This is a genomic window from Haemophilus parainfluenzae (assembly GCF_900638025.1).
Taxonomy (GTDB): domain Bacteria; phylum Pseudomonadota; class Gammaproteobacteria; order Enterobacterales; family Pasteurellaceae; genus Haemophilus_D; species Haemophilus_D parainfluenzae_J.
Map to the genome: position 1 here is coordinate 979,688 of NZ_LR134481.1, position 57,671 is coordinate 1,037,358.

Below are 57,671 nucleotides of genomic sequence, written 5' to 3' on the forward strand. Positions count from 1 at the left end.
CCATGACTCGTCGTGTACCTGAATTACACCGTGCGTTCCCGAACAACTTAGTTTGGATGCACCCAGCGGATGCGAAAAAATATGGCTTACGTCATGGGGATAAAGTGAAATTAATTACACGACGTGGTGAAATGGTTTCTTACTTAGATACCCGTGGTCGTAACAAATGTCCTCAGGGCTTAATTTACACAACCTTCTTTGATGCCGGCCAACTTGCGAACAAATTAACATTGGACGCAACCGATCCGATTTCAGGTGAAACCGACTATAAAAAATGTGCGGTTAAAGTAGAAAAAGCGTAGGATTTTCCTTTTGTTTCTAGTCACTCCTCTCTTTCAAGAGAAGGGAATTTAAAATAAGAGCGGTCAAATTTTGCAACATTTTCACAAAATCGGGCCGCTTATAAAAGGAAACGCAGATGAGACTTGATCCTAACCGTCGTCAGTTTTTAAAAAATGTGACAAGAACGGCTGCCGGAGTGTGTGGGGTTGGTATTATTCTTGGCTTACAGCAACAACAAGCTAAAGCTAAAGAAGGAATCGCCTTACGTCCACCTGGTGCTTTACCGGAAAAGGATTTCTTGGCAGCTTGTACCCGTTGCGGACAATGTGTCCAAGCGTGTCCATATGATATGTTGCATTTAGCTTCGCTAATTTCACCAATGGAAGCGGGCACACCGTATTTTATCGCTCGGGATAAACCTTGCGAAATGTGTCCGGATATTCCATGTATGAATGCTTGTCCAAGTGGTGCATTAAGTGAACAGCTTAAAGATATCAATGATGCTAGAATGGGCTTAGCCGTCTTGCTGGATCATGAAACCTGCTTAAACTGGCAAGGTTTACGTTGTGATGTTTGTTATCGAGTTTGCCCATTAGTGGATAAAGCGATTACGCTTGAACGCATCCACAATGATCGTACGGGGATTCATGCAAAGCTTATTCCAACCGTTCACTCTGATGCTTGCACTGGATGTGGTAAATGTGAACAAGCTTGTGTGTTAGAAGAAGCGGCAATCAAAGTCTTACCGATGGATATCGCCAAAGGACTGCTCGGTCGCCACTATCGCTTAGGTTGGAAAGAAAAACAAAATGCGGGAAAATCCTTAATTGAGGAACAACATCCGGATGGCTTACGTCCAGCAATGGATGCTCGTACGCCAGAAGACTTACATGAGCCGGTTTATCAACCAATGCAGGTTCAGCCAAACCAAAAAGTGGCAACACCGAATCGTGCAACAATGGATTATGTTCCAAATCCAACCACAGTGCCGGAAGCTGAACAGTTCCCGAATTTGGATTTAAACATTAAGGGGGTTAAATAATGGCTGAAAAATATACCCCGAATAAGCCAAAAGATGCTGGCTTAGAAGCACGTCAAAAACTTGGTTGGTGGCATGCTTATCGCTTTTTAATTCTACGTCGAATTAGTCAATTAAGTATTATTTTAATGTTCTTAAGCGGCCCGATTTGGCAAGTTTGGATTCTAAAAGGCAATTACAGCTCAAGCATGCTTTTGGATACTGTGCCATTGACAGATCCATTGATTACCGCTGAAAGTTTAGTGACAGGTTACCTACCAGAAGTCACAACGATTATTGGTGCCTTGGTTATTGTCATATTCTACGCCATCATTGCGAGCAAAGCCTTTTGTAGTTGGGTTTGTCCAATGAATATTGTGACTGATGCAGCAGCTTGGTTACGCAGAAAATTAGGTATTCGACAATCATTAAAAATTTCACGTCAACTTCGCTATGTGATTTTAGCCGTGATATTAGTTGGTAGTGCAATAACGGGTACACTCTTATGGGAATGGATAAACCCTGTTGCAGCACTTGGACGCATATTCGTCTTTGGAACAGGTGCAACGCTTTGGTTGGTAGCAGTTATCTTCCTATTCGACTTACTCGTTGCTGAACATGGTTGGTGTGGTCACCTTTGCCCAATTGGCGCGATGTATGGTGTGATTGGTGCTAAAAGCCTAATTAAAATTAATGTAGTCGATCGCGATCGCTGTGACCGTTGTATGGACTGTTATAATGTTTGCCCAGAACCGCAAGTATTAAGACTTCCTTTGCACGGTGGATCAGAAGACAGTCAAATCATATTGGCAAAAGATTGTATTACTTGTGGACGTTGCATTGACGTTTGCGCAGAAAATGTATTTACATTTGGTTCTCGCTTTGAGAAACAAATAAAAATTAAAAATATTTAATTATTGAATGGAGTGGATTTCATGAAAAAATCATTTATTTTCATGCTGGCTTTATGTAGTGGATTGGCATTTGCCGATGCGCCGCAAGTTGCAAACAGCATTGATAAAACAGCAGAAAGTATTGCACCAGCATTTACGAATCCTTATAAAGATGTTGGTAATATTCCTGTAACCTTCCCTCACCAACCACCACTTGTTCCACACAGCATTCGTGGTTTACAAGTGACTAAGAATGCTAACCAATGTTTAGGCTGTCACTCTCCGGATGTTGCTCCAACAACGGGTGCACCTCGCGTACCTGAAAGCCACTTTTTAACACGTGATGGACAAAAAACAGAAGGCACTTCGCCACGTCGTTATTTCTGTTTACAATGCCACGTTCAACAAACTAACGTGAACCCAATTATCCAAAATAAATTTGAAACTATTCGTCAAATGCAAGGTAAATAAGGAGCTAAACCATGATTAAATCAAGCATTCAGAAAGTTTGCCGTTGGTTACGCTCTCCGGGCAAAATGGCAATCGGTGGTGTTATTTTATTAACGGTCATTGGTACTATCGTTGGAATTAACCTATTCAATGTAGGAATGGCAACAACGAACACTGAGCAATTCTGTTCAGACTGTCATACTAATGACGTTGTACCTGAGTACCAAGCGTCAATCCACTTTAGTAACCGTTCAGGTGTGAAAGCAATTTGTTCAGACTGTCACGTTCCACATGAATTTATTCCAAAAATGGTTCGTAAAATGCAGGCATCGACTGAAGTTTATGCTCACTTTACAGGTAAAGTCGATACTAAAGAAAAATTCGAAAAACATCGTTTAGAAATGGCTGAACGCGAATGGGCGCGTATGAAAGCGAATAACTCACAAGAGTGCCGTAACTGCCATAACTTCAATGACATGGACTTTACTCAACAAAAAACTGTGGCACAACAAATGCATGCACTTGCCCAGGAACAAAACAAAACCTGTATCGATTGTCACAAAGGTATTGCACATAACCTTCCACACATGGAAAAAGTACAACAAAGCTTTATTCCAGCGGATATGTTAAAAGCAAATGAAAAACCTGCTGATAACAAAGAAGCAAAATAATCTTATAGTAAAATAATAAATCGGCACTCATTTTGAGTGCCGATTTTGTTTTTATTTTTTAAGGAAATCTTTATCAGATAATACCCTTAATGGTTGCATATCGCTATTCCCCATAATAACCAAACTCGGGTCTGAGCGTAAACAGCTACCACCATAATGCCCACCTACAGTAAAAGTACAGACCTGAACATATTGGTCTTCCACTTTTGGTAAACACCAAAGCTGTTGATAAATACTCTCCTGCTTACCAAAACGACCATCTTTACTATCAAGCACTGATTTACGCTCACCAATCAATTTCACATTATCACCTCGGCGACCAGCAATGGGTTTTTGTGCGTAACCATTTTTAATCAGCTCAGGTGTCAATTCAAATCCCGCTTCGAGTAGATAACGATGGTTTGGGAATAATGACCACAACACTGGTAAAATCGCTTTATTACTTGGAATCGCTGTCCAAAGTGGTTCATAAACTAGAACTTCTGGACGAAGTAACACATCGATCAACCGCACTTTATCTTCCGGATAGCCTGTACGAATTGGTGGTGCCACTTCCATGCCTGTTGCATCTTCACGAAGTTGCTCTAACATAGTTTCCCAGGCCCACGTTTTCCATACTGTTTTTACTTGGTTATCTTCATCATCAATCAAACGACCTCGACTATCCCAATGTAACCCCTCGGTCCCATGAATAATTTTGGCTTTAAATCCTGCTTGAACCAGTGCATTGCGCATAAATAATGCGTGATAATCTTCCTCATCATCGTGATCTTGCATAATATGAACAAGTGGCGTGGCTTCACTATGTTTCCAACAATCCGCTAATGCATTACGTAAGCCATCGGCAGGATTATCGCCTATATTCAATCCACCCTGAATTGCCCATCGATTCATAAACTCGCCGGCCTCCGCATGGCAAGAGGCTGAATCTGCATTGTATTCATACACTTTCAATCCACGACTATCCATGCAGAAATCTAAACGTCCCGTAATGGTTTGATAACGGCGATTTTGCCAAGACAACCGTAAGCGAGGCCAAAGCAATTTAGGAATATTAAAATATTGTAATAACTTATCGTCTTTTAAGACTTTATCTGTGGCATGCAAATACATTAAATGCAATTCATTGGTTGCACGAATCAACTCATGCTGCGCTGTTTCAGATATCGTAAAATAGCGATATTGATCCGAATGGCTGACTTTATGCCCGTCCATTGCTTTCACATATGCCGCTTCAAATTCATTTTGTTCATTCAGCCATTTATGCTCAAACTGACCATTGTTTTCTATATGTTCAGCATGAATCTCAAGTTTCTCTTTTTCTGGTGTTGGCCGCGACAGACTGTATTCAGTATTTTCTGTTTGGATCATCCATCCTAAAATTTCTGTATCATCAAAGGTATCATGCAGAAAATAACCACTTTCGGAAACCGTCATCGGTAATTCACGAGTCCATTGCTGCCCACTTGGTAAGCGAGAGTGAATCACGTTTTGCTCGGCAATGCGAATTTTATCTTCTAATACCTCGGTAATGATCGCCACATGCCCCGTATGTTGAAATTCACCGCCCTCCTGCCAAATTAACAATGCACCTGCTTCAGGCTTACGTTTACAACCATTTGCAAAGGCTTGTAAAGGTAATAAGGCATCATTCACCACTTGACGTAAAAATCGTAAAGAAAAGATCTCGTAAGCCATTCCTACATCTGTAAACACCATGCCATGATTGAGATATAAATAACGACGCGCAAATTCCACGCACTGCCATTTGTAGCCCATGTACTCTCTTCCCAAATAACTGCGAAAGGCGGCATCATCGGGATACTCTTTCTCATCTGCTGTATGATAATCGGATGAATAAATCGCAATGCCACCCGGTGCATAGCCTAATAAGCTCCCGAAAGGATCGTGTGTACTGATATTTGCTGAACGTTCAGGCATAAAAACTCCCTGTTAAATAACAATTGGAGATAGTATAGATCTTTTGTCTGATTCCCCCAAAAGGCTTTTAAACAAAATATCAAAATTTGAATCTCATATAATTTTAAAAAAGAAAAAGGGCTGACAGATGTCAGCCCTCAAAACAAACCTAAAAATAACCGCATTTAAGGTTATTTCACATACCAATGTGCTAATAAAATCCCTGTATTTACTGCAATATTTAATCCTGCTTTTAATGGATTACTTAAAGAAAGACGCACATTTACATCTTGTTTCTCACGAATATCATCCGTACTACCTTCACTCAATACCAACGCGACTTTCTCTGCAAATTTGAGTTGTTCCAACGCAACACCTTGTTTATTGGTTGATACATGAATAATCTGATAACCAGCTTTGCGTAAAGCCGCTAAAGCGATTTCCGTACTTTCTGTTTCTAAAATACGAATATGCTCCATTCCGCCTTCCGCTACACGCATAGCAGCGGGCGCATAAAGCTGTTCAACTTGATTTGTCACCACATTTTTAATGCCGTAGAAGGCGCAAGTACGCACAACGCCACCTAGGTTTTGCGCATTATTGATTTGATCAAGCACCACTAAACAGTCTTCTTGACGCGGTACATCTAAATAACCTTGCAAAGAAAAAGCACGTTGCTTTTTCACTAACATACAAATGCCGCCATGATGCTCCGTACCGCTTACTAAGCTTAGCTCATCGCTATCCACCACGTGATACACTTTTTTATTTGCAGCTAAATAACTGAAAATCTCGCCAATTCGATGTGCCATTTGCACCGTTGCCCATACACGAACGATGCTCTCCGGACGCTCAGCAAACAATTCTAAGCACGCATTTTCACCATACACTTTCATTTCTTCAGCACGGTTCTTTTTAATTTTCTCCGGTGCTCGTGGTGATAATGCACCCGTTTTCTTTTCTTTCGGTTTATAACTCACACCCGTACTTTTTACTGTTACTTTTACCAAGCCACTTTCGCCATTGGCTTTATTTAATGAAAGTTCCGCAATTTTCGGTTCTCTCACTTCTTGCTGCTGAAAACCTCGAGAAGATTTACGAACATCCCATTTTTTATCAAAGTGCGGTCGATTTTCCCCACGTTTTTCATTATTACGACGATCATCAAAGCGACGTTCTTTGTCATTAAATGCTCGTTCTGGTCTACGCTCTTGAAAAGATTTAGTGGAATTGGTTTGGAATGATGGTTTGCGTGAATTGCTCATAATTTGCTTCTCGAAGAAAAAATTGGGTAATAATTCGCCAAAAAATGCGAAAATTTGTGAGCATTATAACGAAAAAAAACCTTTTTTCTATCAATCTATAAAGGAAATATTGTAAACTAGAAAACTAATTTTTAGTGTAGAGATAGATTATGTTAATCAATAAAGCTAAACGAGCAGAACAAAATTTAAAAAATTTACCTTTTCTTCCTTTACAGGCAGAACAGGTTGAGTTTCTGTTTAGTCCGCTTGAATTCAAAGCACAAATTATAGAATTAATTCGCCAAGCTAAAAAACGTATTTACGTGACCGCGCTTTATTGGCAAAAAGATGAAGCGGGACAAGAAATTCTCAATGAAATTTATCGCGTAAAACAAGACCATCCAGAATTGGATGTGAAAATTTTAGTGGATTGGCATCGCGGACAACGCAATTTACTCGGTGCAGAAAAATCTGCCACTAACGCTGATTGGTATTGTGAACAACGCCAAACATATCAACTTCCCGATGAACCTAATATGTTCTTCGGTGTGCCCATTAATACCCGCGAAGTCTTCGGTGTGTTACATATTAAAGGCTTTGTGTTTGACGATACCGTTCTTTATAGCGGTGCAAGTATCAATAACGTGTATTTACAACAACAAGATAAATACCGCTACGACCGTTATCAAAAAATCCATAATGCTGCACTAGCAGACTCTATGGTTAATTTCATCAATGATTATTTATTGGATTTTAGTGCCGTACATCCATTAGATGTGGCTAACCGCCCTCGTACAAAAGAAATCCGCAGTGCAATAAAAGCTTATCGTAAAAACTTATCTGCCCATGCTGAATATCAGTTGGAAAGTGCGGTTGGTTTTTCAGATGTTTTAACCATTTCACCACTTTTTGGTTTAGGTGCATCAGGCAATGAATTAAACCAAGTTATCGAAGATTTATTCTTACAAGTGCAGGAAAAATTGGTGATTTGCACCCCTTATTTCAACTTCCCGCGCACGCTAAGAAGTAAAATTGCCTATTTGTTAGAACAAGGAAAACGTGTCGAAATTATCGTGGGAGACAAAGTTGCGAACGATTTCTATATTCCACCTGAGGAACCTTTTAAAGTGGCAGGTGCATTACCCTATTTATATGAAAACAACCTTCGTCGTTTCTGCGAGAAATTTGATGCTTACATTAAAAATGGCCACTTAACAGTGCGTTTATGGAAAGACTGCGATAACACTTATCACCTCAAAGGTGTTTGGGTGGACAATCAGTATATTCTTTTAACGGGGAACAACCTGAATCCTCGTGCATGGCGTTTAGATGCGGAAAATGGATTATTAATCCACGATCCAAAACAAGAACTTCTGTCACAAGCGGAAAAAGAATTATCGCACATCCGCCAACATACCAAAGTATTGCAAGATTATTCTGAACTAGAAGAATTGACGCAATATCCTGAACCAGTGCAAAAACTGTTGAAGAAGTTTGCTCGGATTCAGGCAGACAAATTGGTCAAAATGATTTTATAAATACAAAAAGAAGCCGACAAATGTTGGCTTCTTGCTTGTATCTTGCGCAAAAATATCAACTAACATTGCGCAAGTGAAATAAGTTGTTATAATCGCCCAACTTTTTAATCTTATCGGAGAAATCAATGAACCCAATTTCTTATTGGCAACGCCTAAAAGTTGCATTTCAATATGTGATGCCACAAATCTATATGACACAAGCAGCAGGTTGGTTAGCTAAACAAAAATGGGGCGCAGTGACACATTTTGTGATTAAAGCGTTTGCAAAAAAATACAACATTGATATGAGCATTGCTGAAAAAGAAAAATTCAGTGATTACGCCAGTTTTAATGAATTTTTTATCCGTCCATTAAAAGAAAATGCACGACCAATTAACCAAAATCCAACCGCACTTTGTTGCCCTGCGGATGGCCGTGTAAGTGAATGTGGACACATTGAAGATGATCGTCTATTACAAGCAAAAGGTCATTTCTTCAGCTTAAATGATTTATTAGCGGAAGATAAAGATTTAACCGAGACCTTTAAAAATGGGGAATTCATCACCACTTATTTATCACCACGTGATTATCACCGTGTGCATATGCCATGTGATGGTACACTTCGCAAAATGATTTACGTACCGGGTGATTTATTCTCCGTCAATCCGTTTTTAGCGAAACATGTGCCGAACCTCTTTGCGCGTAATGAGCGTGTGATTTGTGTTTTTGATACTGAATTCGGTACCATGGTACAAATCTTAGTGGGAGCAACAATCACTGCGAGTATCGGTACTGTTTGGGCTGGCGTTATTAATCCGCCACGTCATAACGAAGTGAAAGTGTGGACTTATGAAGGTGATAGTGCGGTTAAATTAAGCAAGGGTCAAGAAATGGGTTGGTTCCAACTTGGTTCTACCGTAATTAATTTATTCCAAGCCGGTCAAGTGCAAATTGCCGATCATTTAAGTGTTGATGAACCTGTGCGCATGGGTGAAATCTTGGCATTGAAAAAATAGTTTTATAACAAAGGGAAAAACAATGACAGCTCAAATTTTTGAACAAGTAAAATTAGAAAGTATTTCTGAAAAAGGCAGCTATGGTATCGGTTTACAAATCGGTCAGCAATTAGCTGATAGCCAAATGGATATTTCTGTTGAAGCGGTAGCAAAAGGCATTTTCGATGCGTTGAACCGTAATCAACCTGCATTAGAAATTAATGATTTAATGCATTCTGTTCAAGCACTTCAACAACAAGCGGCTGAAGCACAACAAGCGCAATTTAAAGCGATTGAAGAAGAAGGTAAAAAATTCTTAGAAGAAAACGCGAAAAAAGCAGGCGTAAACGTCACTGACAGCGGTTTACAATACGAAATTTTAACCGAAGGTAACGGTAACAAACCATCTGCAACTGATAAAGTACGTGTTCACTACACAGGTACATTACCAGATGGTACCGTATTCGACAGTTCTGTTGCTCGTGGAACACCGGCTGAATTCCCAGTAAATGGCGTAATTCGTGGTTGGGTTGAAGCATTACAAATGATGCCTGTTGGTTCTAAATGGAAACTCACTATTCCACACGAACTAGCTTACGGTGAACGTGGTGCGGGCGCATCTATCCCACCATTCTCAACCTTAGTGTTTGAAGTCGAATTACTCGATATCCTTTAAAAAGAAAAAAAGTGCGGTTGAAATGATTTAACCGCACTTTTTTTATTTTTAGCTTGCTAAAAAAGTAAAAACTCATAAAATGAACGTTCATTCATTTTTGAATGTTTGTCTTAAATGACCTTTCTCATATATAACCCTAAGAATTTTATTTTTTATTATGCGACAAGCAGAAGAATTTAAGCCAAAGATAGATGTCAGTGAGCAGATCTTTGATGCAACAGATCGTCTAATGGCAAAAGAAGGATTGCATCATCTTTCTATGCATAAGTTAGCCAAGGAGGCTGGTATTGCCGCTGGTACAATTTACCTTTATTTTAAGAGTAAAGATGAGTTATTAGCTCGATTTGCTCGTCGAGTGTTCAATAAGTTTGTAGTGGCGATTGAAGAAGGCTTTGATGAAAACCAATATTTTTTCGAGCAATATAGAAAAATGTGGTGGAATATTTGGCATTTTCTTCAAGAAAATCCAACGATTCTGTTAAACATGAACCAATACCGATCTTTGCCGGAGTTTATTGAAACCTGCAAAGAAATGGAGTATTCGTGTTGGGATCAGTTTTGTCTCAAGGGACAAGCAGCAAATGTGTTGGCTGATTTAGATCCTCATATGTTATTTTTGTTGAGCCTTAAAACTGCAATAGTTTTAGCCTCAGATATCAAATTCCTCGGTACGGCAGTGACCGATGAGATGTTAGAATCTGTCATTGAACGCTCTTGGCGTGCAATTCAGAAGTCGTAATTTTATTGTCTTAATGGAGTTTTCCAAATGAGTGTAACTCAAACTAATAGACCAAAGCGCTCACACATTTTCTTTTTGAAATTAGCGTTAGGCATATTTGTGTTAATTTTTGCTGCAATGATTTTTCTTAATCATATGAAAGCAAAAGGCATAGCTGATTTCTTAGCAAATAAACCTGAAACAGCTTCTCCTGTTACAGCAATGACAGTCAAGCCTTCAGAATGGACGCCGATCATTGAAACAACAGGTCTTGTTCGTCCGAATCAAGGGGCAATGTTAAGTGCGCAAAGCGCTGGAACCGTCTCTAAAGTACTCGTACAAAATGGCCAAAGTGTGAAAAAAGGTGATTTGTTAGTTGAGTTAGATAGCTCAGTTGAGCGTGCCAGTTTGCAAGCTGCGCAAGCTCAAGTGGCATCTTTACGTCAAACTTATCAGCGTTATGCAAACCTTGCTGGTAGCGGGGCTGTTTCTCGTCAAGAGTTAGATAATGCAAAGTCGGCTTATGAAGCACAAGCAGCGAATGTTGAGTCATTAAAAGCGACCATTGAACGTCGTCACATTGTTGCACCATTTGATGGTAAAGCGGGTATCGTGAAAGTGAATGTTGGTCAATATGTTTCAAACGGTACTGAAATAGTGCGAGTGGAAGACCGCTCTTCGATGAAAGTAGATTTTGCAATAGCTCAAAATCAATTAGATAAATTGCATATTGGTCAAAAAGTAACGGCTACAGCAGATGCGCGTAAAGGTGAAACGTTTGCTGCAAAAATTACAGCAATTGAGCCAGCCATTAATTCGTCAACAGGGTTGGTAGATGTTCAAGCAACATTTGAATCAGAAGATGGTACAAAATTATTATCCGGTATGTTTACTCGCTTAAATGTCGCTTTACCAACAGAACATAATCAAATCGTTGTGCCACAAGTCGCAGTTAGCTATAACATGTATGGCGAATCGCTCTATATTTTGACCGCACTTTCTGATGAAGATATTGAGAAATTAGGCGGCGCAGAAAAATCTGCAAATATGTACCGTACAAAATCAATCACTGTATTTACAAAAGATCGTCAAGGCATTTATGCACAATTAAAAGGCGATGAAGTGAAAGTGGGCGATAAAATTGTGACTGGTGGTCAGCAAAACTTAAGTAACGGTGCATTAGTTTCTGTTGCAGATAAAGTGGGCGTGGGTACTGAACAACCTGCGAATAAAACGAATCTTTAATTAGGAAAAGCGAATGAAATTTACCGATATATTTATTCGTCGTCCTGTTTTGGCAGTTTCGATTAGTTTGTTAATCATTATTTTAGGATTACAAGCAATCTCGAAACTAGCTGTGCGCGAATATCCGAAAATGACTACGACGGTGATTACGGTGAGCACGGTTTACCCAGGGGCGGATGCAAACTTAATTCAAGCGTTTGTTACTTCAAAAATTGAAGAAGCGGTAGCACAAGCAGATAATGTGGACTATATGTCTTCAAGCTCTAGCCCAAGTTCTTCAATAGTCACCGTAAAAATGAAATTAAATACGGATCCAAATGCGGCCTTGGCAGATGTGTTAGCCAAAGTTAACTCGGTTCGTTCTGAGTTACCAAGTGGTATTGAAGATCCAACAATTTCTTCATCAACGGGCGGTTCGGGGATTATGTATATTAGTTTCCGTTCTAACAAACTTGATGCTAGCCAAGTAACTGACTATATTCAACGCGTGGTGAAACCACAGTTCTTTACCGTAGAAGGTGTGGCAAGTGTTGATATTTTTGGTGCATCAGAGTATGCACTTCGTGTTTGGTTAGATCCAGAAAAAATGGCGGCTCAGAACCTTTCAGCCACACAAGTTATGTCAGCATTATCGGCGAATAACGTTCAAACGGCGGCGGGTAATGATAACGGCTATTTTGTGACCTATAAAAACAAAGTAGAAACCACGACAAAATCAGTTGAAGAATTAGGTAACTTAATTGTAACGTCTAACGGTGATAAGTTAGTACGTTTACGCGATATTGCCGATATTGAGTTAAATAAATCAAGTGATAGCTCACGGGCGGTGGCCAATGGCGCAGATTCTGTTGTATTAGCGATTAACCCAACCTCATCAGCAAACCCATTAACAGTAGCAGCTAAAGTACGTCCGCTGTATGATAGTATTAAAAATAATCTGCCAGATGCAATTCAATCTGACATCTTATATGACCGTACAATTGCGATTAATAACTCAATTAATGAAGTAATTAAAACGATTGTTGAGGCAACAATAATTGTGTTGGTGGTGATTACCATGTTTATTGGTTCATTCCGTGCCATTTTAATCCCGGTTATCACTATTCCGATTTCATTAATCGGGGTAATTATGTTGCTTCAATCATTTGATTTCTCCATTAACTTGATGACATTGCTCGCATTGATTCTGGCCATCGGTTTGGTGGTGGATGATGCGATTGTTGTATTGGAAAATGTGGATCGACATATAAAATTAGGTGAAACACCATTCCGTGCCGCGATTATTGGTACACGTGAAATTGCTGTTCCCGTTATTTCCATGACCATTGCCTTGATCGCAGTATATTCTCCAATGGCGTTAATGGGCGGTATTACGGGTACGTTGTTTAAAGAGTTTGCTTTAACCCTTGCGGGGGCGGTATTTATTTCAGGTATCGTGGCATTAACACTTTCACCAATGATGACCAGTAAATTGCTGAAATCCAACGAGGCACCAAGTAAATTAGAGCAACGAGTAGAGCATACCCTTGGTAAAGTGAATGCAGCTTATGCGTATGTACTTGATTTGGTGATGGTAAACCGTAAATGTATGTTAATGTTTGCGGCAATTATCTTTGCAACCTTACCGATATTGTTTAAATCCCTTTCGAGTGAATTAACACCAACAGAAGATAAGGGCGCATTTTTGGCAATCGGTTCTGCACCTTCTAATGTGAACGTAGATTATGTGCAAAATGCGATGGCGCCTTATCAAGAGATTTTAACGAATACGCCAGAAGTGCAATTTGCAATGACGATTGCAGGTGCGCCAAGTTCTAACCAATCTTTAAACGTTGTGACTTTAAAAGATTGGAAAGAACGTTCAAAAAGTCAAACAGCTATCATGAATGAATTAAATGCAAAAGCGAAATCCATTCCTGAAGTATCCGTACAAGGTTTCGCATTCCCAGAAATTGATACAGGGGAGCAGGGGCCGCCGATTGGTTTTGTGATCAGTACATCACAAGACTACGGTGATTTAGCAAATGTTGCCGGTAAATTTTTAGAGGATATGCAAAAATCCAGCAAGTTCGTTTATACTAATCTCGATCTTAAATTTGATACTGCTCAAATGCGTATTAAGGTTGATCGTGAAAAAGCGGGGACTTACGGTATTACAATGCAACAAATCAGCCGTACGTTAGGGAGTTTCTTATCTGCCGCAACCATTGAACGTGTGGATATTGACGGCCGTGCTTATAAAATTATTTCCCAAGTAAAACGTGATAACCGTTTATCGCCAGAAAGTTTTAATAAGTATTATATTACTGCAGCAAATGGTACTTCTGTCCCATTAAGTAGCTTAGTGACGGTAACTTTAGAACCTCAACCAAGCTCATTACCGCGTTTTAGTCAGTTAAACTCAGCAGTAATCAGCGCCGTACCGATGCCGGGTACTTCAATTGGTGATGCAATCCAATGGTTGCAAGACAATGCGAAAGATAGCTTGCCACAAGGCTATAACTATGACTTCAAAGGTGAAGCGCGTCAATTAGTACAAGAAGGTAATGCTCTTGCTGTAACGTTCTTACTTGCGGTAGTGATTATTTTCTTAGTCTTGGCGATTCAGTTTGAATCAATTCGCGATCCAATCGTGATTATGATTTCTGTTCCGTTAGCGGTGAGTGGTGCATTGTTAGCCTTAAATGCTTTCGGGTTTATTGGTATTGCCGGAACAACGCTAAATATCTATTCACAGGTTGGTTTGATCACCTTAGTTGGCCTTATCACGAAACACGGTATTTTGATGTGTGAAGTAGCGAAAGAAGAGCAGTTAAATCATGGTAAAACGCGTATTGAAGCGATTACCGAAGCGGCTAAAGTACGTTTACGTCCAATTCTGATGACAACTGCTGCGATGATTGCTGGTCTTGTTCCGTTGCTTTATGCGACAGGTGCGGGTGCGGTATCTCGTTTCAGTATTGGTATTGTTATCGTGGCAGGTTTGGCGATCGGTACATTGTTTACCTTGTTCGTGTTGCCAGTGATCTATTCTTACGTTGCAAGCGAACACAAACCGTTACCAGTGTTTGATGAAAATGTGAAACCAATTGAAGGTCACATTAACGAACAACATTAATTGAAAATACGATAAAAACAAACCGCACGTTGATTTTTCAAGTGCGGTTTTCTTTTAGATATTAAAAAAGCGAACATGATGTTCGCTTTTATTGATGAAAGCGAGGTCGATTTTTAACCGCTTTTATTTAACCATTTTTATTTTTTGCCGCTTTATAAAGCTCCATCGCTTCTGGTAATAAACGTTGCAAGTTTTCTTGGCGAGACTCATCACTCGGGTGAGTGGAGGCTAATACATCGAGAGCACCTCTTGACCCTCCCGACATTTTTGCCATTTTTTGCCACAAACCAGGTGCTACCTGCGGATTATAGCCTGCACGCGACATAAGCATTAAGCCTTCTTCATCAGCTTCTGTTTCAGCACTACGAGAATAAGGTTTATCTAAGGCAAAATCTTTGGTTAAAGAGACGAGATCTGTCATATCTGCTCCCATAAAAACGGATAATGCAGTTCCACCAATGGCTCCAGCAATAGAACTCATCGTACCAAAGTTGGCTTTCGCTTTACCGTGTTCTTTTAAGGCGTGAGACATTTCATGTCCCATGACGACAGCGATTTCATTATCGTTTAGTTGTAACGTATCCACTAAACCTGTATAGAAAGCCATTTTTCCACCAGGCATAGCCCAAGCATTGAGTTCTTTGGATTTAATGACATTAATTTGCCAATTAAACTGTAGACCGGTTTCGTTTGCTTGATTAGCATAAGGTACCATTTGATTAAAGACATGATGAATACGTTTTGCCGTATTTGATGTCGTATCAATTGCCCCTTGTGCACGAATTTTTCCCATTTCTTGTGTATAACTACTTGCTGCTTCTTGATTGATTGAGGCAGAATCCGCACAAGATGTGATAACCGCACTTGCTAATACAGCAAACGCAAAACTTTTGAGTTGTTTTTTCATAAATTATCCTTTTTGTTGAGATGACTGATTATATGAATTTATTGCGTTTTGTCGATACAAAAAGATTGCCTTTTACTTGTGTACTATTATAATAGTGCGAAGCATGTATTTTTTAGGCGGGAGCATGACAACAAAAAAATTACCCTCTTTATTCGGTGGGGCCATGATTATTACAGGTACAGCAATTGGTGCGGGAATGTTGGCTAACCCCACTTCTACAGCCGGAGTATGGTTTATTGGATCGCTTCTTACCTTAATTTACACGTGGTTTTGTATGACTACGTCTGGTTTGATGATTTTAGAAGCTAACTTACATTATCCTACCGGCTCAAGCTTTGACACCATAGTGAAAGATTTGTTAGGAAAAGGTTGGAATATTATCAATGGCCTTTCTGTGGCTTTCGTGTTGTATATTTTAACTTATGCTTATATCACGTCTGGTGGTGGTATTACACAAAACTTGCTTAATCAAGCTTTTGGCTCAGCAGAAAGTGCGGTCGATATTGGACGTACTTCTGGATCCTTAATTTTCTGTTTTATTCTTGCGGCTTTCGTGTGGCTTTCCACTAAAGCTGTGGACCGTTTCACAACTGTATTGATTGTTGGGATGGTAGTCGCTTTCTTCCTTTCTACAGCAGGTTTATTGAGCTCTGTAAAAACAGAAGTATTATTCAATAGTATTGCAGAAGGTGAGCAAACTTATTTACCTTATTTATTGACTGCACTGCCTGTTTGCTTAGTGTCTTTTGGTTTCCATGGAAATGTACCGAGTCTCGTCAAATATTACGATCGTGATGGTAGTCGTGTAATGAAATCAATCTTTATTGGTACGGGCTTAGCCTTAGCGATTTACATCTTATGGCAGCTTGCAGTGCAAGGTAATTTACCGCGTACAGAATTTGCACCTGTGATTGAAAAAGGTGGCGATGTATCAGCATTATTAGAAGCATTACACAAATATATTGAAGTGGAATACATTGCGGTTGTATTGAATTTCTTTGCTTATATGGCTATTGCAACCTCATTCTTAGGGGTAACGTTAGGTTTATTTGATTATATTGCCGATTTATTTAAATTTGATGACAGCGTATTAGGCAGAACAAAAACCACATTGGTAACATTCTTACCTCCACTATTGTTAAGTTTACAATTCCCTTATGGTTTCGTGATTGCCATTGGTTATGCTGGATTAGCTGCAACAATTTGGGCTGCAATCGTGCCAGCACTGCTTGCTAAAGCCAGTCGCCAAAAATTCCCAAATGCGACTTATAAAGTGTATGGCGGTAATTTTATGATTGGTTTTGTGATCTTATTCGGTGTGTTAAATATTGTGGCACAAGTAGGCGCAAACTTAGGATGGTTTGCAAGTTTCGCAGGATAAGTTTTCGCGTTAATATTGTAGGGGCGTATCGAATACGCCCTTTTTAATTTTACATAGGAAACGAGATGAGTAACCAAACGAGCGTTTATGATAAAGAAAACTTCTTTGCGCTTTATCAAAAACTTCGATCTAACCCAATCAGTCTCAATGAAATAGTGGAAAAGCCGACTATGCTTTCCCTGTTACCTGATTTACAAGGAAAAAAATTGCTCGATCTAGGTTGTGGAACTGGCGGACATTTGCAACTCTATTTAGAACGCAATGCGGAGAGAGTAGTAGGAACGGATCTTTCAGCTAAAATGCTAGAGCAAGCTGAACAAGATCTGCAAAAGCGCGGTCAATTTTCTGGACGTTTTTCGTTATATCAGTTACCGATGGAAAAATTAACGGAATTGCCAGAAAGTGATTTTGATGTCATTACCAGCTCTTTTGCTTTTCATTATATTGAAGATTTTCCCGCTTTATTAGTGATGATAGCCAACAAGCTTAAGCCTAACGGCACATTAGTTTTTTCCCAAGAACATCCGATTACGACTTGCCATAAAGAAGGGGAACGCTGGGAAAAAAATGAGCAAAAACAGCAAGTCGCTTATCGTTTAAATCATTATCGTGATGAAGGACTGAGAGAGCGAAATTGGTTTCAACAACCTTTTAAAACGTATCACCGCACGACAGCAACGATTATTAATGATTTAATTGCCGCAGGTTTTCAAATTGAACAAATGGCTGAACCAATGTTAGCCGAGCAGCCACAATGGCATGATGAATTTAAAGATTTGCTGCATCGTCCCCCTTTATTGTTTATTAAAGCAAGAAAAGTGATGAATTTAACAAAATAAACTGGTTTTTGACCGCACTTTATGGTATAAATCGCACCGCTGTTTTTGGGTTTCAAAAGCAGCGTTTTTAATTATTAACAACACACACATATCATTAAGGCTTAATCGGGGTGCCAAACGGTCGATTAGCTGATATGTGGAGGCTCAACCCCAACAAAAGGAAAATATTATGGCACAAGTTTCAATGCGCGACATGATCAACGCGGGCGTACACTTCGGACACCAAACTCGTTACTGGAACCCACAAATGAAACCTTTCATTTTTGGTGCTCGTAACGGTGTTCACATCATCAACTTAGAAAAAACTTTACCTTTATTCAACGAAGCTTTAGCGGAATTAACTCGCATTGCTAGCAACAACGGTAAAGTATTATTCGTTGGTACAAAACGTGCAGCGTCTGAAGCAGTTCAAGCAGCAGCATTAGATTGTCAGCAATATTACGTAAACCACCGTTGGTTAGGTGGTATGTTGACTAACTGGAAAACCGTTCGTCAATCAATTAAACGTTTAAAAGATTTAGAAACTCAATCTCAAGACGGTACTTTTGAAAAATTAACCAAAAAAGAAGCGTTAATGCGTACCCGTGAGATGGAAAAACTTGAATTAAGCCTTGGCGGTATCAAAGATATGGGCGGCTTACCAGATGCGTTATTCGTTATCGGTGCAGACCACGAACATATCGCGGTTAAAGAAGCAAACAACCTAGGTATTCCTGTATTTGCTATCGTTGATACTAACTCAACTCCAGCTGGCGTAGATTTCGTTATCCCAGGTAACGATGATGCGACTCGTGCTATCCAACTTTACGTTTCTGCAGCTGCAGCAGCGGTTAAAGAAGGTCGTGGTAACGAAGCTCAAGTTGCTGAAGAATTAGCAGCTGACGCAGAATAATTTAAGTTTTGCAATAAGGCGAAGCCCTTAATAATCAAACGATTAATTGGCATAGGGGCTAAATTTAGCCCCTATATTTTTATCTAAAAGTGCGGTCAAAATAAATCGTACTTTCGACAGAGGATTTTTAAAATGGCTGAAATCACAGCATCATTAGTAAAAGAACTTCGTGAACGTACCGGTGCCGGTATGATGGAATGTAAAAAAGCATTAGTTGAAGCAAACGGTGATATCGAGTTAGCAATCGACAACATGCGTAAATCTGGTCAAGCTAAAGCAGCTAAAAAAGCAGGCCGTGTTGCAGCTGAAGGTGTTATCCTTGCTCGTGTAGAAAATGGTTTCGGTGTATTAGTTGAAATGAACTGTGAAACTGACTTCGTAGCAAAAGATGCTGGTTTCTTAGGTTTAGCAAACGAAGTAGCTGATTTCGCAGCAGCAAACAAAGGTACTACTATCGAAGCATTACAAGCACAATTTGAAGAAAAACGTGCTGCATTAGTGGCTAAAATCGGTGAGAACATGAACATCCGTCGTGTTGCTTACTTAGATGGTCAAGTTATTGCTCAATACTTACACGGTGCGAAAATCGGTGTGTTAGTTGCGGGTGAAGGTTCTGCTGATGAACTTAAAAAAGTGGCAATGCACGTTGCTGCATCTAAACCAGAATTCGTGAACCCAGAAGATGTACCTGCAGAAGTAGTTGAACACGAGCGTCAAATCCAAATTGATATCGCAGTTAACTCTGGCAAACCAAAAGAGATCGCAGAAAAAATGGTTGAAGGCCGTATGAAGAAATTCACTGGTGAAGTTTCATTAACAGGTCAACCATTCGTTATGGATCCTTCAGTATCTGTAGGAGACTTCTTAAAATCAGTAAACACTTCAGTTTCTAACTTCATCCGTTTAGAAGTAGGTGAAGGTATCGAGAAAAAAGAAGAAGATTTCGCAGCTGAAGTTGCAAAAATCACTGGCGGTAACGCTTAATTTTCTCCATTGAGATATAAAAAAAGCCGATATTCAATATCGGCTTTTTTGTTGTCTTAAATTTGAGATGCTTTATTTCTTTGGACTAATATCGATTGCAGGGTCTGCATCTTTACGATATTTTTCTTCAATCATTTTTTTCAGTCCATAGTCATCTTTGTCAGCTTGTTCAGAGAATAAATCTTCTTCTAATGTGAGCTTCGGATTTTTAATCCCTATCCAATTAGCGATGCCTTCTAAGAAATTCAAACCAGATTTAAAGGTTTTGTATTCCCTGCGCTCGGTATCATCAGATGAAATTTTAAAGAGCGGAATATTATGATGTAATTGGCTGTGACAGTTTTGGTTAAACAAGGTTACACCATGTTTATCATCTTCCTGATGACATAAACCATGATCAGAGAAATAAATCATTGAGAAAGTGCGGTGCGTTTTTTGCTCGTTTTCTTTGAGGGTTTCATACACTTTCTTAATAAAATCATCGGTTTTCTTAATGGATGAAATATAACAATTTAAGTACTCGTTCTTTTTCTCAATGTCATTATCATTGAAAATTTTCGGATAATCTTCAATACGATCGCAAGCAAGAGGGTGTGAACCATAAATGTGTAATACAATAAAGCGTTTACCTTGTGTTGGATCTTCTAAAACTTGGGCGAATTTAGGGATTAAATCAAAATCGCTGTAGTTTGTCGAATTAAAGCTCCCGCCTTTTTTCAAGAAAATAGTTTCATCAGATTTTGATGCAAGCGAAGCAACTGGCGTATCATATTCACCTAAGAAACCTTGATTAGACAGCCAGTAGGTTTTTAGACCAGCAGATTTAATGAGATCTACTAAGCTTAAATCATAGTTGGGTTCCCATTTTTCTTTGTCTGGTAAAGTCAGCATTAAACGTAATGAGGCCACAGTGTTGGTTCCAGCAGATGTCATCCCATCAATAAGAGTGCCATTTGCTGATGACATAAATGGCGTGTCATTAACAGGATAGCCATAAGCGTGTAAGTAGTCTTTTCGCGCACTTTCACCCAAAATAATCACATAATCTTGATATTTGGAATTCTCCAAATTGGATTGTCCCCAGCTGCTTTCTTGTGACATTTTTTTCAATTTTTGCCATTCATCAACGATTTTAACAGTGGAATCAATCGTTTCTTTTAATGGCGCAGCAATCGGCAAGTTATAACCAATAAACAGGGTAGCCAAAGCGATAAATGTTTTATTGTGATAAAATTTCACGCCAAATTTGACCGTACTTTTGTAATGTAAAAAGACTAATAGTGGAATAGCCAATGCGGCTAAATAGCTACTTACTGGAATTTGTAACAGAAACTCTTTAGTTTCCAACATGTCTGTCGCAAGAACAGAAGCAATATATTGATAGCTTGGCGCACCAAAATTTAAGCCTGTCGGCGTATAAATTGCGTGTAAACAAACTAAGGGTAATAAAATAAAATAGAAAGATTTTCGACTGCTGCTTAACAAAATAATGAAAATAGCCGTGAGTAAAATCAGACTAATAGATGGCTCAGGAAACATCCCTGAACCTCGTAAAATCAAATAACCGGCAGCAATGGCACAAGCCAAAGAAAAAAGTGCGGTTAAAATTTGTGAGGTTTTTGAAATCTTCATAAAGTTTACCTATAAAATCAAAACAGCGATATTTTATCGCACTTTTCTGACCAATTTCCATTTTTAACTTTTTCGCTCTTTTGCTAAAATAAGCCAATTTTTGTAAGCGACAAAGGAAAAAACAATGAGCCAACCAATTTACAAACGAATCTTATTAAAATTAAGTGGTGAAGCATTACAAGGTGATGAGGGCTTCGGTATCGATCCTTCTATCCTCGATCGTATGGCGTTAGAGATTAAAGAATTAATTGAAATGGGCGTGGAAGTTGGTGTTGTGCTCGGTGGTGGTAACTTATTCCGTGGAGCAAAATTAGCTAAAGCAGGGATGAATCGTGTCGTGGGTGACCACATGGGGATGCTTGCAACCGTGATGAATGGTTTGGCTATGCGTGATGCGCTTCACCGTGCAGATGTTAATGCGAAATTAATGTCTGCGTTCCAATTAAATGGTATTTGCGATACGTATAACTGGTCTGAAGCAATTAAAATGTTACGTGAAAAACGCGTAGTGATCTTCTCTGCAGGTACAGGTAGTCCATTCTTTACAACAGATTCTGCGGCTTGCTTACGTGGTATTGAAATTGAAGCGGATATCGTGTTAAAAGCGACCAAAGTTGATGGCGTGTATGATTGCGACCCAGCAAAAAATCCTAATGCGAAGCTATACCATAAATTATCTTATGCAGAAGTGATTGATAAAGAATTACAAGTGATGGATTTAGCTGCGTTTACACTTGCTCGTGACCACAGTATGCCAATTCGTGTATTTAATATGTGCAAACCAGGTGCATTGCGCCAAGTGGTGCTAGGCACAGAAGAAGGCACAACGATTTGTTAATTTTTTTGAACGAATAAAATGGCGAGAGACAATCTCGCCTTTTTTATGAATAAATTTATTCAAAACTCCCTAAAAATCCAGTAAAATCACTGTGTTTTATCTTTATTTATTGAAAAGGACAGATAAATGATTAATGAAATTAAACAAGATGCTGAAGCTCGCATGGAAAAAAGCCTCGAAGCGTTGCGTGGGCATATTGCAAAAATCCGTACAGGTCGTGCTCAACCTAGCTTATTAGATGCGATCCAAGTGGAATACTATGGTGCAGCGACGCCACTTCGTCAATTAGCTAACGTTGTTGCAGAAGATGCGCGTACTTTAGCGGTAACGGTATTTGACCGTTCTTTAATCAGCGCAGTAGAAAAGGCGATTTTAACTTCTGATTTAGGTTTAAACCCATCTTCAGCGGGTACAACGATTCGCGTACCTCTTCCTCCATTAACTGAAGAACGTCGTCGTGATTTAATTAAAATCGTAAAAGGCGAAGGTGAACAAGGTAAAGTCGCGATTCGTAACGTGCGTCGTGATGCAAATGATAAAATCAAAGCATTATTAAAAGATAAAGAAATCAGCGAAAACGATCAACACAAAGCAGAAGAAATCATTCAAAAAGTGACTGATAGCTATATCAAAAAAGTGGATGAGATCTTAGCTGATAAAGAAAAAGAATTAATGGATTTCTAATTGTCGAATCATGTTTTGGGGCAGACCAAGTGTCTGCCCTTGTTCTATTCTGATGAAGAAATAAAAGCACAAAGTGCGGTCGAAATTTTATGCAAAAACAAAATCTTGTTATTTTAGGATCAACAGGTTCTATTGGTCATAGCACCCTTTCAGTTATCGAACATAACCCCGACAAATACCATGCCTTTGCGTTAGTAGGGGGCAAAAATGTTGAGACAATGTTTGAACAATGCGTGAAATTTCAACCGCACTTTGCCGCACTAGATGATGAAAATGCAGCAAAGGTATTGCGAGAAAAATTAGCTTCACATCACATTAAAACGGAAGTCTTAGCTGGACAGAAAGCCATTTGTGAGTTGGCAGCCCATCCGGACGCAGATCAAGTGATGGCCGCCATTGTTGGGGCAGCGGGATTACTACCGACTCTTTCGGCAGTAAAAGCGAGTAAGAAAGTCTTGCTTGCGAATAAAGAATCCTTGGTGACGTGTGGCCAGATCTTTATTGATGCAGTGAAGCAGTCGAAAGCAAAATTATTGCCTGTTGATAGTGAGCATAACGCGATTTTTCAATCTTTACCGCCTGAAGCGCAAGAAAAAGTTGGGTTCTGTCCTTTGAAAGAATTGGGCGTCAGTAAAATTGTCTTAACTGGTTCTGGTGGGCCTTTCCGTTATACGCCATTAAACGAGTTTGAACATATTACGCCAGAACAAGCCGTCGCTCATCCAAACTGGTCAATGGGTAAAAAAATCTCCGTAGATTCTGCCACGATGATGAATAAAGGTTTAGAGTACATTGAAGCCCGTTGGCTCTTCAATGCATCGTCTGATGAAATGGAAGTGATTATTCATCCTCAATCTATTATTCATTCAATGGTGCGTTATGTAGATGGCTCGGTGATTGCTCAAATGGGCAATCCGGATATGCGCACGCCCATTGCTGAAACTATGGCTTATCCAAATCGTACTGTCAGTGGTGTGGAACCATTAGATTTCTTTAAAATCAAAGAATTGACGTTTATCGAACCTGATTTTAATCGTTATCCAAATTTAAAATTAGCGATCGATGCTTTTGCAGAAGGGCAGTATGCGACAACCGCTATGAATGCAGCAAATGAAATTTCAGTACAAGCTTTTTTAGATGGATATATTAAATTTACGGATATTGCGAAAATTAACCAAGCAGCGGTTGAGCAAATGCCATCTTCTATCATTTCAAGCATTAATGATGTATTGGCTGTAGATAACCAAGCACGTGAGCTGGCCGATTCGCTGATTAAAAAGTTGATGTAGAATATGCCAAAGTACGGTCATAAAATCCGAATATTTTAGAATGAAAGAACTTGATAACAATAATATTCCCGAACACGTTGCCATTATAATGGATGGAAATGGGCGATGGGCGAAGCAACAAAATAAGCTGCGTATTTTTGGCCATACAAATGGGGTGGCAGCCGTGCGCCGTGCAGTGAGTTATGCACGACAAACCGGTGTCAAATTTTTGACGTTATATGCATTTAGCAGCGAAAACTGGAATCGTCCTGAGCAAGAAGTGAGCGCTTTAATGACGCTCTTTATGCAAGCGCTTGATCGAGAAGTCAAAAAATTACATAAAAATAATATTCGTTTAAAGATTATCGGTGATGTTTCTCGTTTTAGTGAAAAATTGCAAGAGAAGATCGCAAAAGCAGAAAATTTAACGAAAAATAATACCGCACTGACTTTAAATATTGCGGCTAATTACGGTGGTTGTTGGGATATTGTTCAAGCGACTCAACAATTAGCTGAAAAAGTAAAAAATAATGAGATTTCGGTGAGTGATATTAATGAATCACTTTTCCAGCAACATTTAGTCACACAAGATGAGCCGCCAGTCGATTTGTTAATTCGGACGAGCGGTGAGCAACGTATTAGTAATTTCTTACTTTGGCAAATTGCGTATGCGGAATTGTGTTTTTTAGATGTGCTTTGGCCGGATTTTAGTGAAAAAGATTTTAATCAGGCGATTGCCTGCTATCAACAACGTCATCGCCGTTTTGGCGGGACAGAATAAGCGGAGAACTTATGCTTAAAGAACGTGTATTATCAGCCATTGTGTTGATTGCTTTGGTATTATGTGCCTTGTTCTTATTTACCCCATTTTATTTTGCCCTAGCCTTAGGCTTTGTGGCGACGCTTGGTATTTGGGAGTGGGCTCAATTTGCTCGTTTTAAAAATCCTTTGGCGCGCCTTTGTATCGCGGCATTTTTAGGCGCATTTATCTTCCTTTGGCTTTATAACGAAGGTAATTATTTAGATGCGGGTCGAGTATTTGAAAACTACTTGCCACTTTTATTACTAAATTCAGTTGGTTGGTGGGCGCTTGCATTAGTATTAGTGGTGACTTATCCAAGCTCAGCGAAGTTTTGGGGTAAAAATATCCCTTTACAAGTGTTGTTTGCTTTCTCTACGCTGATTCCTTTTATTGCCGCTGTCTTACGTTTACGTCTAGATAATTATACCGCTGATCCTCATCATGGTTTATTCTTATTGCTTTATGTGTTTGTATTGGTGTGGGCAGCAGACTCTGGTGCCTATTTTGCGGGACGAGCCTTTGGTAAGCACAAGCTTGCACCGAAAGTCTCACCGGGAAAAACATGGCAAGGTGTATTTGGTGGCATGATCACTGCAGTTGTATTGGCATTTGTATTTATCCATTTCTCAGGTAAAACCTTATTAGGTAGCCGTGCAATGAGTGGTTTTGTTGTGCTTTCTGTGGCGACTGTAGCTATTTCTGTATTAGGTGACTTAGCCGAAAGTATGTTTAAACGTGAATCGGGCATCAAAGACAGTAGTCAATTAATTCCAGGCCATGGCGGTATTTTAGATCGTATTGATAGCTTAACAGCCGCAGTACCATTCTTCACATACTTCTATTTCTTTGTGTTATAGGATAGAACATGTCGTTTTTGTGGTCGCTTGGCTCATTTATTGTTGCAATTGCTGTGCTGGTTGCCGTACACGAATACGGCCATTTTTGGGCAGCAAGAAAGTGCGGTATTAAGGTTCATCGTTTTTCGATTGGTTTTGGTAAAGTGATTTGGCGACGCACAGATAAATTGGGCACCGAATTTGCTATTTCAGCCATTCCACTTGGTGGTTATGTCAAGATGCTTGACGGACGAAATGAAGATGTCCCCGCAGAATTAAAATCGCAGGCATTTGAAAGCAAATCTGTCGCTCAACGGGCTTTTGTCATTGCCGCAGGCCCGCTTGCTAATTTTATTTTTGCGATTTTGGCATATTGGGTGATTTATTCTGTAGGGATTCCAAGTGTTAAACCGGTCATTGAAAATGTCAGGTCAAATTCACCGGCGGCGATGGCTCAAATTGAACCGAATACCCAGATTTTGGCCATTGATGGTAAGAATGCGCCCGATTGGGAAACCATTAATTTATTACTCACTGATACGTTAGGTTCTGATTCTGTTGAACTCACATTGACTCCTTTTGGTGAAGACCAACCTTATTCGCGAACCATTAATCTGCAAAATTGGACATTTGAGCCAGATAAAGAAACGGCATTTGAAACATTAGGAATCAATCCTGTTTCAAGTAAAGTAGAGATGATATTATCAAAAGTGGTGGAGAATTCTCCAGCTGATAAAGCGGGCTTGTTGATTGGCGATAAAATTTTAACAGAAAATTTGACCGCACTTGATTGGAAGACTTTTGTCGCACTGGTACAACAAGGTCAGCCTTTTACAATTAAGGTTGAACGCAATCAAGAAATTTTTGACAAAACCTTGCAACCCGAAAAAAATCAAGATGGTAAGTGGTTGGTTGGGATAAGCCCGACTTTCTTAAAAGTTGGCGAACAGTATCGAACTGAACTAAAATATGGTATTCTTGATGCCTTAAAAAAAGGCGTAGAGAAGACAGGCCAAATTTCTTGGTTTATAGTGAAGGCGATAGGAAAACTGTTTAGTGGTGAGCTTTCATTTTCCAGTTTGGCAGGGCCGATTTCAATTGCCCAAGGAGCAGGTGCATCTTTTAATGCTGGTGTGATTTATTTCTTAAGTTTTCTTGCGTTAATCAGTGTTAATTTAGGCATAATGAATTTATTTCCATTGCCAGTTTTAGATGGTGGACATCTTGTATTTCTGACGGCGGAAGCTATCAAAGGAAAACCTGTTTCAGAGCGGGTTCAGAATTTAAGTTATCGTATAGGGCTGATACTCTTGTTAATTCAAACAATGGTTGTGCTTTTTAATGATTTCTTACGTTTATAACTATTATTTTTATAGGATAAAGTCGATGAAAAAACTTCTAATCGCAAGTTTATTATTCGGTACTACAACGAGTGTATTTGCGACACCATTTGTAGCAAATGACATTCGTATTGATGGTGTTCAAGGAGACTTAGAACAGCAAATTTTAGCAAGTCTTCCCGTTCGTAGTGGTCAGCGTGTAACGGATCAAGATATGGCTAATATTGTACGTTCATTGTTCATCAGTGGGCAGTTTGATGATGTTAAAGCTTTCCAAGATGGTGATGATTTAGTTGTAAGCGTCATTGCGAAGCCTATTATTTCTGAAGTACATATCAAAGGTAATTCAGTTGTTCCAACTGAAGCGTTAAAACAAAATCTTGATGCTAATGGTTTTAAAAGTGGTAATGTACTAAATCGAGCAAAATTAGAAGAGTTTGCGAAAACCTTAAGAGAACATTATAAGAGTGTAGGTCGTTATAATGCGAAAGTTGATCCGATCGTGACAACTTTACCAAATAACCGCGCAGAAATTACGCTTCAAATTGATGAAGATGATACGGCAAAACTTCGTTCAGTGACTTTTAATGGAAATGAAGCGATTTCTAGCAGTAAGTTACAAGAACAAATGGAGCTTCAACCAGATTCTTGGTGGAAACTTTGGGGTAATAAATTTGATGGTTCTCAGTTTGATAAAGATATTCAAGCTATCCAAGACTATTACCAAAATAATGGTTATGCCAAAGCTAGAGTGACAAAAACAGATGTTCAGTTAAATGAAGAACATACAAAAGTAGATGTGACTATTGATGTAAGTGAAGGTGAAAAATACAATTTAAGTTCTGCTCGTATTGTTGGTAACTTAGGCGGTATGACTGATGAGTTGCAACCACTATTAGGTGAGCTTCATTTGAATGATACTTTCAGACGTTCAGATGTGCAAAACGTAGAAAATCTAATTAAAGATAAATTAGGTGAGAGAGGTTATGGCGGTGCAACTGTTAATGTGGTACCAGATTTTGATGATGCAAATAAAACATTAGCATTAACCTTTGTGGTTGATGCAGGACGTCGTTTATCAGTACGTCAAGTTCGTTTTGAAGGTAATACGGTTTCTGCAGATAGCACATTGCGTCAAGAAATGCGTCAGCAAGAAGGGGCTTGGTATAACTCACAATTAGTTGAGTTAGGTAAAGTACGTTTAGATAGAACAGGTTTCTTTGAGAGCGTAGAAAATCGTATTGAACCCATTCAAGGTTCTAATGATGAAGTAGATGTTGTATATAAAGTAAGAGAACGTAATACTGGTAGTATTAACTTTGGTATTGGTTATGGTACAGAGAGTGGTATCAGCTATCAAGCAAGCGTGAAACAAGATAACTTCTTGGGAACTGGTGCAGCGGTAAGTTTAGCCGGTACACGTAATGATTATGGTACAAGTGTAAACTTGGGTTATACCGAACCATACTTTACTAAAGATGGGGTAAGTTTAGGTGGAAACGTATTCTATGAAACTTACGATAACTCGAAAAGTGATACATCATCCACTTATAAACGGACAACTTATGGTGGTAACTTAACATTAGGTTTTCCAGTAAATGAGAATAACTCATATTATTTGGGATTGGGTTACGCCTATAATAAGATCAGTAATTTTGCTACTGAATACAATCGTAACCTATATATGAAGTCTATGAATTTAGATAGTAACTCAATTAAAACAAACGATTTTGATGTTTCATTCGGGTGGAATTATAACAGCTTAAATCGGGGCTATTTACCAACTAAAGGGGTGAAGGCAAGTATTGGTGGACGTATTACCGTTCCTGGTTCGGATAATAAGTATTACAAGTTAAGTGCAGATATTCAAGGATATTATCCATTAGATCGTCAGCACCTTTGGGTATTATCAGGTAAAGCAAGTGCGGCTTATGCTAATGGTTTGAGTAATAAGCGAGTACCTTTTTATCAGTTGTATAGTGCTGGTGGAATTGGATCACTACGAGGTTTTTCATATGGAGCAGTTGGCCCAAATGCGATATATTGGCAAAAAGATAGTTATGGTAGCCAAGGCTGGGTTCCAAGTACTGATGTAATTGGTGGTAATGCGATGACTACGGCGAGTGTCGAGTTAATTGTTCCAACTCCTTTTGTGTCAGATAAAAATCAGAATAATGTGAGAACTTCATTATTTGTTGATGCAGCAAGTGTATGGAATACAAAATGGAAATCTGATAGAGAAGGGCTTCCATCAGCCCTTCTTATAAACTTACCCGATTATGGTAAGTTTGGTCGAGTTCGTGCATCTGCTGGGGTCGGTTTTCAGTGGCAATCTCCGATTGGACCGTTGATTTTCTCTTATGCAAAACCAGTCAAAAAATATGAGAATGATGATGTAGAACAATTCCAATTCAGTATTGGTGGTGCATTTTAAAGGTTGAACTTTAGTGTATTATTTAAGTCAAAATTTTTTTCTGTGTCAGCATATTAGCTGATACAGAAAAGTTTATTAAACTCATTTAAGGATATTAAAATATGAAAAACGTAGTAAAAGTAACAGCATTATCTGTAGGTCTTGCGTTGGCATCTGGTTTTGCCGCTGCAGATGAAAATATTGCATTCATTAATGCAGGTTACTTATTCCAAAATCATCCGGATCGCCAGGCTGTTGCAGACAAGTTAGATGCAGAATTTAAGCCAAAAGCCGATAAACTTGCAGCAAGCAAAAAAGAAATTGATGAGAAAATCGTAGCATCGCGTAAAAAAGTAGAAGACAAAATTGCCTCTTTACAAAAAGATGTACCTCGTTTACGTCAAGCTGAAATCCAAAAGCGCCAAGATGAAATTACTAAATTTGGTTCAGATGAAGAAGTTAAGCTAAATAAATTGATGGAAGAGCAAGATAAAAAAGTAGCAGAATTCCAAGAGCAAAATGAAAAACGTCAAGCAGAAGAGCGTGCTAAATTATTAGAAAGTATCCAAGTTGCAACTAATGAATTAGCCAAAACAAAAGGTTATACTTATGTTTTAGATGCTAATTCTGTTGTGTTTGCGGTAGATGGTAAAGATATTACTGAAGAAGTATTAAAATCTATTCCTGCAACTGAAAAAGCGGCTCCAGCAAAAACTGAAGAGAAAAAATAATAGGTTCTCATAATGCAAAAATCCTATTCTTTACAGGAATTAGCAATAAAAGTCAGCGGTACTTTTCGTGGTAACGCCGACGTTATCGTTAATAGTATTGCTGCTCTTTCAAAAGCAGATGCGAATCAGCTTACGTTCATTTCTAATGCAAAATTTCGCCCTTTATTAGCTGAATCTAAAGCCGGTATTCTTGTGGTGTCAGAAGCGGATGTGGAATTTTGCTCATCTGAAAGTAATTTACTTATCGTTAAAGATCCTTATGTTGCTTATGCAGTATTATCTCAATATATGGATACTACCCCAAAAGCGGCTCAAAATATCCACCCAAGTGCGGTTATTTCTGAAAAAGCTTCAATTGGTGAAAATGTATCAATTGGTGCAAATGCCGTTATTGAAGAAGGTGTTGTATTAGGCGATAACGTGATTATTGGCGCTGGTTGTTTTGTCGGTAAATTCACCAAAATTGGTGCAGGTACACAGCTTTGGGCAAATGTAAGCGTTTATCATGAAGTAGAAATTGGACAAAATTGCTTAATTCAATCAGGTGCTGTGATTGGTAGTGATGGTTTTGGCTATGCAAATGATCGTGGTCGCTGGGTAAAAATTCCACAAGTAGGCCAAGTGATCATAGGTAATAATGTCGAAATCGGTGCTTGTACCTGTATTGACCGTGGAGCCTTAGACGCGACAGTCATTGAAGATAACGTCATCATTGATAATCTTTGTCAAATTGCGCATAACGTTCATATCGGCACGGGTACAGCTGTCGCTGGCGGTGTGATTATGGCCGGTAGCTTGAAAGTGGGTCGTTATTGTTTAATTGGTGGAGCAAGTGTCATTAATGGGCATATGGAAATCTGCGATAAAGTCACAGTAACAGGCATGGGAATGGTGATGCGCCCAATTACTGAGCCAGGTGTTTATTCATCGGGTATTCCATTACAAACCAATAAAGAGTGGCGAAAGACAGCTGCACTGACTTTGGGTATTGATGGTATCAATAAACGATTGAAAGCGCTCGAGAAAAAGCTTGGATAAGATTTTTAAAGCGTACCTTAGGGTGCGTTTTATTTTTATACGGAAATATCGTATAATCGTAACGTTTTATTATTTATTTTTAAAGGTATTAAATGTGTCAGAGAATCAAGTAAGTAAAGTGATTGAAGCAAAAGAAATTATGACCTTATTGCCACATCGCTACCCATTTTTACTCGTAGATCGAGTATTGAACTATAAAGAAGGTGAGTGGTTAAAGGCGATTAAAAATATTAGTGTCAATGAGCCTTGCTTCACCGGTCATTTCCCAGGGGAGCCTATATTGCCTGGCGTGCTAATTCTTGAAGCTTTGGCGCAATCAATGGGGATCCTTGCATTTAAAACCCATGAATTAAAAGGTGGCGAATTATTCTATTTCGCAGGTATTGATGAAGCGCGTTTCAAACGCCCAGTATTACCTGGAGATCAAATGGAATTGAACGTTCAAGTGATTAAAGAACGTCGTGGTATTACAGCATTCACAGGTATTGCAACCGTAAACGGTGAAGTTGCTTGTGAAGCCAAATTAATGTGTGCTCGTCGATAATTAAAGAAAATTAAGGGGTAAGTATGATCCACCCAAGTGCAAAAATTCACCCAACCGCGCTTGTTGCTGATGGCGCAGTTATTGGCGAAGACGTTGTTATCGGTCCTTTCTGTATTATTGAAGGGAGCGTTGAGATTAAAGCGCGTACCGTTTTAAATTCTCATATTGTCGTGAAAGGCGACACCGTGATTGGTGAGGATAACCAGATTTATCAATTCGCCAGCATCGGTGAAGTCAACCAAGATTTAAAATATAAAGGCGAAGCAACTAAAACCATTATTGGTAATGGCAACCTTATTCGAGAACATGTGACGATTCACCGCGGCACAATCCAAGGTGGTGGTGTAACACGTATTGGTAACAACAACTTATTGATGATCAACGTCCACGTTGCCCACGATTGTCAAATAAAAAATAACTGTATTTTAGCAAACAATGCAACCCTTGCGGGGCACGTTGAATTAGATGATTTTGTGATTGTTGGTGGCATGTCTGCGATCCATCAATTTGTAATCGTTGGTGCGCACGTAATGTTAGGTGGTGGCTCTATGGTTAGCCAAGATGTGCCGCCTTATGTGATGGCTCAAGGTAACCATGCGCAGCCTTTCGGTGTAAACCTTGAAGGATTAAAACGTCGTGGTTTTGATAAACCAACCATGCATGCTATCCGTAATGTTTATAAAATGATTTACCGTAGCGGTAAAACCCTTGAAGAAGTATTGCCGGAAATTGAACAAATTGCACAAACTGAATCTGCAATTAGTTTCTTTGTGGAGTTCTTCAAACGTTCTACCCGTGGCATTATTCGTTAATTAACGTTTCTTTTCTCGTTAAGAGAAAATGATGAATAACAAAGAGACCGCACTATGATTTGTTCAAAGTGCGGTCGTTTTTTAGGATAAATTTGATGATAAAAGAAAATCCGACTATTGCAATTGTTGCCGGTGAAGTGTCTGGTGATATTCTTGGTGCAGGTCTCATTCAAGCGCTTAAACGCCACTATCCGCAAGCTAAATTTGTCGGGATTGGTGGTGAGCGAATGATTGCTCAAGGTTTTGAAAGCTTTTTTGATATGGAAGAGCTCTCTGTCATGGGGCTAGTAGAAGTACTTAAACATTTACCTCGATTGCTTAAAATTCGTCGCAGTGTTATCGAACAACTTTCTGCTATTAAACCGGATGTATTTATCGGTATTGATGCACCGGATTTTAATCTTACCGTTGAACTAAAATTAAAAGAAAAAGGGATTAAAACCATTCATTACGTGAGTCCATCTGTATGGGCTTGGCGTCAAAATCGTATCTACAAAATTGCCAAAGCAACTCATCAAGTATTGGCTTTTCTTCCTTTTGAAAAAGCTTTTTATGATCGTTTTAATGTGCCTTGCCGTTTTATTGGCCATACCATGGCAGATGCGATTCCATTAAAACCAAATCGTACAGAAGCTTGCCAGACTTTAGGTATTGATGAAAAAGGACGTTACCTTGCTATTTTAGTAGGGAGTAGAGGTAGTGAAGTGGGCTTCCTTACTGAGCCATTTTTAAAAACTGCTTTGTTATTAAAAGAAAAATATCCAGACTTGCAGTTTTTAGTCCCTTTGGTGAATGAAAAGCGTCGCCAGCAATTTGAGGAAATAAAGGCTCAGATTGCACCTGATCTCGATATGCATTTAATTGATGGTAAAGCACGCCAAGTGATGATTGCTGCCGAAGCAACTTTACTAGCTTCAGGTACCGCTGCACTTGAAGCGATGTTGTGTAAATCGCCAATGGTGGTGGGGTATCGAATGAAACCTTTCACACATTTTTTGGCAAAACGATTGGTCAAAACAAAATATATTTCATTACCTAATTTGTTAGCGGATGAAATGTTAGTACCAGAAATGATTCAAGAAGATTGCGAACCACAAAAATTAGCAGAACAACTTTCTCAGTATTTGGGTGATGATGAAAGTGCGGTCAAATCTCGCAGTATTTTAATTCAACGTTTTACTGAATTACACAAATTAATTCAATGTGATGCGGATAGCCAAGCCGCACAAGCTGTGATTGATTTATTGGAGCAAAGACATGACTGATTTTGTTTATCCTGAAGGTTATCAATTATTTGCAGGAGTGGATGAAGTTGGCCGTGGCCCTTTAGTGGGTGCAGTTGTAACGGCTGCAGTGATCTTAGATCCGAATAAGCCGATTGCTGGTTTGGCGGATTCAAAAAAGCTCAGCGAGAAAAAACGTCTTGCACTCGCAGCAGAAATTAAAGAGAAGGCCTTAGCTTGGGCAATGGGGCGAGCAGAGCCAGCAGAGATCGATGAACTGAATATTCTGCATGCCTCTATGCTAGCAATGGAACGGGCCGTAAAAGCCTTAAAAATTCAACCGCACTTTGTGTTGGTGGATGGTAATCGTATTCCGCCTAATCTAGGTTTGCCAGCTCAAGCCGTGGTGAAAGGGGATTCACTTGTGGCTGAAATTAGCGCTGCTTCTATTTTGGCAAAAGTCGCACGAGATCAGGAAATGGAAGAATTAGATAAGAAGTATCCTAAATATGCCTTTGCTCAACATAAAGGTTACCCTACCAAATTACATTTAGAAAAATTAGCGGAGCTTGGTCCTTTACCCGAGTATCGTCGTAGTTTTTCTCCTGTAAAGAAAGCGTTAGGTATAGAAAAGTAATTAGAAAGAAGATTATAAGATTAAAGGATAGAGTATGAATACCATTTTTGATGATGCACTTTGGGTAAGTCCATTATTTTTGACATTAATGTTGCTTATGGCTGCTATTATTTTATTCGTGCATAATAAAATTCGTATGGATGTGGTGGCATTATTGGTGATGCTCTTTTTTTATCTAAGCGGAATTCTGAGTACCCAAGAGATTTTCGTAGGCTTTAGTGATCCTAATATTATATTAATCGCCTTACTCTTCATTGTGGGTGAGAGTTTAGTCCGAACAGGGATCGCTTATCATGTAAGCGATGGTATTTTGAAAGTGGCAGGAAATAGTGAAGCTAAGGTGCTTATTTTGCTAATGCTTTCTGTGGCTGGATTGGGGGCATTTATGAGTTCAACGGGCGTAGTTGCCGTGTTTATTCCTGTTGTTATCATGATTTGTCGACAAATGAACATTTCACCAAAACGATTAATGATGCCATTAAGTGTGGCTGGGTTAATCAGCGGGATGATGACATTAATTGCAACAGCCCCTAATCTTGTCGTGAATGCAGAGTTAGTTAAAGAGACTCATCTTCGGTTTGAGTTTTTTGATTTCACTCCGATTGGCGTGTTGATATTAGTACTTGGCATAGGTTATATGCTCATTATTCGTCGATGGCTTTCTGTTCGTAATGATAATAGTAATCAAGAGACCAAACAAAGTTCCATGAGTGAGTTAATTGATGAATATGGTTTGAAAGATCGCACCAAGCGTTTAGTTGTGAAAAGTATGTCACCTTTCGTTGGTAAAACCTTAGATCAATTGCATTTGCGTTCTAGCTATCAACTCAATGTGCTAGCGATTGAACGATGGAAACACTTTCGTCCAAGCTATACTATGCCACTTGGCACGTCAGAGATAAAGGCAAAAGATATTCTTATGGTCAATTTGGAACGCTCTGATTTCAATTTTTCCCTATTTTGCCAAGAATTTCATTTAGAGCCTGCTGAAATTAAATCGCAGTCTTTTGATCAGCAAGCACGTTCTATTGGAATGGCCGAATTGATTATTGTACCAGATTCCATTTGTATAGGAAAAACGACAGCTGAGTTACAATTTCGTACAAAATATGGCTTAAATGTCGTTGGTATTAAACGGGATGGTGTAGTACTGAGTGATGCCTTTAATAAAGAAAAATTTTGTTCAGGGGATTTGCTTTTGGTAATCGGTGATTGGCGACTTATTCAAGCAATGCGCGATCGTCGGAAAGATTTTCTGGTATTGAATTATCCGAAGGAAATGGAACGCGCAGTGCCTGCTCAGCGCCAAGCACCGTTTGCCTTACTATCCATTTTGGTCATGGTATTATTAATGGTTTCAGGCGTTGTTCCAAATGTCATTGCAGCATTAATAGCCTGTTTAATGTTGGCTTATTTTGGATGTATTGATGCAAAAAGTGCATACAATTCCATTCAATGGCCAAGTCTCATCTTGATTATTGGAATGATGCCATTTTCGACTGCACTTCAAAAAACAGGTGGGGTTGAATTGGCCGTAAAATGGCTGACCCAAATTATTGATGGATGGGGAATGTATCCCGTATTGATTGTACTTTTTATTTTTTGTGCATTAGTTGGATTGTTTATTTCGAACACGGCTACAGCAATTTTGATGGCACCGATTGCGATTTCTCTTGCTACACAGCTTAATGTTTCTCCAGTACCATTTGCGATGGTTGTGGCAATTGCCGCTTCAGCTGCTTTTATGACGCCAGTTTCCTCTCCAGTGAATACTATGGTAATTGGACCTGGTGGCTATAAATTTGCTGACTTTATTAAAATAGGCGTACCTTTTACTTTAATTGTTATGTTAGTCACTGTTTTTATTGTGCCAATACTGTTTCCATTTTAAATGAAAAAGAGCAGTCAAATCAAAGTTGACCGCTCTTTTTTATCTCTCAGCGAGATTATTTATTTAATTTCGCTTTATAAGTTGGATTCATTAAGTTTTCTACAGAAAGAATGTCATCTAATTGTTCTTCTGTTAATAAACCTTTTTCTAATACAACTTCACGTACGCCTTTGCCTGTTTGCGCACAGATTTTACCCACTAAGTCGCCGTTGTGGTGACCGATAAATGGATTTAAGTAAGTCACGATACCGATTGAGTTAAATACGTAGTTTTCACAAATTTCTTTGTTTACAGTGATGCCATCCACGCATTTATCACGTAAGTTCACACAAGCATTCGTTAAGATATCAATAGATTCGAACATTGCTTGACCAATCACGGGTTCCATTACGTTTAATTGTAACTGACCTGCTTCAGATGCAAAAGTCACCGTTGTATCGTTACCAATTACTTTAAAGCATACTTGGTTCACCACTTCTGGAACAACTGGGTTGACTTTTGCCGGCATGATAGAAGAGCCAGCTTGTAATTCAGGTAAGTTAATTTCTTTAATACCAGCACGTGGACCAGAAGAAAGTAAACGTAAGTCATTACATACTTTAGAAAGTTTTACTGCTGTGCGTTTTAATGCACCATGAACCATGACATAAGCACCACAGTCAGATGTTGCTTCGATTAAGTTTTCTGCCGGTACGCAAGCTAATCCAGTCACTTCAGCAAGGTGTTTTACAACTAATTCTGTATAGCCTTGTGGCGTATTTAAACCAGTACCGATTGCCGTTGCACCAAGGTTTACTTCAAGGAGTAACTCAGCGGTACGTTTTAAGTTACGCACTTCTTCTTCAAGTAATACGGCGAAAGCTTTAAATTCTTGACCAACAGTCATTGGCACTGCATCTTGCAATTGAGTACGACCCATTTTTAAGATGTTCGCAAACTCTTTTGCTTTATTATCAAAACCGTCGTGTAAATATTGAATTTTATCGATCAATTTTAGGATGCTGTTATACACCGCAATACGGAAACCGGTAGGATACGCATCATTGGTTGATTGGCTTGCATTAACGTGATCCATTGGGTTAATCACGTTATATTCGCCTTTTTTATGGCCAATTTTTTCAAGCGCAAGGTTAGCAACCACTTCATTAGTATTCATATTGACAGACGTACCTGCACCACCTTGATATACATCTGATGGGAATTGATCTAAGCATTTCCCAGTGGTAAGGATTTCATCACAAGCTGCTACAATCGCTTTTGCAATATCACTTGGAATTGCCCCTAATTCGCCATTGGCTAAAGCCGTTGCTTTTTTCACCATTACCATGCCACGTACAAACTCAGGCACGTCAGAAATGGTTACGTTAGAAATATTGAAATTTTCTACCGCTCTTAATGTATGAATCCCCCAGTACGCATCTGCTGGCACATCACGTTCACCTAATAAATCCACTTCTTTTCTGTATTGAGTCATTTTAATCACCTTTTTTGGTTGTTAATTAATTTGAGGTAATTATAGGAATTTACACTGAAAATAAATTTGATATTGATCACATTTTAAAGAAGAAGTATGAGAGATATTTTCATTTCTCGCATAAGTTTTTTTAGGGGAAGATCACCTGGCAATATTAATTTTATGCTGATTTTAATTGCTCACCGATCTTCTCAAAGAGCTTTTGAATGAGTTCAGCACGATGCCCAAGTACTCTAACAATAAGCCCACCTTCATTTAATTGAGAAACGCCAATAAGTAGTGATTTCTCGCTTTCCTGCTGTTGAAGTATTTGGACGATTTGTTTAACTTCAGTTGGTGTTTTCTGCAAATTGAGATAAACCAATGAGCCTTGATGTGAAAAATCCTCCATTTGGCTTAATGCGGTCAATTTCATTTGTGCTGGTTGCCATTGAATACAATCCAATACAAGCGGTTTAGTTTGCCCATTATTTTGCAAAAGCTGAACTTTCAGATGAGAAGAAAATTGGCGAAACTCAAAACGTTCATCATTTGCTACTCGTCCAATCGCCACAGTTTCACCATAAATTAGCGTACTCCCAGATTGCATATTGATGAATGTTTTTTGTTTGAATGCAGAATCCTTATGTAATACCAATGGGTGGGGCAAATAAAATAAACGGCTCTTCTCTTCAAGTTGAATGAACGTATTTTGTTGAGCAAAATAGTCCTCATTCATCGACTGAACACGACTGAAAGCCTGAGTATTTAAAGAAAGAGCGGTCGATTTTGCAAGTTTTATTTGAATATCAACTCGATCCCCAGCTAATAACCCTGGCGAAGAAGACATTTGCATTGCGCTAAGTCCATTTTCCCAAGAATCGGCGTAAGCAGACAATGTCATTACTTTAAAAGGTGGCGTCGCAAAGTATTCATCAAGTTGAGTTTTGCCGTTTGAGGAAAGTTTGGTTGAAAGTTTGAGGGTGCTATTCATAATCTTTTCAATTTGTAAAAAACTCCCCTCTTTAAAAGAGAGGGGAGGACTCTTTATCTCACTAATGCTTTCGGCTCTTCTACGTTCTTCAACAATGCATATTTTTCAATCCAGCCAATCACACCGTCTAAATTTTCTTTCTTCATTAAGTTGGTAAAGATAAACGGTTGGCCGTTACGCATACGGCGTGCATCATGTTCCATGACGCTTAAATCCGCACCAACGAATGGTGCAAGGTCTGTTTTGTTAATCACTAATAAATCAGAACGAGTAATACCCGGTCCACCTTTACGCGGGATTTTTTCACCTTGTGCAACGTCAATCACGAAAATTGTCACATCTGCTAAATCGGGGCTGAAAGTGGCCGATAAGTTATCACCACCGGATTCAATAAAGACAATTTCCACATCAGGAAAACGCGCCACCATTTCATCAACCGCTTCTAAATTCATTGAGGCATCCTCACGAATTGCCGTATGTGGGCAACCACCTGTCTCAACCCCCATAATTCGCTCTGGCGGAAGTAAACTATTTTTAGTTAAAAATTCCGCATCTTCTTGGGTGTAAATATCGTTAGTAATCACTGCCACGCTATATTGACTCGCCATTTCACGAGTCAATTTTTCAATTAAGGCAGTTTTGCCTGCGCCAACAGGGCCTGCCACGCCAATTTTAATGTAGTTACGCATAATGTTCCTTTCGTTTTCGATGATCACAGAAAAAGCCCATAAGCACCTCTGTGATAGTAAAATCTCAATAAAAAATGATCGCACTTACGACATATAAAGTCGCGTATAAAGTACTTCGTGTTGCATTGCTCGTATATCATTCGCAAGCGTTGCAGCACCCAGCCAATCTAAATCGGGTTCTAAACTTAATTCCACAGCTTGAACAAGAGATGCTCGTAAATCGAACAAAATATCTTGCCCGTCCATTTGACTAAGGGGAATGAGTTTTACGCCATTGGTAATGGTGCTGACTGCTGCATTGTAGTAGAACGCATACAAGGTATCCGCTTTGCTGAGCCCCATCGCTTGCGCCACCATAGCAAACACAATCGGGAAATAGCCTTGCACGGCTTTATTTTGAATCGCTTGCTGAAATTGGCTCAACATTGGATGTTGTTCATAGCGGATAAAAATTTTTAATAACCGCACGCCGAGCTTGAAACTGCCCTCGCGGCTTTCTCGCGCAATTTTGGTCGCAGATAACGAATGGTCTAATTCACACAAACGGTTAAAATCATTGGCAGTCATTGCATCAAATGCGAGGGAAAGATACGCTCCATCATTATATATCCAGTTCTGCAATAACTGCGTTTGAACATATTCTTCAAGACTTGCTTTAGTCGAAACAACGCCTTGCTGAACAAAGGTTTCTAAACCGTTTGAATGGTTAAAGCCGCCGATTGGCAAAGTGGGGTCAACCAAGTGCAACAATGCGCCTAAATCTGCCAGGCTTCGGTTTAATGTTGGTGCCAATTGCCGTCTCCATGATGGTGATAGCCATGATGATCGTGCGTATGGCTATGCGAATGCCCGTGTCCTTGAGCAGAATTTGCTCTTAAGGCTTGGCTCAAACGACGCTCTGCTTTTTGTGGGTTAAACCCTGCCGCGTCTAACCATTCAAACATAGGCTTATCGTAAGGCAACGTGACTTCATCACCATCTAAAAAGAGCGGTGAATGTTTATTGCCAATTTCATAACAAGCGCGAGCCATTTCAGGCAAGGTTTTCGGCGAAAGTAGAATGACTTCACTCGGTAAAATTTCAATCGCAATCACTAATTCATCACTGATAAAAACCACATCATCGTGTTTTAAACGTTGCCCTTCTTTTAGCAAGCGAAATGCCACTTCACGCCCCGTATTTGTGGTTTTACGCAGAATATTGCGCTCACTTTCATACCAATGTAATGCTACACATTCTATAGTTTGATGTGTAATTTTGCCTTCAGCTTGAAGACTAGCTAAATCGCCTAAAACGGTATCCATAATAGGCAGAATAGGGTTGATGATTTTCATATTTATAAATTCGAAAGTAGTGCGTGTTATACACGCACTGTCTTTATTATTGAATAGCGTGTATTTTTATTAGAACAAGAAATACCGTTGTCCTAATGGCACCGTATCCACAGGTTCGCAAGTAATGAGCTCACCATCTACACGCACTTCATAGCGTTCTGGATCCACCGTGATTTCAGGCGTAGCATTGTTGTGAACGAGATCTTTTTTACCTACGTTGCGGCAGTCTTTCACCGCAATGGTTTCTTTGTGTAAACCGAATCTTGCACGAATATCGGCTTTTTCAGCGGCTTGTGAAATAAAGAATACCGCGGTTTGTGCTGTGGCTAAGCCTTGTGCACCATACATTGGACGGTAGAATACAGGTTGCGGTGTTGGAATAGAGGCATTTGGATCGCCCATTTTAGCGTAGCTAATAAACCCTTTTTTAATGACCACTTCCGGTTTTACCCCAAAGAACATAGGTTTCCACAACACTATATCTGCGATTTTGCCCACTTCTAACGAACCAATATGATCCGCAATACCGTGTGCAATTGCCGGGTTAATAGTGTATTTTGCAATGTAGCGTTTAATACGGAAGTTATCGTTTCCTTCATTGCCTAGCTCACCACGTTGCATTTTCATTTTATCTGCGGTTTGCCATGTGCGAATCACTACCTCGCCAATACGTCCCATCGCTTGAGAGTCAGAACTCATAATCGAGAACACGCCCATATCATGCAAAATATCTTCTGCAGCAATGGTTTCAGGGCGGATACGGCTATCAGCGAATGCTACGTCTTCTGGTACACGTTTATCTAAGTGATGGCAAACCATCAACATATCCAAATGTTCATCAATGGTGTTTTTTGTAAACGGACGAGTCGGGTTGGTTGAAGCCGGTAATACGTTTGGATACATCGCTGCTTTAATGATATCTGGCGCATGGCCGCCACCTGCACCTTCCGTATGGAAGGTGTGAATCACACGTCCATCAATCGCTTTCATGGTATCTTCTAAGAAGCCACTTTCATTTAGCGTGTCGGTATGAATTGCCACTTGAATATCCATTTCATCAGCCACTTTTAAGGCAGAATCAATCACAGCTGGCGTTGCACCCCAGTCTTCATGGATTTTTAAACCTAATGCACCCGCTTCAATTTGTTCACGTAGCGGATCTAAAGTTGAACAGTTTCCTTTACCAAAAAAACCTACGTTTACAGGCAGTGCTTCTGCTGCTTGGAACATGCGTTCCATATACCATGCACCCGGTGTGCAAGTGGTCGCGTGTGTACCATCAGCAGGGCCTGTTCCGCCACCAATTAACGTGGTAACCCCGCTTTCAATCGCATGTTGTGCTTGTTGCGGACAAATAAAGTGAATGTGGGTATCAATACCACCCGCCGTAGCAATTAAATGGGCGCCATTATGTACTTCCGTGCTTGCACCGATAATCATATTTGGCGTGACGTTATCCATGGTGTCAGGGTTGCCTGCTTGACCGATGCCGACAATACGCCCATCGCGAATACCAATATCGGCTTTGATAATGCCTAATTTAGCATCAATGATCATCACATTGGTAATCACAAAATCCAATACATTTGGATTATCACGAGTTGCGGTACCGCTTTGCGCCATACCGTCGCGTACACTTTTACCGCCACCAAATTTACATTCATCACCTTTGGTCAATAAATCTTGTTCAATGGTTGCCCATAAATTGGTATCGCCTAAACGGACTCTATCGCCGACGGTTGGACCATAAGTTGCGACATATTGTGCTCTTGAAATTGTTAATGACATTTTTCTCTACCTTATAATTTGCCATCAATTTGATTATGAAAGCCATAAATGGTTTCTTTTCCACCAAATGCGACTAATTCTACGGATTTCACTTCACCCGGTTCAAAACGTATTGCATTGCCAGATGGCACATTTAAGCGCATTCCACGCGCAAAAGTGCGGTCAAATTTAAGGGCATTATTGGTCTCAAAAAAATGGTAATGCGAACCGACTTGGATTGGACGGTCGCCTGAATTGGTTACTTCGATTGTAACGGTTTTTCTGCCAACATTGGCAATGATATCGCCTTCAGATAATTGATATTCACCAGGGATCATTTTATTTAAATCCTTCTATTTTAAAATTTTTATGGAAAGCCCCCTCTTTGCTAAAGAGGGGGAGATTTTCTTTTATCTAATTGGATAAGGTACAGTAACGAGCTTTGTGCCGTCAGGAAAGGTTGCTTCGATCTGTACTTCGTGAACCATGTTTGCGACGCCTTCCATTACATCTTCAACAGTGATAAGTGTTGCACCATAGTGCATTAACTCCGCTACACTCATGCCATCTCTTGCTGCTTCTTGTAAATGGCTTGATATGTATGCAATTGCCTCTGGATAATTTAATTTTACGCCACGAGCTTTGCGTTTTGCCGCAAGCTCACCGGCTAAAAAAAGCATCAATTTCTCTTGTTCTCTTGATGTTAAATGCATATTGTTATTCCTTGTTTTGTTTATTATGCAAGACGGGCTGAATTTTACGTAAAAAATGGCTAAATAGGAAAAACATTTTGTCATAAATTTTTTAATAACAGCCCTTGAAATCATAAAAATCTTCCTTATATAGGGTACGAACTTACAAATTTTTAAGAAGGAAATTAATCATGAATATTCGTCCTTTACACGATCGTGTAATCGTTAAACGTGAAGAAGTCGAAACCCGTTCAGCTGGTGGTATCGTATTAACCGGTTCTGCAGCGACTAAATCAACCCGTGCGAAAGTATTGGCAGTGGGTAAAGGTCGTATTTTGGAAAATGGTACCGTTCAACCTTTAGATGTAAAAGTTGGCGATACGGTCATTTTCAATGATGGTTATGGCGTAAAAAGTGAAAAGATCGATGATGAAGAAGTGTTAATCATTTCTGAAAACGATATTTTGGCGATTGTGGAATAATTTAAATTAAGGAAAAAAGAAAATGGCAGCAAAAGATGTAAAATTTGGTAACGATGCACGCGTAAAAATGCTTAAAGGCGTGAATGTATTAGCCGATGCAGTAAAAGTGACCCTTGGCCCTAAAGGTCGTAATGTCATTTTAGATAAATTATTTGGTGCACCAACCATCACCAAAGATGGTGTATCTGTCGCACGTGAAATTGAATTAGAAGATAAATTTGAAAATATGGGTGCACAAATGGTGAAAGAGGTTGCCTCTAAAGCTAATGATGCAGCCGGTGATGGTACAACAACTGCGACAGTACTTGCTCAAGCTATTGTAAATGAAGGCTTAAAAGCTGTGGCGGCAGGTATGAACCCAATGGATTTAAAACGCGGTATCGATAAAGCGGTAAGTGCGGTTGTTTCTGAGCTTAAAAATTTATCTAAACCTTGTGAAACCTCTAAAGAGATTGAGCAAGTTGGGACAATTTCTGCTAACTCTGACAGCATTGTGGGTCAATTAATTGCTCAAGCAATGGAAAAAGTGGGTAAAGAAGGCGTGATTACTGTAGAAGACGGTACAGGTCTTGACGATGAATTAGCCGTTGTGGAAGGGATGCAATTCGATCGTGGTTACTTATCACCTTATTTCATTAACAAACCAGAAACAGCAACGGTTGAATTAGATAACCCATACATTCTTTTAGTGGATAAAAAAGTATCAAATATCCGAGAATTACTTCCTGTATTAGAAGGTGTGGCAAAAGCGGGTAAACCATTATTAATTATCGCTGAAGACATCGAAGGTGAAGCACTTGCAACCTTAGTGGTGAATACCATGCGCGGCATCGTGAAAGTTGCAGCAGTGAAAGCGCCAGGCTTTGGTGATCGTCGTAAAGCGATGTTACAAGATATTGCAATTTTAACAGCGGGTACTGTGATTTCTGAAGAAATTGGTATGGAACTTGAAAAAGCGACATTAGAAGATTTAGGTCAAGCAAAACGTGTTGTTATCAATAAAGATAACACAACCATTATTGATGGTATCGGTGATGAATCTCAAATCAAAGGTCGTGTGGCTCAAATTCGTCAACAAATTGAAGAATCAACTTCTGACTACGACAAAGAAAAACTTCAAGAACGCGTGGCTAAATTAGCTGGCGGTGTGGCTGTAATCAAAGTAGGCGCGGCAACTGAAGTTGAAATGAAAGAGAAAAAAGACCGTGTGGATGATGCATTACATGCAACTCGTGCAGCGGTTGAAGAAGGTATCGTTGCTGGTGGTGGCGTTGCATTAGTCCGCGCAGCAGCGAAAGTTGCAGCAAGCCTAAAAGGTGACAACGAAGAACAAAATGTGGGTATCAAACTTGCATTACGTGCGATGGAAGCACCTTTACGTCAAATCGTCACTAACGCAGGTGAAGAAGCTTCAGTTGTGGCAAGTGCGGTTAAAAATGGCGAAGGAAACTTTGGTTATAACGCAGGGACAGAACAATACGGCGATATGATCGAAATGGGTATCTTAGATCCAACTAAAGTCACTCGTTCAGCGTTACAATTCGCGGCTTCTGTAGCGGGCTTAATGATCACCACAGAATGTATGGTCACCGATCTTCCAAAAGATGATAAAGCCGATTTAGGTGCTGCCGGCATGGGCGGTATGGGAGGCATGGGCGGAATGATGTAATTCCCCTTTGCGAAAGAAAGTGCGATCGTTTTCTTTATAGAAATGCGATCGCATTTTTATTTGTGTGGTGCTACACTTTAATGGTTTTCGATGATTTTATAGGTATAACAATGACAATTTCCCAAACTGAACTTAATCAACAACTCAAATCTGCTGGTATTGGTATTAATGCGACTGAATTACATGGTTTTTTGAGTGGCTTAATTTGTGGTGGACTGAAAGATCAAAGCTGGTTACCGCTTTTATATCAATTCAGTAACGATAACCATGCCTATCCAACCTCATTAATTCAGCCAATTACCGAAATCTATGAGCAGATAGGTAAAACCTTAGGGGATGTAAAAGGGTTTGATTTTGAATTGGACTTAACAGAAGATGAGAGCGTGTTTGCCCGTGCAGACAGTTTATCAGACTGGGCAAACCAATTTTTACTGGGTTTAGGTCTTGTTCAGACAGAATTGGATAAAGAAAAAGGTGAAATTGGCGAAGCGGTAGATGATTTACAAGATATTTGTCAGCTTGGTTATGATGAAGAAGATGACGAAGAAGAGCTTGCCGAAGCCTTAGAAGAAATTATTGAATATGTTCGCACCATTGCCATGCTGTTTTACACCCATTTCAACGATGATGCACAAGAAATAAAACCGATATTACATTAAAAGGAGCGAAACATGGATCTCGCATACATGGCGGTATTACCGCAAGAGGAATTTACTGAACGTCGTCAAAAAGTATTCGCGCAAATGCAGCCAAATTCTGCCTTGTTGCTATTTTCCGAAATTGAAAAACGTCGTAATAACGACTGTGATTTTCCTTTCCGTCAAGACAGTTACTTTTGGTATTTAATAGGTTTTAATGAGCCAAATGCTGCATTGTTATTAATTAAAACGGAAGATGAGGAAAAGACAGTTGTATTTCTTCGTCCGCGAGATCCTTTGCTTGAAACCTGGCATGGTCGCCGATTAGGCGTTGAGCGCGCACCACAAAAACTCAATGTTGATGAAGCCTATTCTATTGATGATTTCAAAACTGAATTTTCAAAATTAACGGAAAAATTGACCGCACTTTATCATGTGTCAGATCGTCATCCTTGGGGCGATAAATTAATAGCTGAAAGTGCGGTGAAATTTTACGCTGTTTTTGATTGGCAGCCGATGTTAAGTGAGATGCGCTTAATTAAATCACCAAATGAAATTCGCTTAATGCAGCAAGCTGGACAAATTACAGCATTTGGACATATTAAAGCGATGCAAGTGACGCGTCCAAATCGTTTTGAATATGAAATTGAAAGCGAAATTCTACATGAATTTAATCGTCATGGTGCAAGATTCCCGTCTTACAATTCGATTATTGCGGGAGGCGACAATGCCTGTATTTTGCACTACACTGAAAATGATCAACCATTAAAAGATGGCGATCTAGTGTTAATTGATGCAGGTTGTGAGTTTGCAATGTATGCGGGTGATATCACACGTACGTTCCCTGTAAATGGTAAATTTACCCAGCCTCAACGTGAGATTTATGAATTAGTCTTAAAAGCACAAAAACGCGCGATTGAGCTATTAGTGCCAGGAAATTCAATTAAATTGGCGAATGACGAAGTGATTCGTATTAAGACTCAAGGCTTGGTGGATTTAGGTATCTTGAAAGGGGATGTAGATAAGCTGATTGAAGAAAAAGCTTATCGTCAATTTTATATGCATGGTTTAGGCCATTGGCTTGGCTTGGATGTGCACGATGTTGGCCGCTATGATGATGATCGTAGCCGCACGCTTGAAGTGGGGATGATCATCACTGTTGAGCCAGGTATTTATATTTCAGAAGAGGCGGATGTGCCAGCTCAATATAAAGGCATTGGTGTGCGTATTGAGGATAACTTGCTGATGACTGAATATGGCAATAAAAATCTGACCGCAGCGGCACCAAAAGAAATCGATGACATTGAAAATTTAATGAAAAATTGAGAAGAATTCTCAAAATTGTGATCTAGTGCAAGTTTTTTGTGCAGTTAAGGTGCTAATATACTGTTAGATAAAAAAGACCAATCAAATCAGTAAGGAGTCGATTATGTACAAACACGTTTTAGTTGCGGTAGATCTTTCTGACGAAAGTGAATTTCTACTCAAAAAAGCCGTGGGAATTGCAAAACGTAATGATGCGCAACTTTCCATTATTCATGTAGATGTAAACTTCTCGGATCTCTATACTGGTTTAATTGATGTCAATATGTCATCAATGCAAGATAGAATCTCGAGTGAAACCCAAAAAGCGCTAATTAATTTAGCGGAACATGCTGGTTATCCAGTGAAAGAAAAATTGAGCGGTAGCGGTGATTTAGGTCAAGTTTTGACGGACGCTATTGAACAGTATGATATAGATCTACTCGTGACAGGCCATCACCAAGATTTCTGGAGTAAATTAATGTCTTCAACACGCCAGGTGATGAATACCATTAAAATTGATATGTTGGTTGTGCCACTTCGCGACGAATAGAGATCAAAAATTATTTTTAGCCCTATTAAAATAACGTAAATTTTAACCGCACTTCTCAATTAATGCAGTAGAGTGCGGTTTTCTTTTTTAAGATCAGTGAAAAAGCCTTTTTCTCTAGGTCAAAATGTGCAAGAATAGTAAGCTTATTTTATAAATCGTGATCGAGATAGAGACACAAGGTTTTATCAATGAAAACAACAGCAGAAATTAGACAGTCATTCCTTGATTTTTTCCATAGCAAAGGGCATCAGGTCGTCGAAAGCGGTTCGCTTGTACCTGAAAATGATCCAACATTGCTTTTCACCAATGCTGGGATGAATCAATTTAAAGATGTGTTCCTTGGTATGGATAAACGTCCTTACTCACGTGCGACAACTGCACAACGTTGTGTGCGCGCAGGTGGTAAGCATAATGACTTAGAAAACGTGGGTTATACGGCGCGTCACCATACTTTCTTTGAAATGCTCGGTAACTTCAGTTTTGGCGACTATTTCAAACATGATGCGATTAATTTTGCGTGGGAGTTCTTAACCTCTCCACAATGGCTCGGGTTACCAAAAGAAAAATTATGGGTAACCGTGTATGAAACTGATAATGAGGCTTATGATATTTGGCACAAAGAAGTTGGTGTGCCAGCGGAGCGTATTATTCGTATCGGCGATAACAAAGGTGCGCCTTATGCATCAGATAACTTCTGGGCAATGGGTGACACAGGTCCTTGTGGTCCATGCACTGAAATTTTCTACGATCACGGTGATCATATTTGGGGTGGTCCTCCGGGTTCTCCTGAAGAGGATGGTGACCGCTATATCGAAATTTGGAACGTGGTATTCATGCAGTTTAACCGTCTAGCAGACGGTACCATGGAAAAATTACCACGTCCATCGGTTGATACTGGGATGGGGTTAGAGCGTATTTCTGCGGTATTACAGCATGTAAACTCTAACTATGAGATCGATATTTTCCAAAAACTCATTGCGAAAACGGCAGAAATCGTAGGAACAACAGATTTAACTAATAAATCATTACGCGTAATTGCAGACCACATTCGTTCTTGCGCATACTTAATTGCAGATGGCGTAATTCCATCAAATGAAGGTCGTGGTTATGTATTGCGTCGTATTATTCGTCGTGCAGTACGTCATGGTCACTTGTTAGGGGCAAAAGAAGCGTTCTTCTATAAACTTGTGCCAACCTTAATTGAAGTCATGGCAGAAGCAGGAAAAGAAGTTAAAGAAAAACAAGCCAATGTCGAAAAATTACTTCGTTTAGAAGAAGAGCAATTTGCTCGTACATTAGAGCGTGGATTAAGCTTATTAGACGATGCGCTTGCTCAAGTGAAAGATGGCGTGTTATCAGGTGAAGTCGCCTTTAAACTTTATGATACTTATGGCTTCCCACTTGATTTAACGGCAGATGTATGTCGTGAGCGTGATATTGCAATTGATGAAGCAGGTTTTGAGCGTGAAATGGAAGCGCAACGCTTACGTGCTCAATCTGCAAGCCAATTCGGCATGGATTACAACAATGTTATTCGTGTAGAAGGTGAAACGAAATTTGAAGGTTATACTGAATCAGAATCTTTAGCCAAAGTGACCGCACTTTTCCATGATGGTAAATCAGTAGAGAGTATTACTGCAGGCCAGAGTGCTGTCGTAATTTTAGAAAATACCCCATTCTATGCGGAATCAGGTGGTCAAATTGGTGACAGCGGTTATTTAACCGCTCCAGGTATTCAGTTTAATGTAAAAGATACTCAAAAATATGGTCAAGTATTTGGTCATATTGGTGAGTTAGAACAAGGTAGTTTAAAAATCGGACAAACAGTCAATGCGGTTGTTGATGCAGCAAGACGTCATCAAACGTCACTTAACCATTCTGCAACACACTTATTACACGCCGCATTGCGTCAAGTTTTAGGTCACCATGTAGTGCAAAAAGGATCATTAGTATCCGATACCGCATTACGTTTTGATTTTGCTCATCCGGAAGCGATTACCAAAGCACAGCTTAATGAAATTGAAACGTTGGTAAACCAAAAAGTGCGTGAGAATTTTGTGGTTCAAACGGATGTGATGGATATCGAAGCGGCAAAAGCGAAAGGTGCAATGGCGTTATTCGGTGAAAAGTATGCCGATGTGGTACGTGTTTTAACAATGGGTGATTTCTCCGTTGAACTTTGTGGTGGCATTCATGCTAAACGTACCGGTGATATCGGCTTATTTAAAATTGTGGCGGAAACTGCAGTTGCAGCAGGGATTCGTCGTATTGAAGCGGTAACAGGTGAAAATGCAATGAATTGGTTACATAATCAACTACGCATTCTTGCTCAAAGTGCAGATTTATTTAAATCTGACGTGAATACCCTTGTAGAGAAAATTCAGCAACTTCAAGATAAAGCGAAGAAAGCTGAAAAAGAATTACAGGGATTAAAAGAAAAAGCCGCTATGCAAGCAGGGTCCGATTTAGTGAAAAGTGCGGTTAAAATTAACGATGTTTCTGTAATCGTGCATCAACTAGACGGAATTGAAACTAAATCGTTACGTATGATGGTTGATGATTTGAAAAATCAACTTGGTTCAGGCGTAATTGTATTTGCATCTATTTTAGATGATAAAGTCAACCTCGTCGTTGGCATAACAAGCGATTTAACTACTAAAGTGAAGGCTGGTGAGCTAGTGAATTTAATGGCTCAGCAAGTTGGTGGGAAAGGCGGTGGTCGCCCTGATATGGCAATGGCAGGTGGTTCCCAACCAGAAAATGTGGGCCTAGCATTAACAGTCGCACAAAACTGGTTAAGCAATAATCTGTAGTACAAGCAGGTCGGTGGGATGCCGATCTTTACTTGATTGATAGGGATATCTAATAAATGCAAACTAAGGAGATAAAAGATGTTAATCTTAACTCGAAAAGTTGGCGAAAGTGTTCTTATTGGAGACGATATTTCTATCACGGTTTTGAGTGTACGTGGAAATCAAGTCAAACTCGGTGTACAAGCACCTAAAGAAGTATCCGTTCACCGAGAGGAAATTTACCAACGAATTCTGCAGTCAAAAGATGAACATGTAGATAGTACATCTTAGGTGTGCGAATTTTATGAATGTTTTGACATTCTGTTTATACTTTAATTAACGTTTTTTCGAAAATTAAACCCGTTGGTTTGCAAAATTTAAAATAACGGAAATTTGAGTCATAAAAGGTAGAGAAGGAACTTTTCCAACTTGAATCTATTAATATTTAATAAATAATGACCGCACTTCTTGTTCAAGAAGTGTGGTCATTGAATATTTAAACTAAAAGGAAAGATAATGAAAGCAATTATTCCAGTCGCAGGCCTTGGCACTAGAATGCTGCCAGCAACGAAAGCGATTCCAAAAGAAATGTTAACGCTTGTGGATAAACCACTTATTCAATATGTTGTAGATGAGTGTGTCGCTGCAGGCATTAAAGAAATCGTGTTAGTTACACATTCTTCAAAAAATGCTATTGAAAACCACTTTGATACGTCTTTTGAGTTGGAAACCATGCTTGAGAAACGCGTGAAGCGCCAACTTTTAGAAGATGTTCGTTCTATTTGTCCGAAAGATGTGACTATTATGCATGTTCGCCAGGGAAATGCGAAAGGTTTAGGTCATGCTGTATTATGTGGTCGTCCTGTCGTTGGAAATGAACCATTTGCAGTGGTGTTACCTGATGTGCTTTTAGCTGATTTCACGGCAAATCAAAAGAAAGAGAATCTTTCTGCTATGATTAAACGCTTTAATGACACAAAAGCGAGTCAGATTATGGTCGCACCTGTTTCTGCCAATGAAGTGAGCAGCTATGGTATTGCTGATTGTGGTGGTGTTGAGTTGAAAGGTGGTGATAGTATTAAAATCAATAGTATTGTGGAAAAACCATCTGTTGAAGAGGCGCCATCAAATCTTGCTGTTGTAGGCCGTTATGTATTTTCTGCCGAAATCTGGGATTTATTAGAAAGAACACCCGTTGGTGTAGGCGATGAAATCCAATTAACAGATGCGATCGATATGCTTATTGAGAAAGAGACCGTTGAAGCGTTCCATATGACTGGCAGAAGCTTTGACTGTGGTGACAAGATTGGCTATATGGAAGCCTTTGTGGAATATGGTCTTCGTCATGATAAATTAGGTAAAGAGTTTAAAACTTTCCTAAAAGATCTTGCAAAAACCTTATAATTGACTGAAACCACCGAAAGGTGGTTTTTATTTATCTTATCTAGATTTCTATACTTTTAGCCGTCTAGATTGTCATTTTGCTTATTTTTCATTAAAATACAGATAAATTATCAGGTTATTTAAGGTGCATTATGGCAAACTGGGATGGCAAATATATTAGCCCTTATGCAGAACATGGCAAAAAGAGCGAACAAGTCAAAAAAATTACCGTTTCTATTCCGATTAAAGTATTGGAAATTTTGACGAATGAGCGTACGCGTCGTCAGTTAAAAAGTTTGCGTCATGCAACAAACAGCGAATTGCTTTGTGAGGCATTCTTGCATGCTTTTACGGGTCAGCCATTACCGACGGATGCGGATTTAATGAAAGAACGCCATGATGAGATTCCTGAAAATGCTAAAAAGATCATGCGTGATTTAGGCATTGATCCTGAAAGCTGGGAATATTAATTTATCCTTTTAATCCTTCCAAAATACTGCATTCAGGGCAATCATTGCCCTGACAAGCGTTATGCCATCGTTCCAATTCCTCAACCATTTTTTGCAAGTGATAAATTTGTTCATTCAACATTTTTATATGTTGCGTCGTGAGTGCTTTCACTTCTCGACTACTACGATTGGGATTATCCTGTAATTGTAAAAGTTGGTGAATTTGTTGGAGTGAAAATCCTACATCTCGAGAGTGATGAATAAAACGTAGTCGTTCTAAATCCTTTTCTTCATAATGACGATAGCCAGAAAGGCTGCGTTGTGCAGGTTTTAATAAGCCAGACTTCTCATAATCTCGAATTTGTTTACTTGATAAACCCACTAATTTTGCCACTTCACTGATGTTCATAAAAAATCCTTGACCTTAACCTGATGTTAAGGTTTATAGTAAGCTTAATTTCAATCTATATCAATAATTAAGGAGTAAATATGAAATCAATTACATTACATGTAACAGGGATGACTTGTGGTGGTTGTGTGAAAAGCGTCACAAGAGTGTTGGAAGAACTTAATGGCGTAGAAAAAGCCGTAGTAACACTTGATGACGGTAAAGCGGTGATTACCTTTGATGAAAGTGCGGTTAGTATTGCACAATTAATTGAAACAATTGAAGAGGCAGGTTTTTATGCAACAGAATAAAAAAATAGTCATTCAAATCGAGGGGATGACCTGTCAATCCTGTGCGAATCGGATTGAGAAAGTATTGAATCGAAATGATTTTGTCTCTGACGCGGGCGTGAATTTTGCGGCAGAGGAAGCGCATGTCGTATTTGATTCATCTCAGGCTTCAGAACAAGATATTTTGACAATTATTCAAAAAGCGGGATATAACGGCATTCTAAAGCAAAATGAGCTGCCTAGCGCACCTAATGAAACGAAGATTAGTCCGCGTTTATGGTTGCTTTTGTTCATTAACATTCCTTTTTTAATCGGAATGAGCGGGATGATGTTTAATCATCATTCTTGGATGATACCACCAATGTGGCAATTTGTTCTTGCGAGCATTGTGCAACTTTGGTTAGCCATTCCTTTTTATAAAGGTGCGATTGGTAGTATTCGAGGTGGTTTGGCCAATATGGATGTACTCGTGAGTACTGGTACGTTGGTGATTTATCTCTATTCGGTCTTTATGCTGTTTTATTATCAGTCAATGGGGCATGATGGCGCATCTCATGTCTATTTTGAAGTATCGGTGATGGTAATTGGTTTTGTCAGCCTAGGGAAATTTCTTGAGGAAAGAACGAAGAAACAAAGCTTAAATAGTTTAGGGCTATTATTACAACTCACTCCAAAACAAGTGAGTGTTCAACGTGAAAATCGTTGGCAGACGATTTCTCTCGATCAAGTGAAAATAGGTGATATTTTACGAGCTAATCAAGGTGAACGTATTGCCGCGGATGGTATCGTTGAACAAGGGACAGGGTGGTGTGATGAAAGTCATTTAACCGGTGAATCTCAACCATTAGAAAAAATATCTCAAAGCCCTGTGCTTGCAGGCGCAATGGTGACACAAGGTAGTCTTATTTATCGAGCTAATCAACTCGGTCAGCAAACCCTATTGGGCGATATGATGAAAGCGCTCTCAGAGGCGCAAGGTACAAAAGCACCGATTGCTCGTTTTGCTGATAAAGTCGCTGCTGTATTTGTACCTGCCGTGTTATTGATTTCGGCACTAACATTTGGATTAACTTGGTGGATAAAAGGAGATTTGGTAACCGCTTTAATTCATTCTGTTGCCGTGTTAGTCATTGCTTGTCCTTGTGCATTAGGGCTCGCCACACCTGCTGCAATAATGGTGGGAATGGGCAAAGCGGTGAATGCAGGCATTTGGTTTAAAGATGCTGCATCCATGGAAGAGGCGGCCCATGTGGATACGGTGGTATTAGACAAAACAGGAACGCTAACCCAAGGGGAGCTTAAAATCGCTGCAGTTTGGCAACCACAAAGTGCGGTCTATTCTGAGGAAGATTTATATCGTATAGCGGCTTCCGTTGAGCAAAATGCCAATCATCCTTTAGCTAGAGCGATAGTTTTAGCTGCACAGGAAAAATCACTTGAAATTCCGACCGCACTTTCAGTTCATTCAGAAGTAGGGATGGGTATCTCTGCCCACATTGATGGAATAGGTTTGGTTAAAGTAGGTAAACCGACTTATTGTGAATTAACCTTACCAGATAATATGCCTCAAATTTGGCAAATTGCGAGTATTGTTGCAGTATCTGTAGATAACAGTCCAATCGGTGCATTTGCGCTAGCAGACAGTCTAAAAGAGGATAGTTTGCAAGCGATTCAACGCTTACACCAACATAATATTGATGTGGTGATAATGAGTGGCGATCAGCAATCTGTCGTTGATTATGTTGCTCAGCAAGTAGGTGTGAAAACTGCACAGGGTAATTGCAGTCCACGTGACAAAGCGACTTATATTGAGAGATTACGTCAGCAAGGCAAAGTGGTCGCAATGGTTGGTGATGGTGTGAATGATGCACCCGCATTAGCAATGGCTAACGTAAGCTTTGCGATGAAATCGGGTTCTGATGTTGCAGAGCAAACCGCATCGGCGACACTCATGCAGCATTCGGTGGATCAGTTAGTCGATGGATTAATGATTTCTCGTGCAACATTAAAAAATATTAAGCAAAACTTATTCTTTGCTTTAATTTACAATGTGTTAGGTATTCCACTTGCCGCATTGGGCTATTTAAGTCCTGTATTAGCGGGCGCAGCAATGGCGATGAGTTCACTTTCTGTGCTATCCAATGCATTGCGATTAAAACGAGTGAAAATTAGATAAGAAAAAGGCGATATGAAAATATCGCCTTTTGTTTGAACTAACTTTGTTTCCATACTGGAAGTTGAATCGTGACGGCAAGTCCACCTAAATTACTGGATTCCGCCCATGCTTTTCCATTGTGTTCATTCACTATATTATAGACAATTGTTAAACCTAGTCCCGTTCCGCCAGTGGCCCGTGTTCGGGTTTCATCTACACGATAAAATGGCTTAAAGATTTTATCAAACTCTTCAGGTGGTAAGCCTAAGCCATTATCATCCACTCGAATTTGTAGGCATTTCTCATCCTGTTCATTTTTTTGTAAGTTAATAGTTAGGAAAATACGGTCTTTAGTGTATTTCAATGCATTACGAACAATGTTTTCAATTGCACTGGTGAGTAAGCTTAGGTTGCCATAAATCATGTGTTTTTCAGGATGTAAAATAGAGATATTGACATCACAAGTTATTTTGCGTTGTTCTGCTTCAAATAAGGCATCCTTTATAACATCGTCCCAGAGTTGATCAATAGAAAATAAATTGTGCTCCATTTGAGAATGCATTTGTTGACGGGAAATGAGCAGCAATTCACTGATCATTTTATCCATTCGTTGTATTTCTTTTTCAATACGTTTTACCGGTTCAATATCACCCGTTTGATGACGAACCAGTGCAGTAGAAAGTTGTAAACGCGTTAATGGTGTTTTTAATTCATGCGAGATGGACGAAAGTAGATTGTGTTGGTTTGAAATTAGATTATTAATCGCAATCGACATTTTGTTAAAACTTTGACCGACTTCTCGCAATTCCGATGGACCATAATTAGCTAATTCCTTATTAACTTTGAAGTTTCCTGAGGCTATGCTATTAGCGGCTTTTTGCAAATGAGTGATAGGTTTTACAATAGTGCGAGTAAACCAACACAGCAAAGGTGTTGTAATGATTAACATTAAAATCAATAAAATCCAAGGCTGATCAAGGATATAACGTAAAATCTCTTGTTGATCGTTTGTTCTAGACACAAAGAATAATTTTGATGTCGTTTCTGAATCTCCAATATAGAATTTAAATGGCCCTGCGATTTCGATATCGTTGAATACTCGACGCTGAGGGGTAGAAAAATCATTTGCCTCTTGGGCAAAGCGAGTGATGAACCTTTTTTCTTTGTCTAAAGCTCCTAAAATTTCTTGTTCAGGTGTCATGATGACAGGACGATAAGAATCAAACTTATCTACGGGAAGGACTGGAACACCCGCAAGAATGCTGCTAATTTTATTATTTCGAATGGATTCAAAAAGCTTCTTCTGATAGTTCGATATGTCATTTTGATTTAAGTCTGAATATAGGCGGCTATCATAATGAGGTAGCGCCACTAAGAGCGCAGCCATCGTAAAGAATGCTAACCAAAAGACAATAAATGTGCGTATAGTGAGCTGATTTAAGCTAAATTTTTTGACACGCATTATTCACATACCAATAGGTAACCATGCCCACGTAATGTTTTCAGCCATGGCAAACCATTTTTTCTTTCAGGAAGTTTTTTACGTAAGTTTGACATATGCATATCAATGGAGCGATCAAAAGGTGAGAGATTTTTGCCTAGCGCGTTTAGACTTAACTCTTCCCGAGAGATAATTTCTCCTGGTCGAAGTACGAGTTTATAAAGTAGAGCAAACTCAGAACCGGTTAGACCGAGATCTTGACCTTCATAAGAGGCTTGTTGAAGTCCTGAATGAAGTAATAGACCTTCGAATTCCAATGTATTTTCTTCTGATGATGAAGGCGTATTTTGTACGTTTTCGGATTGACTCGTACGTCTCAAAATCGCTTTGATACGAGCAACCAACTCTCGGTCATTAAAGGGTTTTGGTAAATAATCATCTGCACCCAGTTCTAGGCCAATTACACGGTCGATTTCTTGACCTCGTGCAGTAAGCATCATCACAGGAATATTTGATGTTTGACGAATTTTTTTGAGTGTTTCAATACCATTTAATACAGGTATCATAACGTCTAGTAAAACTAACTGGTGGCTTTCATTCAGTTTTTCTAATGCCTCTTCACCATTATTGGCGACATCGACTTCAAAGCCTGTAAGTTGTAAAATCTTAGCAAGTAAATCTGTAAGTTCAACATCATCATCAACTAATAGAATTTTTGACATTTTTATTCTCTTTTAATATAACAAACCTGCTTGGTTTAA

The 57,671-nt window shown here is 39.4% G+C and carries 55 protein-coding genes (1 of these 55 cut by a window edge); 40 read left to right on the plus strand and 15 right to left on the minus strand.

Going from position 1 to position 57,671, the window contains the following annotated elements; genetic code table 11:
• The 5 genes from napA to EL215_RS05015 all read left to right on the plus strand — a co-directional run.
• On the plus strand, window positions 1-302 hold the end of the coding sequence (gene napA / locus EL215_RS04995) for a nitrate reductase catalytic subunit NapA (protein ID WP_126470598.1). It extends 2,185 nt beyond the left edge of the window; only the last 302 of its 2,487 coding nucleotides appear in the window; its start codon lies beyond the left edge, outside the window; the stop codon is at window positions 300-302.
• 116 nt (window positions 303-418) lie between these two features.
• Entirely contained in the window at window positions 419-1,324 is a 906-nt protein-coding gene (napG, locus tag EL215_RS05000; RefSeq protein WP_126470600.1) for a ferredoxin-type protein NapG, read from the plus strand.
• Window positions 1,324-2,214, plus strand: a complete 891-nt coding sequence (gene napH / locus EL215_RS05005; protein ID WP_126470602.1) for a quinol dehydrogenase ferredoxin subunit NapH — start codon at window positions 1,324-1,326, stop codon at window positions 2,212-2,214. The genes napG and napH overlap by 1 nt, the downstream gene beginning before the upstream one ends.
• 21 nt (window positions 2,215-2,235) lie before the next feature.
• Entirely contained in the window at window positions 2,236-2,664 is a 429-nt protein-coding gene (locus tag EL215_RS05010; protein ID WP_049356295.1) for a nitrate reductase cytochrome c-type subunit, read from the plus strand.
• 11 nt (window positions 2,665-2,675) lie between these two features.
• Window positions 2,676-3,314 carry a NapC/NirT family cytochrome c gene (locus tag EL215_RS05015; RefSeq protein WP_126470605.1) on the plus strand — a complete coding sequence of 213 codons (639 nt, stop codon included), beginning with the start codon at window positions 2,676-2,678 and terminating at the stop codon, window positions 3,312-3,314.
• A 51-nt stretch (window positions 3,315-3,365) separates the two neighbouring features.
• On the opposite strand, the gene gss is transcribed toward EL215_RS05015, so the two are convergent.
• A complete protein-coding gene (gene gss, locus EL215_RS05020) occupies window positions 3,366-5,255 on the minus strand; it encodes a bifunctional glutathionylspermidine amidase/synthase (protein ID WP_126470607.1) in 1,890 nt (629 codons plus the stop codon).
• Between the two features lie 170 nt (window positions 5,256-5,425).
• Window positions 5,426-6,499, minus strand: coding sequence for a TrmH family RNA methyltransferase (locus EL215_RS05025; protein ID WP_126470609.1), 1,074 nt, complete (start codon window positions 6,497-6,499; stop codon window positions 5,426-5,428).
• 149 nt (window positions 6,500-6,648) lie between these two features.
• Between EL215_RS05025 and pssA the strand changes: the two genes are divergently transcribed.
• The 6 genes from pssA to EL215_RS05055 all read left to right on the plus strand — a co-directional run bounded on the left by pssA (window position 6,649) and on the right by EL215_RS05055 (window position 14,747).
• Window positions 6,649-8,016, plus strand: a complete 1,368-nt coding sequence (gene pssA, locus EL215_RS05030) for a CDP-diacylglycerol--serine O-phosphatidyltransferase (RefSeq protein ID WP_126470611.1) — start codon at window positions 6,649-6,651, stop codon at window positions 8,014-8,016.
• A 125-nt stretch (window positions 8,017-8,141) separates the two neighbouring features.
• Window positions 8,142-9,011 (plus strand): archaetidylserine decarboxylase, encoded by an 870-nt coding sequence (gene asd, locus EL215_RS05035; RefSeq protein ID WP_126470613.1) that lies wholly within the window; start codon window positions 8,142-8,144, stop codon window positions 9,009-9,011.
• A gap of 22 nt (window positions 9,012-9,033) precedes the next feature.
• The gene (locus EL215_RS05040; RefSeq protein ID WP_005696813.1) at window positions 9,034-9,666 is read left to right on the plus strand and encodes a BamJ family beta-barrel-assembly machinery protein; all 633 of its coding nucleotides are present in this window, start codon (window positions 9,034-9,036) and stop codon (window positions 9,664-9,666) included.
• Between the two features lie 157 nt (window positions 9,667-9,823).
• Window positions 9,824-10,405: a TetR/AcrR family transcriptional regulator gene (locus tag EL215_RS05045; protein WP_126470615.1), complete on the plus strand. Its 582-nt coding sequence runs from the start codon at window positions 9,824-9,826 to the stop codon at window positions 10,403-10,405.
• A 27-nt stretch (window positions 10,406-10,432) separates the two neighbouring features.
• Window positions 10,433-11,629, plus strand: a complete 1,197-nt coding sequence (locus EL215_RS05050) for a multidrug efflux RND transporter periplasmic adaptor subunit AcrA (protein WP_126470617.1) — start codon at window positions 10,433-10,435, stop codon at window positions 11,627-11,629.
• 13 nt (window positions 11,630-11,642) lie between these two features.
• On the plus strand, window positions 11,643-14,747 hold the full coding sequence (locus tag EL215_RS05055; protein ID WP_126470619.1) for a multidrug efflux RND transporter permease subunit AcrB: 3,105 nt from the start codon (window positions 11,643-11,645) through the stop codon (window positions 14,745-14,747).
• Window positions 14,748-14,874: 127 nt separating this feature from the next.
• Here the strand turns inward: EL215_RS05055 and EL215_RS05060 are convergent, their stop codons facing one another.
• Window positions 14,875-15,654, minus strand: coding sequence for a M48 family metallopeptidase (locus EL215_RS05060; RefSeq protein WP_126470621.1), 780 nt, complete (start codon window positions 15,652-15,654; stop codon window positions 14,875-14,877).
• A 124-nt stretch (window positions 15,655-15,778) separates the two neighbouring features.
• Here EL215_RS05060 and mtr point away from each other — a divergent pair, with 124 nt between their 5' ends.
• From mtr to tsf, 4 genes are all read left to right on the plus strand, one after another.
• Window positions 15,779-17,035: a tryptophan permease gene (gene mtr, locus EL215_RS05065; RefSeq protein WP_126470623.1), complete on the plus strand. Its 1,257-nt coding sequence runs from the start codon at window positions 15,779-15,781 to the stop codon at window positions 17,033-17,035.
• Window positions 17,036-17,100: 65 nt separating this feature from the next.
• Complete coding sequence (locus tag EL215_RS05070) at window positions 17,101-17,874, plus strand: class I SAM-dependent methyltransferase (protein WP_126470625.1); 774 nt, start codon at window positions 17,101-17,103, stop codon at window positions 17,872-17,874.
• A gap of 169 nt (window positions 17,875-18,043) precedes the next feature.
• Window positions 18,044-18,766 carry a 30S ribosomal protein S2 gene (gene rpsB, locus EL215_RS05075; protein ID WP_005637300.1) on the plus strand — a complete coding sequence of 241 codons (723 nt, stop codon included), beginning with the start codon at window positions 18,044-18,046 and terminating at the stop codon, window positions 18,764-18,766.
• A 132-nt stretch (window positions 18,767-18,898) separates the two neighbouring features.
• Window positions 18,899-19,750, plus strand: coding sequence for a translation elongation factor Ts (tsf, locus tag EL215_RS05080; RefSeq protein WP_005631243.1), 852 nt, complete (start codon window positions 18,899-18,901; stop codon window positions 19,748-19,750).
• 72 nt (window positions 19,751-19,822) lie between these two features.
• Here tsf and EL215_RS05085 read toward each other — a convergent pair whose 3' ends face one another.
• Window positions 19,823-21,382: a phosphoethanolamine transferase gene (locus EL215_RS05085; RefSeq protein WP_126470627.1), complete on the minus strand. Its 1,560-nt coding sequence runs from the start codon at window positions 21,380-21,382 to the stop codon at window positions 19,823-19,825.
• Between the two features lie 124 nt (window positions 21,383-21,506).
• On the opposite strand from EL215_RS05085, the gene pyrH reads away from it, so the two are divergent.
• From pyrH to EL215_RS05155, 14 genes are all read left to right on the plus strand, one after another.
• Window positions 21,507-22,220 (plus strand): UMP kinase, encoded by a 714-nt coding sequence (pyrH, locus tag EL215_RS05090; protein WP_126470629.1) that lies wholly within the window; start codon window positions 21,507-21,509, stop codon window positions 22,218-22,220.
• Window positions 22,221-22,346: 126 nt separating this feature from the next.
• Window positions 22,347-22,904, plus strand: a complete 558-nt coding sequence (gene frr, locus EL215_RS05095) for a ribosome recycling factor (RefSeq protein WP_049356323.1) — start codon at window positions 22,347-22,349, stop codon at window positions 22,902-22,904.
• An 89-nt stretch (window positions 22,905-22,993) separates the two neighbouring features.
• On the plus strand, window positions 22,994-24,193 hold the full coding sequence (gene ispC / locus EL215_RS05100; RefSeq protein ID WP_126470631.1) for a 1-deoxy-D-xylulose-5-phosphate reductoisomerase: 1,200 nt from the start codon (window positions 22,994-22,996) through the stop codon (window positions 24,191-24,193).
• A 40-nt stretch (window positions 24,194-24,233) separates the two neighbouring features.
• Entirely contained in the window at window positions 24,234-24,953 is a 720-nt protein-coding gene (gene uppS, locus EL215_RS05105; protein WP_049356327.1) for a polyprenyl diphosphate synthase, read from the plus strand.
• 11 nt (window positions 24,954-24,964) lie between these two features.
• Window positions 24,965-25,831, plus strand: a complete 867-nt coding sequence (locus tag EL215_RS05110; protein WP_049356328.1) for a phosphatidate cytidylyltransferase — start codon at window positions 24,965-24,967, stop codon at window positions 25,829-25,831.
• Window positions 25,832-25,839: 8 nt separating this feature from the next.
• The gene (gene rseP / locus EL215_RS05115) at window positions 25,840-27,171 is read left to right on the plus strand and encodes a sigma E protease regulator RseP (RefSeq protein ID WP_126470633.1); all 1,332 of its coding nucleotides are present in this window, start codon (window positions 25,840-25,842) and stop codon (window positions 27,169-27,171) included.
• Window positions 27,172-27,196: 25 nt separating this feature from the next.
• Window positions 27,197-29,584 carry an outer membrane protein assembly factor BamA gene (gene bamA, locus EL215_RS05120; protein WP_126470635.1) on the plus strand — a complete coding sequence of 796 codons (2,388 nt, stop codon included), beginning with the start codon at window positions 27,197-27,199 and terminating at the stop codon, window positions 29,582-29,584.
• 101 nt (window positions 29,585-29,685) lie between these two features.
• Window positions 29,686-30,294, plus strand: coding sequence for an OmpH/Skp family outer membrane protein (locus EL215_RS05125; protein WP_126470637.1), 609 nt, complete (start codon window positions 29,686-29,688; stop codon window positions 30,292-30,294).
• Window positions 30,295-30,306: 12 nt separating this feature from the next.
• Window positions 30,307-31,332, plus strand: a complete 1,026-nt coding sequence (gene lpxD, locus EL215_RS05130) for a UDP-3-O-(3-hydroxymyristoyl)glucosamine N-acyltransferase (protein WP_126470639.1) — start codon at window positions 30,307-30,309, stop codon at window positions 31,330-31,332.
• Between the two features lie 94 nt (window positions 31,333-31,426).
• The gene (gene fabZ / locus EL215_RS05135) at window positions 31,427-31,876 is read left to right on the plus strand and encodes a 3-hydroxyacyl-ACP dehydratase FabZ (protein ID WP_126470641.1); all 450 of its coding nucleotides are present in this window, start codon (window positions 31,427-31,429) and stop codon (window positions 31,874-31,876) included.
• A gap of 23 nt (window positions 31,877-31,899) precedes the next feature.
• Entirely contained in the window at window positions 31,900-32,688 is a 789-nt protein-coding gene (gene lpxA / locus EL215_RS05140; protein WP_049381727.1) for an acyl-ACP--UDP-N-acetylglucosamine O-acyltransferase, read from the plus strand.
• A 95-nt stretch (window positions 32,689-32,783) separates the two neighbouring features.
• Complete coding sequence (gene lpxB / locus EL215_RS05145; protein WP_126470643.1) at window positions 32,784-33,953, plus strand: lipid-A-disaccharide synthase; 1,170 nt, start codon at window positions 32,784-32,786, stop codon at window positions 33,951-33,953.
• The gene (gene rnhB, locus EL215_RS05150) at window positions 33,946-34,548 is read left to right on the plus strand and encodes a ribonuclease HII (protein ID WP_126470645.1); all 603 of its coding nucleotides are present in this window, start codon (window positions 33,946-33,948) and stop codon (window positions 34,546-34,548) included. Before lpxB ends, rnhB begins: the two co-directional genes overlap by 8 nt.
• Window positions 34,549-34,582: 34 nt before the next feature.
• On the plus strand, window positions 34,583-36,439 hold the full coding sequence (locus EL215_RS05155) for an SLC13 family permease (RefSeq protein WP_126470647.1): 1,857 nt from the start codon (window positions 34,583-34,585) through the stop codon (window positions 36,437-36,439).
• A gap of 55 nt (window positions 36,440-36,494) precedes the next feature.
• On the opposite strand, the gene aspA is transcribed toward EL215_RS05155, so the two are convergent.
• From aspA to ureA, 8 genes are all read right to left on the minus strand, one after another.
• Window positions 36,495-37,913 (minus strand): aspartate ammonia-lyase, encoded by a 1,419-nt coding sequence (aspA, locus tag EL215_RS05160; protein ID WP_049356345.1) that lies wholly within the window; start codon window positions 37,911-37,913, stop codon window positions 36,495-36,497.
• Between the two features lie 160 nt (window positions 37,914-38,073).
• The gene (locus tag EL215_RS05165; RefSeq protein ID WP_126470649.1) at window positions 38,074-38,886 is read right to left on the minus strand and encodes an urease accessory protein UreD; all 813 of its coding nucleotides are present in this window, start codon (window positions 38,884-38,886) and stop codon (window positions 38,074-38,076) included.
• 53 nt (window positions 38,887-38,939) lie between these two features.
• Window positions 38,940-39,575: an urease accessory protein UreG gene (gene ureG / locus EL215_RS05170; protein WP_126470651.1), complete on the minus strand. Its 636-nt coding sequence runs from the start codon at window positions 39,573-39,575 to the stop codon at window positions 38,940-38,942.
• 84 nt (window positions 39,576-39,659) lie between these two features.
• Window positions 39,660-40,367, minus strand: a complete 708-nt coding sequence (locus EL215_RS05175) for an urease accessory protein UreF (RefSeq protein WP_126470653.1) — start codon at window positions 40,365-40,367, stop codon at window positions 39,660-39,662.
• On the minus strand, window positions 40,352-40,909 hold the full coding sequence (gene ureE / locus EL215_RS05180; protein WP_126470655.1) for an urease accessory protein UreE: 558 nt from the start codon (window positions 40,907-40,909) through the stop codon (window positions 40,352-40,354). Before ureE ends, EL215_RS05175 begins: the two co-directional genes overlap by 16 nt.
• A 69-nt stretch (window positions 40,910-40,978) precedes the next feature.
• On the minus strand, window positions 40,979-42,697 hold the full coding sequence (ureC, locus tag EL215_RS05185; RefSeq protein WP_126470657.1) for an urease subunit alpha: 1,719 nt from the start codon (window positions 42,695-42,697) through the stop codon (window positions 40,979-40,981).
• Window positions 42,698-42,708: 11 nt separating this feature from the next.
• Window positions 42,709-43,014 carry an urease subunit beta gene (gene ureB, locus EL215_RS05190; protein ID WP_126470659.1) on the minus strand — a complete coding sequence of 102 codons (306 nt, stop codon included), beginning with the start codon at window positions 43,012-43,014 and terminating at the stop codon, window positions 42,709-42,711.
• Window positions 43,015-43,086: 72 nt separating this feature from the next.
• Window positions 43,087-43,389 (minus strand): urease subunit gamma, encoded by a 303-nt coding sequence (gene ureA, locus EL215_RS05195; RefSeq protein ID WP_126470661.1) that lies wholly within the window; start codon window positions 43,387-43,389, stop codon window positions 43,087-43,089.
• A 170-nt stretch (window positions 43,390-43,559) separates the two neighbouring features.
• On the opposite strand from ureA, the gene EL215_RS05200 reads away from it, so the two are divergent.
• From EL215_RS05200 to metJ, 9 genes are all read left to right on the plus strand, one after another.
• Window positions 43,560-43,850 carry a co-chaperone GroES gene (locus tag EL215_RS05200; protein WP_126470663.1) on the plus strand — a complete coding sequence of 97 codons (291 nt, stop codon included), beginning with the start codon at window positions 43,560-43,562 and terminating at the stop codon, window positions 43,848-43,850.
• 22 nt (window positions 43,851-43,872) lie between these two features.
• Window positions 43,873-45,519 (plus strand): chaperonin GroEL, encoded by a 1,647-nt coding sequence (gene groL, locus EL215_RS05205; RefSeq protein WP_126470665.1) that lies wholly within the window; start codon window positions 43,873-43,875, stop codon window positions 45,517-45,519.
• 110 nt (window positions 45,520-45,629) lie between these two features.
• Window positions 45,630-46,178 carry a YecA/YgfB family protein gene (locus EL215_RS05210; protein WP_126470667.1) on the plus strand — a complete coding sequence of 183 codons (549 nt, stop codon included), beginning with the start codon at window positions 45,630-45,632 and terminating at the stop codon, window positions 46,176-46,178.
• Between the two features lie 12 nt (window positions 46,179-46,190).
• Window positions 46,191-47,483 carry a Xaa-Pro aminopeptidase gene (pepP, locus tag EL215_RS05215; protein WP_126470669.1) on the plus strand — a complete coding sequence of 431 codons (1,293 nt, stop codon included), beginning with the start codon at window positions 46,191-46,193 and terminating at the stop codon, window positions 47,481-47,483.
• A 103-nt stretch (window positions 47,484-47,586) separates the two neighbouring features.
• The gene (gene uspA, locus EL215_RS05220; RefSeq protein ID WP_126470671.1) at window positions 47,587-48,012 is read left to right on the plus strand and encodes a universal stress protein UspA; all 426 of its coding nucleotides are present in this window, start codon (window positions 47,587-47,589) and stop codon (window positions 48,010-48,012) included.
• Window positions 48,013-48,200: 188 nt separating this feature from the next.
• The gene (gene alaS, locus EL215_RS05225) at window positions 48,201-50,825 is read left to right on the plus strand and encodes an alanine--tRNA ligase (protein ID WP_049356362.1); all 2,625 of its coding nucleotides are present in this window, start codon (window positions 48,201-48,203) and stop codon (window positions 50,823-50,825) included.
• Between the two features lie 78 nt (window positions 50,826-50,903).
• The gene (gene csrA, locus EL215_RS05230; protein WP_049356364.1) at window positions 50,904-51,095 is read left to right on the plus strand and encodes a carbon storage regulator CsrA; all 192 of its coding nucleotides are present in this window, start codon (window positions 50,904-50,906) and stop codon (window positions 51,093-51,095) included.
• A gap of 225 nt (window positions 51,096-51,320) precedes the next feature.
• A complete protein-coding gene (galU, locus tag EL215_RS05235; RefSeq protein WP_126470673.1) occupies window positions 51,321-52,208 on the plus strand; it encodes a UTP--glucose-1-phosphate uridylyltransferase GalU in 888 nt (295 codons plus the stop codon).
• Between the two features lie 131 nt (window positions 52,209-52,339).
• Window positions 52,340-52,657 (plus strand): met regulon transcriptional regulator MetJ, encoded by a 318-nt coding sequence (gene metJ, locus EL215_RS05240; protein ID WP_049356368.1) that lies wholly within the window; start codon window positions 52,340-52,342, stop codon window positions 52,655-52,657.
• Between the two features lies 1 nt (window position 52,658).
• On the opposite strand, the gene cueR is transcribed toward metJ, so the two are convergent.
• Window positions 52,659-53,045 (minus strand): Cu(I)-responsive transcriptional regulator, encoded by a 387-nt coding sequence (gene cueR, locus EL215_RS05245; RefSeq protein ID WP_126470675.1) that lies wholly within the window; start codon window positions 53,043-53,045, stop codon window positions 52,659-52,661.
• A gap of 80 nt (window positions 53,046-53,125) precedes the next feature.
• Between cueR and EL215_RS05250 the strand changes: the two genes are divergently transcribed.
• A complete protein-coding gene (locus tag EL215_RS05250) occupies window positions 53,126-53,335 on the plus strand; it encodes a heavy-metal-associated domain-containing protein (protein WP_126470677.1) in 210 nt (69 codons plus the stop codon).
• On the plus strand, window positions 53,322-55,490 hold the full coding sequence (locus tag EL215_RS05255) for a heavy metal translocating P-type ATPase (RefSeq protein WP_126470679.1): 2,169 nt from the start codon (window positions 53,322-53,324) through the stop codon (window positions 55,488-55,490). Before EL215_RS05250 ends, EL215_RS05255 begins: the two co-directional genes overlap by 14 nt.
• Before the next feature lie 37 nt (window positions 55,491-55,527).
• On the opposite strand, the gene cpxA is transcribed toward EL215_RS05255, so the two are convergent.
• A complete protein-coding gene (gene cpxA / locus EL215_RS05260) occupies window positions 55,528-56,931 on the minus strand; it encodes an envelope stress sensor histidine kinase CpxA (RefSeq protein ID WP_126470681.1) in 1,404 nt (467 codons plus the stop codon).
• Window positions 56,931-57,632, minus strand: a complete 702-nt coding sequence (locus tag EL215_RS05265; protein ID WP_126470683.1) for a response regulator — start codon at window positions 57,630-57,632, stop codon at window positions 56,931-56,933. Before EL215_RS05265 ends, cpxA begins: the two co-directional genes overlap by 1 nt.
• Between the last annotated feature and the right edge of the window lie 39 nt (window positions 57,633-57,671).

What these genes read in the sequence shown, in the direction of transcription:
- napG (WP_126470600.1), top strand. Translation starts at nt 419, where the DNA reads ATGAGACTTGATCCTAACCGTCGTCAGTTTTTAAAAAATGTGACAAGA.
- napH (WP_126470602.1), top strand. Translation starts at nt 1,324, where the DNA reads ATGGCTGAAAAATATACCCCGAATAAGCCAAAAGATGCTGGCTTAGAA.
- EL215_RS05010 (WP_049356295.1), top strand. Translation starts at nt 2,236, where the DNA reads ATGAAAAAATCATTTATTTTCATGCTGGCTTTATGTAGTGGATTGGCA.
- EL215_RS05015 (WP_126470605.1), top strand. Translation starts at nt 2,676, where the DNA reads ATGATTAAATCAAGCATTCAGAAAGTTTGCCGTTGGTTACGCTCTCCG.
- gss (WP_126470607.1), bottom strand. Translation starts at nt 5,255, where the DNA reads ATGCCTGAACGTTCAGCAAATATCAGTACACACGATCCTTTCGGGAGC.
- EL215_RS05025 (WP_126470609.1), bottom strand. Translation starts at nt 6,499, where the DNA reads ATGAGCAATTCACGCAAACCATCATTCCAAACCAATTCCACTAAATCT.
- pssA (WP_126470611.1), top strand. Translation starts at nt 6,649, where the DNA reads ATGTTAATCAATAAAGCTAAACGAGCAGAACAAAATTTAAAAAATTTA.
- asd (WP_126470613.1), top strand. Translation starts at nt 8,142, where the DNA reads ATGAACCCAATTTCTTATTGGCAACGCCTAAAAGTTGCATTTCAATAT.
- EL215_RS05040 (WP_005696813.1), top strand. Translation starts at nt 9,034, where the DNA reads ATGACAGCTCAAATTTTTGAACAAGTAAAATTAGAAAGTATTTCTGAA.
- EL215_RS05045 (WP_126470615.1), top strand. Translation starts at nt 9,824, where the DNA reads ATGCGACAAGCAGAAGAATTTAAGCCAAAGATAGATGTCAGTGAGCAG.
- EL215_RS05050 (WP_126470617.1), top strand. Translation starts at nt 10,433, where the DNA reads ATGAGTGTAACTCAAACTAATAGACCAAAGCGCTCACACATTTTCTTT.
- EL215_RS05055 (WP_126470619.1), top strand. Translation starts at nt 11,643, where the DNA reads ATGAAATTTACCGATATATTTATTCGTCGTCCTGTTTTGGCAGTTTCG.
- EL215_RS05060 (WP_126470621.1), bottom strand. Translation starts at nt 15,654, where the DNA reads ATGAAAAAACAACTCAAAAGTTTTGCGTTTGCTGTATTAGCAAGTGCG.
- mtr (WP_126470623.1), top strand. Translation starts at nt 15,779, where the DNA reads ATGACAACAAAAAAATTACCCTCTTTATTCGGTGGGGCCATGATTATT.
- EL215_RS05070 (WP_126470625.1), top strand. Translation starts at nt 17,101, where the DNA reads ATGAGTAACCAAACGAGCGTTTATGATAAAGAAAACTTCTTTGCGCTT.
- rpsB (WP_005637300.1), top strand. Translation starts at nt 18,044, where the DNA reads ATGGCACAAGTTTCAATGCGCGACATGATCAACGCGGGCGTACACTTC.
- tsf (WP_005631243.1), top strand. Translation starts at nt 18,899, where the DNA reads ATGGCTGAAATCACAGCATCATTAGTAAAAGAACTTCGTGAACGTACC.
- EL215_RS05085 (WP_126470627.1), bottom strand. Translation starts at nt 21,382, where the DNA reads ATGAAGATTTCAAAAACCTCACAAATTTTAACCGCACTTTTTTCTTTG.
- pyrH (WP_126470629.1), top strand. Translation starts at nt 21,507, where the DNA reads ATGAGCCAACCAATTTACAAACGAATCTTATTAAAATTAAGTGGTGAA.
- frr (WP_049356323.1), top strand. Translation starts at nt 22,347, where the DNA reads ATGATTAATGAAATTAAACAAGATGCTGAAGCTCGCATGGAAAAAAGC.
- ispC (WP_126470631.1), top strand. Translation starts at nt 22,994, where the DNA reads ATGCAAAAACAAAATCTTGTTATTTTAGGATCAACAGGTTCTATTGGT.
- uppS (WP_049356327.1), top strand. Translation starts at nt 24,234, where the DNA reads ATGAAAGAACTTGATAACAATAATATTCCCGAACACGTTGCCATTATA.
- EL215_RS05110 (WP_049356328.1), top strand. Translation starts at nt 24,965, where the DNA reads ATGCTTAAAGAACGTGTATTATCAGCCATTGTGTTGATTGCTTTGGTA.
- rseP (WP_126470633.1), top strand. Translation starts at nt 25,840, where the DNA reads ATGTCGTTTTTGTGGTCGCTTGGCTCATTTATTGTTGCAATTGCTGTG.
- bamA (WP_126470635.1), top strand. Translation starts at nt 27,197, where the DNA reads ATGAAAAAACTTCTAATCGCAAGTTTATTATTCGGTACTACAACGAGT.
- EL215_RS05125 (WP_126470637.1), top strand. Translation starts at nt 29,686, where the DNA reads ATGAAAAACGTAGTAAAAGTAACAGCATTATCTGTAGGTCTTGCGTTG.
- lpxD (WP_126470639.1), top strand. Translation starts at nt 30,307, where the DNA reads ATGCAAAAATCCTATTCTTTACAGGAATTAGCAATAAAAGTCAGCGGT.
- lpxA (WP_049381727.1), top strand. Translation starts at nt 31,900, where the DNA reads ATGATCCACCCAAGTGCAAAAATTCACCCAACCGCGCTTGTTGCTGAT.
- lpxB (WP_126470643.1), top strand. Translation starts at nt 32,784, where the DNA reads ATGATAAAAGAAAATCCGACTATTGCAATTGTTGCCGGTGAAGTGTCT.
- rnhB (WP_126470645.1), top strand. Translation starts at nt 33,946, where the DNA reads ATGACTGATTTTGTTTATCCTGAAGGTTATCAATTATTTGCAGGAGTG.
- EL215_RS05155 (WP_126470647.1), top strand. Translation starts at nt 34,583, where the DNA reads ATGAATACCATTTTTGATGATGCACTTTGGGTAAGTCCATTATTTTTG.
- aspA (WP_049356345.1), bottom strand. Translation starts at nt 37,913, where the DNA reads ATGACTCAATACAGAAAAGAAGTGGATTTATTAGGTGAACGTGATGTG.
- EL215_RS05165 (WP_126470649.1), bottom strand. Translation starts at nt 38,886, where the DNA reads ATGAATAGCACCCTCAAACTTTCAACCAAACTTTCCTCAAACGGCAAA.
- ureG (WP_126470651.1), bottom strand. Translation starts at nt 39,575, where the DNA reads ATGCGTAACTACATTAAAATTGGCGTGGCAGGCCCTGTTGGCGCAGGC.
- ureE (WP_126470655.1), bottom strand. Translation starts at nt 40,909, where the DNA reads ATGAAAATCATCAACCCTATTCTGCCTATTATGGATACCGTTTTAGGC.
- ureC (WP_126470657.1), bottom strand. Translation starts at nt 42,697, where the DNA reads ATGTCATTAACAATTTCAAGAGCACAATATGTCGCAACTTATGGTCCA.
- ureB (WP_126470659.1), bottom strand. Translation starts at nt 43,014, where the DNA reads ATGATCCCTGGTGAATATCAATTATCTGAAGGCGATATCATTGCCAAT.
- ureA (WP_126470661.1), bottom strand. Translation starts at nt 43,389, where the DNA reads ATGCATTTAACATCAAGAGAACAAGAGAAATTGATGCTTTTTTTAGCC.
- EL215_RS05200 (WP_126470663.1), top strand. Translation starts at nt 43,560, where the DNA reads ATGAATATTCGTCCTTTACACGATCGTGTAATCGTTAAACGTGAAGAA.
- groL (WP_126470665.1), top strand. Translation starts at nt 43,873, where the DNA reads ATGGCAGCAAAAGATGTAAAATTTGGTAACGATGCACGCGTAAAAATG.
- EL215_RS05210 (WP_126470667.1), top strand. Translation starts at nt 45,630, where the DNA reads ATGACAATTTCCCAAACTGAACTTAATCAACAACTCAAATCTGCTGGT.
- pepP (WP_126470669.1), top strand. Translation starts at nt 46,191, where the DNA reads ATGGATCTCGCATACATGGCGGTATTACCGCAAGAGGAATTTACTGAA.
- uspA (WP_126470671.1), top strand. Translation starts at nt 47,587, where the DNA reads ATGTACAAACACGTTTTAGTTGCGGTAGATCTTTCTGACGAAAGTGAA.
- alaS (WP_049356362.1), top strand. Translation starts at nt 48,201, where the DNA reads ATGAAAACAACAGCAGAAATTAGACAGTCATTCCTTGATTTTTTCCAT.
- csrA (WP_049356364.1), top strand. Translation starts at nt 50,904, where the DNA reads ATGTTAATCTTAACTCGAAAAGTTGGCGAAAGTGTTCTTATTGGAGAC.
- galU (WP_126470673.1), top strand. Translation starts at nt 51,321, where the DNA reads ATGAAAGCAATTATTCCAGTCGCAGGCCTTGGCACTAGAATGCTGCCA.
- metJ (WP_049356368.1), top strand. Translation starts at nt 52,340, where the DNA reads ATGGCAAACTGGGATGGCAAATATATTAGCCCTTATGCAGAACATGGC.
- cueR (WP_126470675.1), bottom strand. Translation starts at nt 53,045, where the DNA reads ATGAACATCAGTGAAGTGGCAAAATTAGTGGGTTTATCAAGTAAACAA.
- EL215_RS05250 (WP_126470677.1), top strand. Translation starts at nt 53,126, where the DNA reads ATGAAATCAATTACATTACATGTAACAGGGATGACTTGTGGTGGTTGT.
- EL215_RS05255 (WP_126470679.1), top strand. Translation starts at nt 53,322, where the DNA reads ATGCAACAGAATAAAAAAATAGTCATTCAAATCGAGGGGATGACCTGT.
- cpxA (WP_126470681.1), bottom strand. Translation starts at nt 56,931, where the DNA reads ATGCGTGTCAAAAAATTTAGCTTAAATCAGCTCACTATACGCACATTT.
- EL215_RS05265 (WP_126470683.1), bottom strand. Translation starts at nt 57,632, where the DNA reads ATGTCAAAAATTCTATTAGTTGATGATGATGTTGAACTTACAGATTTA.